We start from the raw sequence: 56,429 nt of genomic DNA, 5'->3' as shown, positions 1-56,429 counted from the left end.
GGGCAATGCAGCCGGGTCATCTGCACCCGTTTTTCAACGGGCATGGTGATCGTTACCGTGATGCTGACACATCTTGACGCCGATGTCTGCAAACGGCTGACTGGCCTGCCCTCCGAGATGGCGGGAGGGTTCAGTTGACCGTAGCGCCACGCATCACGCCACAGCTGACGATACTGATTTAATTGAATAAAACCGTTGGCTAACCCACGCTGATAGCCGCCAAGTGCGGTCACCACCATCATCAACAGCACCATCGCCAACAGCGTTTCCGGCAGGCTAAAACCGTTCTCCCGGCTCAGGGCATTTGGCATAACTCAACCTCCGTCAGCGGGCAAAAGTCGCTCCAGCCGTGGGGTGAAAACCGCACCACGCCCTTTTCAACCCACCCGGATTGCCATAACAAGATGCTGCCGCCGCTGGCTATCAGCAGCACGGAGGCATCGCTAAAGATACGCAAACAGGCGCGCCAGTCATCATTGCCGGCGTGCAGACAGGCCTCGGGGTTATCTATCGACCATGACTGCGCTTTTCCCCACTGCAGAGCGGAGTGCGCCCCGGCGGTTTCCCGGATGGCCCGGGTTTCTTCGGCAGTTTGCGCCAGTAATGCCCGCTGACGCTGATTCAGCCCTTGTAGCAAAGTACTACCGAGTACCAGTAGCAAAAGCACCATCAGCAGTGACGAGAACCCCTGCTGGCGGCTCATAGGTTATATCCCGTCACGCGGTATTCCGCATGGGCGGTCATTCGTGGATCCGCGGTCGAGTGTGCGGCCAGGGTCACGATAAGCTCTGGCGCAAAGCCGGTAATCTCCTGGCGGGTCACCTGAAATTGCGTCACGTTAATTGCCGCGGGATTGGTCATTTTTTCCCAACCGCCGCCAGAACAGCTGGTCACCCCGCGCCGGGTTTCTAACGCGCCGTTGCTCAGGCGAAAGCCCGTGGCATCGGAGGTTGCCTCCGGCGAGATATCCCATACGCCGTTGCTATTGCTGTCCCAGCGGACGATGATGCAGTGGCCGTTGCTGGCGATCAGCAGTGGCTCCCCCACGCACTTCCCACGGCAATACCCTGCCCGTTGCAGATGTTTGGCTACCGTATAAAGGCGCTGCCACAGTTCGTCATCCAGCGACTGCTGCTGCGTCTGGCGCAGTACCTGCCGTTGCAGCGCAGGTAAAAAACGCGAGGCACCGGTCAGTAAAATGGCGCTGATGGCCATGGCGATGAGCGTCTCAGCCAGTGAAAACCCACGGGAGATCACAGGCATGATGATGTCTCCTCATTGCGGCACAAACGAATGCGCCCCCAGTTGGAGACAATAATGTTCCAGCTTCCGCCAGCGCTTTGCAGCCGGATGTGACCAGCCCAGGCGCTATTGCGTAACCCATAAAAGCCAAGGCCCGGCGTGATATGGCTGAGCGATACTTCAGGCCAGCGCGGCAGTAATGTAAACGGGGTGGCTGGTGCGCAATTCGCGGGAGCCTCCAGGGCGCTCAGGCACCAGCCATCGGCGTGCTGGACTACGCTCAGCAGGCGGTTGCGGTTATGCCAGTTGGCATCATCGCGCAGCAGCACCAGGTAATCGCGCACCTGATTAGCCGTTTGCCATAACCGCTGTTGCTGCTGCCAGCTCTGCCAACCGTACAGCGCGCCAGCGCTGAGGATTAACATCAGAGCCAGCGTTATGAGCGTTTCAATGAGGGTATAACCGCGCTGTCTGTTCATAGCGCGAGTATGGAGAAGTTACGATAGCGGAGCGACAGGGAAAAGCGCGATTCGCGTGGCATGCCGAAGCAGGAATCAACATTTGCAACGCGTTGCGCAAAATCTGGAAGGGTTATTCATGGCACAAAAAAACCGGCGCCACTGGCACCGGTTGTTGTTTCTTGTCACGTCGAATTCGGCGTAAATTAAATCGCCACCGGCGCTTTAATTCCCGGATGCGGGTCGTAGCCTTCGATCTCAAAGTCTTCAAAGCGGTAGTCGAAAATCGACGCCGGCTTACGCTTGATAACCAGCTTCGGCAGTGCACGAGGCTCGCGGCTCAGCTGCAGATCCGTCTGCTCGAGGTGGTTGCTGTACAGGTGGGTATCCCCGCCGGTCCAGACAAAATCACCCACTTCCAGATCGCACTGCTGGGCCACCATATGCACCAGCAACGCATAGCTGGCGATGTTAAACGGCAGGCCGAGGAACACATCACATGAACGCTGGTAGAGCTGGCAGGAGAGTTTTCCGTCCGCGACATAGAACTGGAAGAACGCATGACACGGCGCCAACGCCATCTTGTCCAGTTCGCCAACGTTCCAGGCAGAAACGATGATACGACGCGAATCCGGGTCGTTTTTCAGCTGGTCCATCACGGTGCTGATCTGGTCAATATGGCGGCCGTCTGGCGCAGGCCAGGAGCGCCACTGTTTGCCGTAAACCGGCCCCAAATCACCATTTTCATCGGCCCATTCGTCCCAGATGCTGACGTTGTTCTCATGCAGATACGCGACGTTGGTGTCGCCCTGGAGGAACCACAGCAGCTCATGGATGATGGAGCGTAAATGACAGCGTTTGGTCGTCACCAGCGGGAAACCTTCCTGCAGGTTAAAACGCATCTGATGGCCGAAAATAGAGATCGTGCCGGTACCGGTGCGGTCATTTTTTTGCGTGCCTTCTGTAAGCACTTTCTGCATCAAATCAAGATACTGTTTCATGGTTCCTCAAGAAGTTTGTTGCTGCGGACGGCGGCGGTAAGCCCAGATCATCATAATGATGCCCGCAAGCACCATTGGAATGGAAAGAATCTGGCCCATGCTGATGTACTGCACCCACTCACCAGTGAACTGCTGATCCGGCTGACGGAAGAATTCCACGATAATGCGGAACAGGCCGTAGCCAATCAGGAACAGGCCCGAGACCGAGCCGATTGGGCGCGGTTTGCGGATAAACAGGTTCAGGATCAGGAACAGCACAATCCCTTCCAGTGCCAGCTCGTACAGCTGTGAAGCGTGACGCGGCAGCGCGCCATAGGTATCAAACAGCGATTGCCATTCCGGATGTGATGGCAACAGCGCCAGATCTTCCGCCCGTGAGCCAGGGAAAATCATCGTATAGTGGAAGCTCGGGTCAACGCGGCCCCACAGTTCGCCGTTGATAAAGTTGCCCAGTCGTCCGGCGCCAAGGCCAAACGGGATCAGCGGCGCGATAAAATCGGATACCTGGAAGAAGGTGCGTTTGGTGCGTTTGGCAAAAATAATCATCACCAGGATGACGCCAATCAGGCCACCGTGGAACGACATCCCGCCATCCCAGACGCGGAACAGATACAGCGGATCCTGCAGGAAGACCGGCAGGTTATAGAACAGAACGTAACCGATACGACCGCCGAGGAAGACGCCAAGGAATCCGGCATACAGCAGGTTTTCGACTTCGTTTTTGGTCCAGCCGCTGCCCGGACGATTAGCCCGACGGGTGGCCAGCCACATCGCAAAAACAAACCCGACCAGATACATCATGCCGTACCAATGGAGGGCAACCGGCCCAACGGAAAATATTACCGGATCAAACTCCGGAAAATGCAGGTAGCCACTATTCATCTGTCACCATAAAGACTTGTTATTCCGCCGAAAGTGGACAGCGGTCATCATACACGCCCGAGCTATGCGGGTGCTCCAAGGGGGCGAATAATAACATAAGGTTAATTCACTGGCCGTGCCGTTGTTGTAAAAGATATGTATACGGATGCTAACGACCATCGTGCTGCAGACGATTCAATCGGTGAGGTTCTCCCGGGTTGCGGCGTCAATGCCTTACCCGGAAGTAAGGCTACCGGCCGCCGCGGATCAGACCGCCTAAGCCACGGCGCTCCATAAAGGCCGCCACCTGATGACGGACTTCCGTCGTCATCTGCGCTTCAAGACTACGACGCGACAGTTCTTGCGCTTCCTCGAGATCGATTCGGCGCAGCAGATATTTTACCCTTGCCACCGAACGGCCGTTCATCGAGAGATGGCGATAGCCGAGACCAATCAGAATCGTCACGCACATCGGGTCGCCCGCCATTTCACCGCACAACCGCAGGTCGATACCGAAACGTTCGGCATCATGTGCAATCATCGACAGCGCCCGCAGTACCGCAGGATGCAGGCTATCGTACAGACTGGCAACCCGGGTATTGTTGCGATCGACCGCCAGGATGTACTGGGTCAGGTCATTGGTACCGACTGAGATAAAATCGACGCGGCTAGCCAGATGCGGCAGCATAAAGACCATCGACGGGACTTCCAGCATCACCCCAAGACGCGGACGCGGGATGGCATAGCCAATCATCTCTTCCACTTCGCGACTGGCGCGATCGATCAGCCGTCGCGCTTCATCCACCTCATCCAGGCTGGTCACCATCGGCAGCAAAATACTCAGGTTGCCGGTGGCGGCGTTGGCACGCAGCATGGCGCGTACCTGAATGAGAAAAATCTCCGGCTGATCGAGAGTAATGCGGATCCCACGCCAGCCAAGGCACGGGTTCTCTTCGCTGATCGGCATATACGGCAGCTGTTTATCGGCCCCAATATCCAGCGTACGCAGGGTTACCGGTTTTTCATTAAACATCTGCAGCATGCCCTGATACTGGGCAACCTGCTCCTCTTCCGACGGGAAGCCGCTCTGCAACATAAATGGTATTTCGGTGCGATACAAGCCGATACCGTCGATAAAGTTGCCGAGCTTCTCTTCATGCTCGAGGCTCAGGCCAGCATTCAGCATGACCTTGACCTGCTCCCCGCTTTTTAGCTCTGAGATCCGTTCAAGATCGTCTTCCGCCAGGCGGCTGAGTTCGTTCTCTTCACTGACCAGCCGCTGATATTCTTGCAACAGCGCCGGTTCAGGATCGACCAGCAGTTCACCGCGGTAACCATCCACCACCAGCATGCGGCCGTGAAGCAGCGAGGGCTGAATATCGGCGCCCATCACCGTTGGGATCCCTAAGGCACGAACCATGATTGCCGCGTGGGAGTTAGCCGCCCCGTCGCGCACAACAACACCCGCCAGCCGGTCCTGAGGAACCTCTGCCAACGTTGTCGCCGAGAGTTCGTCCGCCACCAGCACGATGCGGGCCGGCCAGGTATTGGGGCCCTGGATGGTGTCATCAAGGTGGAACAGCAGGCGCTGGCCGAGCGTACGCAGGTCGCCAGCACGCTCTTTCAGGTAGCCATCGCTCAGCGCGGCAAACTGCTCGGCGAACTTCTCAATGATCTTTTTCACCGCCCATTCGGCCACCGCGCCCTGATCGACTTCCGCAAAAAGCTCGCGGCGCAGTCGGGCATCAGACAGCAGGTGTGAATAGAGGTCAAAAATTGCCGAGGTCTCTTTTTGCGCCCCGGCGGCATAGCGCTTGCTGTAGCGACGAAATTCGTTAGCCGCTTCTTCCAGCGCGCCGGTCAGACGTTCGCGTTCAGAAGCGGTATCCAGCGTCGAGGCTTCATAGACCTGCTCCATCAACGGCAGGCTAATGTCCATCCAGCCTTCGGCAATCGCGACTCCGGAAGATGCTGGCAGCGCGCGAATACGAGTTTGTCGATACTGACCAAACAACGCCGTCAGCTGTGACTGCGAGAGAATGGCGGCCATCTGCGTTGCCAGCGTGACGAGGAACGACTCTTCGCTTTCGTCAAACTGGCGCAGCTCGCGCTGCTGCACCACCAGTACGCCCAGCAGCTGGCGCCGCTGGATTATCGGCACGCCAAGAAACGCGCGGAAGCGATCCTCTTTAACGGCCGGAATATATTTAAAGCTGGGGTGCTTGTGCGCATCGGCAAGGTTGATAGGCTCGGCCAGGCGGCCAACCAGGCCAACAAGGCCTTCATCAAAGGCGAGCGCAACGGTACGCCCGCGAGGTTTTTTCAGCCCGCGAGTGGCCATAAGGTAGTAGCATCGTCGATCGTTATCGGCCAGGTAGACCGAACAGACTTCTGTTTCCATCGCCTGGCAGATATCTGTGACCAGAATATCCAGCGCCTCGTTTAAACGTGGCGCACTCGCGACTTTCTCGACGATTTCTCGTAACCGAGTGAGCATAATGTGCGTGGCTTAACCTCTTTTACGTCGATAAGCAGGCGCGCTTTGCGGTTTAGGTGCCGTTTCTGCCAGCGACATAGTGACGCTGGCAAACTCTTTCATCACCCGGCGGTACACGTCGCGCTTAAACGACACCACCTGACGAACCGGGTACCAGTAACTTACCCATCGCCAACCATCAAACTCAGGTGTACTACTGGTTTGCATATTGATTTCTGCATCACTGCCTATCAACTGCAGAAGAAACCACTTCTGTTTCTGGCCGATACAAACCGGCTTTGTGTCCCAACGCACCAAACGTTTAGGCAATTTGTAACGCAACCAGTTCCGGGTAGAAGCCAGGATTCGTACATCTTTACGACTTAACCCAACCTCTTCAAACAACTCCCGGTACATCGCCTGCTCGGCTGATTCCCCTGGATTAATGCCCCCTTGCGGGAACTGCCACGAGTGCTGACCATAGCGTCTGGCCCACATGACCTGGCCCTGACGATTACAGATTACAATACCGACATTTGGGCGGTAGCCATCGTCATCAATCACCGGACTACCTCAAAATAATCTTCAATGTGAACGATTGTTTCACACTCGCTGTAAACGGTAAACCACTCTGTTGCCACTGTGCGATCGAATAACATTTGAATAACTCACAGTAATCAGCAGAGTTATAAACAGTGAAAGCGATCGCGGCCCCATTTTATTCACTTTTTCTGTGGATAGAGTTGTGAAGAAGTATGGAATTACCCAGGGAAAACCCGGAGTAGTCTGAACCGCTTACGGATAACATCATTTAATAATGGCATTATATTCATCATGTTAGCACATATATATTTCAATAATTGCAACATAACGTGATGATCATCACACATGCGATCCTGGAACTGATGAAAGATCGAACAATGTCGATTTTATCCACAGATTATGCGAGCCCACTGGGCACATTTTGTCTAAAAATTCGATTTTCGTCGCACGTCAAGGCTGTAAATGGAAACAGTAGTGGGGCTTTTCCCCAGTTATCCCATTTTTCTGTGGATAACATGGTGTAAGATCCTGTTCATTGCCAGTGACCAGTTCTGGAAAACCTGTTTCCATCATTTTCATAGCGACAAAAAAAACAAAAAAAAGCCATATGAATCATCATATTGTCATAGTTACTCAAGAAAAGGTAAACTCTGTCCACAACGCGCTATTTTAGTGTTCATTTTTTAACCAGGAAACGCATCGTATGACCGCCATCGCGCCGTTAACGTCACCACCGCAAACCCGACAGCAACTTCTGGCCCAGGCCCAGCAGCTGGCGGGCTACTCGCTGGGTGAACTGGCGGCACTGGCGGGCATTCCCATCCCACGCGATTTAAAACGCGATAAAGGGTGGATCGGCATTCTGCTGGAGATGTGGCTTGGCGCCAGCGCCGGCAGCAAGCCAGAGCAGGATTTCGCGGCGCTGGGCGTCGAGCTCAAAACCATTCCTGTCGATAGCCAGGGGCGCCCACTGGAAACCACCTTTGTCTGTGTCGCCCCCTTGACCGGTAACAGCGGCGTGACCTGGGAAAGCAGCCACGTGCGTCATAAACTCAAACGGGTTCTGTGGGTGCCGGTGGAGGGCGATCGGGCGATCCCTCTGGCACAGCGCCGCGTCGGCGCACCGCTGCTATGGACTCCGAATGAGGAAGAGGATCGCCAGTTGCGAATGGACTGGGAGGAGCTGATGGATCTGATCGTGCTTGGCCAGGTGGAACGTATCACCGCACGTCACGGCGAGGTGCTGCAGTTACGCCCAAAAGCCGCCAACAGCAAAGCGCTAACCGAAGCGATTGGCGCACAGGGCGAACCCATTCTCACGCTGCCCCGGGGCTTTTATCTGAAGAAGAATTTTACCGCCGCCCTGCTGGCCCGCCATTTTCTTCTACGCCACGATTAAATTTTTGTTCTGCCAGCCGGGTTGCATATAATTACGACTTTCTTTTTTGCTGGACTTTGAACAATGTTATTTGCATGGATAACCGACCCTAACGCCTGGCTGGCGCTCGGTACACTGACGCTGCTGGAAATCGTGCTCGGGATTGATAATATTATTTTCCTCTCTCTGGTTGTCGCCAAACTTCCGACCGCTCAACGTGCTCACGCGCGACGAATCGGCCTGATGGGCGCGATGATAATGCGCCTGGCGCTGCTGGCCTGTATTGCCTGGGTTATTAAGCTCACCAACCCGTTGTTTAGCGTGCTCGGCCATGAAGTTTCGTTTCGCGATTTGATTTTACTGCTTGGCGGCCTGTTCCTTATCTGGAAAGCCAGTAAAGAGATCCATGAGTCGATAGAAGGCGAAGAAGAAGGGCTCAAAACCAACGTCCACTCATTTATGGGGGCGATCGTGCAGATCATGCTGCTGGATATTATTTTCAGCCTCGATTCGGTCATTACCGCCGTGGGTCTGTCGGATCACCTGTTTATCATGATGGCTGCAGTGGTGATTGCCGTCGGCGTCATGATGTTCGCCGCTCGTCCAATCGGCGATTTCGTCGACCGACACCCGTCGGTAAAAATGCTGGCCCTGTCATTTTTGATTCTGGTCGGCTTTACCCTGATGCTGGAAAGCTTCGAGATACATATCCCGAAAGGCTACATCTACTTCGCGATGTTCTTCTCGATTGCCGTCGAAAGTCTTAACCTGCTGCGCAACAAAAAAAATCCGCTGTAACCCACAAAATTACAGCCCAAACCTGGGCTGTAATCTTTTTTAAGACTTAACTGCTTTTTATGTCTCACAAATCAGGCTATTAATACACTGGTGTGAGGTGCGACCATCTAAAGAGGTAATAACGATGAAAAAATGGGCAGTATTGATTTCCGCCGTAGGACTGGCGTTCTCGGTTTCCGGTTGCAGCAGCGATTACGTGATGGCAACGAAAGATGGACGCATGATTCTGACCGATGGCAAGCCGGCCGTCGATGATGACACCGGTCTTATCAGCTACGAAGATCAGCAAGGCAACAAAATGCAGATCAATCGCGATGACGTTTCACAGATTATTAAACGTTAACACGCTTCAGCGGCACGCATTCGTGGCGTCGCTTGTAACATCGCCATATCGTCTTAATAAAGAGTCGGGACGTTCTGATACATCCGTCGCATCAGGCTTGCGGAATCTGAAAGCCCGGCTTTTTTGATTTTTTACTTCCTCTTTTTCTTCCCCTCTGCCATGTTGATACTCCTTTGTCGGGGAACTCCTGACCTTGTTAATAAAAAAGGAAGCCGGCTATGCAGTATCACCGTATCCCACACAGTTCTCTTGAGATTAGTACGCTTGGGCTGGGCACCATGACGTTTGGTGAGCAAAATAGCGAGGCCGACGCGCACGAACAGCTCGACTACGCGGTCAGTCAGGGCATTAACCTGATTGATGTTGCTGAGATGTACCCTGTCCCACCGCGCCCGGAGACCCAGGGTCTGACAGAAACCTACGTCGGCAACTGGCTGGCGAAACGCGGAAATCGCGAAAAGCTCATTCTCGCCTCTAAAGTCAGCGGCCCGGCGCGGAACAGCGACAGCAGCATTCGCCCTAACCATGTGCTCGACCGTAAAAATATCCGCGATGCCTTGCACGACAGTCTGAAACGTCTGCAAACCGACTATCTCGATCTCTATCAGGTTCACTGGCCGCAGCGCCCGACCAACTGTTTCGGCAAACTGGGCTATAGCTGGAGCGACTCTGCGCCGGTGGTGACGCTGCTCGATACCCTCGAAGCACTCACCGAATTCCAGCGGGCCGGTAAAATCCGCTATATCGGCGTCTCCAACGAAACGGCCTTTGGCGTCATGCGCTACCTGCATCTGGCGGACAAACACGACCTGCCGCGCATTGTGACCATTCAGAACCCCTACAGCCTGCTCAACCGTAGCTACGAAGTGGGCCTGGCGGAAGTCAGCCAGTATGAGGGCGTGGAGCTGCTGGCATACTCATGCCTGGGCTTCGGTACGCTGACCGGGAAATACCTGAATGGCGCGAAACCGGCCGGGGCGCGCAATACGCTGTTCAGCCGTTTCACGCGCTACAGCGGTGAGCAGACCCAGAAAGCGGTCGCGGCCTATGTCGATATCGCCAAACGTCATAATCTTGACCCGGCTCAGATGGCGCTGGCGTTCGTACGCCGTCAGCCGTTTGTCGCCAGTACCCTGCTGGGCGCAACCACGATGGATCAGCTTAAGACCAACGTCGAGAGCCTGCATCTTGAGCTGAGCGCTGAGGTATTGGCAGAGATTGAAGCGGTGCATCAGGTGTATACCTACCCAGCACCGTAAGAAGGGAAAGCCCCGGGCTACCGGCTGTAGCCCGGGTAAACACAGGCACTTATTTGCGCCGTCCCCAGATCCACAGCGCGGCGATCGCCAGCGCAAACACCACGCCAAAACCAATCCCGACACCAACCACCGGAATACCGATGCTGACCGCCAGCGAATAGAGCCCCAGCATCAGCAACATCGCCACGTTTTCACCGAGGTTCTGCACCGCAATAGCATTACCTGCGCCAACCGTATGTTTCCCGCGTTCCTGTAGCAGTGCGTTGAGCGGCACGATAAAGAAACCGCCGCAGATACCCAACAGCAGCAGCAGGCCAAACGCCGGCAACAGTGCGTGCTGCACGGCGAAAAAGATCACCGCCACGCCAATCAAAATCCCGGCAGGCATACAGCGAGAGACCGTTTGCAGCGTAACCAACTTCGCCGCCGCCCCGGCCCCCAACACAATCCCTACCGCCACCATCGCATTGAGGTAGGTCGGCATGGCGTAACTGGTGATGCCCAGCGCCGCCGGAACCCACAGCACCAGCAGGAAACGTAAGGTCACGCCAGCCCCCCAGAACAGGCTGGTCCCCATCAGGGAAAACCGCGTTTCGCCATTACGCCACAGCGTGCGGCAGGCGCTGAAGAAGTTGTGGGTCATCGGCGTGAAACGCCATGACTGCCCGGGGCGCGCCGCTGGCAGTTTCGGGATCCACAGGTTGGCGATTACCGCAGCGCCATACACCAGCGCACAGATCGCCAGTGCCGCCAGCACATGCCAGTCGGCAAGGATCCCCCCGGCCATGGACCCCAGCAAAATCGCCGCAATCGTGGATGATTCCATCAGGCCGTTGGCTTTGACCAGCTTATCGCCAGTGGTCAATTCGCCAAGGATGCCGTATTTGGCCGGTGAGTAAGCGGCAGCGCCAATCCCCACCAGGGTATAGCCGATAAACGGGTTGAGACCGAAGCAGATACAGCCAGCACCAATCAACTTCATGCCGTTGGCGAGCATCATCACCCGCCCTTTAGCAAAGCTGTCGGCGAACTGTCCGACAAACGGCGCAAAGAGTATGTAAGCACCTACAAACAACATCTGCATCACCGGCTGGCTCCAGTCCGGATAGAACTGTTGCTTCATCAGCGCCAGGGTGGCGAACAGCAGGGCGTTGTCACCAAAGGCCGAGAAAAACTGGGCGCAGATGACCGCCATCATGCCTTTCGAGTACAGCGAAGTGTTAGTGTGTACTGACTCACTCATGCGAATGTTCCGTCTCTTCAACCATGCCTTTCAGAGTGACAAAGTCCGGCTTACCGCTGCCGAGAACCGGAAGCTGCTTCAGCCAGCGAATGTCGCGCGGTACTGCCAGCTCCGGTACGCCATGTTCGCGGGCGTAGCGCAGCAGTTTTTCACGGTTCAGTTCACCATCGGTGGTAAACAGCACCAGCGCCTCACCTTTGCTGGCATCCTGCTTAATCGCCGTAGCGTGCATCTTGTCCGGAGAGAGCGCCAGCGCCAGCTGCTCGACCATCTCCATCGACACCATCTCACCGGCGATTTTCGCAAAGCGTTTGGCACGCCCCTGAATCCGCACATAGCCTTGCTCATCAAAGGTGACGATATCCCCGGTGTCATACCAGCCGGTTTCCATGTCGCCGTGCTGATTTTCAGCGGCTGGCGCTTCCAGCACGCCTGGCTGCTCAACCCGCAGATAGCCGTTCATAATGTTCGGCCCTTTTAACTGCAGGCGGCCGCCCTCTTCAATGCCCGGCATTGCCAGCAGGCGGGCATCCATCCCCGGCAGAATGCGCCCGACGGTTCCCACCTTCGCGGCCATCGGCACGTTAATTGACACCACCGGCGCACACTCGGTGACGCCGTAGCCTTCGAGGATGCGCAGGCCAAATTTGTCCTGCCACAGCTGCTTAGTACTTTCCTGAAGCTTTTCCGCTCCGGCTACCACGTAGCGTAGACGATAAAAATCATACGGGTTGGCAAAACGCGCGTAGTTCCCGAGGAAGGTTGAGGTGCCGAACAGCACCGTACAGTTGCGATCGTAAACCAGCTCCGGCACCACGCGGTAATGCAGCGGGCTGGGATAGAGGAACACCTCAGCGCCGGTAAACAGTGGGGTCAGCAGGCCAACGGTCAGACCGAAGGAGTGAAACAGCGGCAGCGCCGACATAAAGCGGTCGTTGGCGGTGAAGTCGGCGATGGTTTTTATCTGCTCGACGTTAGCAAGAATGCTCTTGTGGCTGTGCACCACCCCTTTCGGGTGGCCTTCCGAGCCGGAGGTAAAGAGGATTATTGCGGCATCTTCTGGCTGCTGTTTCACCTGCGCCAGCTTTGGCGCCAGCAAATGGCCGAAAATCCACAGTTTATCGCCGGTCGTGACGTCGCCTTTCAGGTCTTCCAGAAAGACCCAGCGTACCTGCGTCAATTGCTCTGGCAGATGCCAGAGTTTGCCTTTATCAAGGAAAGTGCGGGAGGTGAAAATAGTGTTGATCCCGGCGGCGGTAATCGCGCTGCTCAGTCCCTTTACCCCTGCGGTATAGTTCATCATCGCCGGGATACGCCCGCGGGCAATGGCGCCGAAGATCACCGCCGCGCTGATGCCGGCGTTAGGCAACATCAGGCCAATTTTCTCACCCTGAGCGCTGTATTTTTCCAGAATACGCGCCACAAACAGGGTTTTGGTCAGCAGCTTGCGATAGGTATCCGGCGTAAAGTTAATGTCTTCTACGCAGTTTTTACGGGCGCCGAACCGGTCCTGTGCCGCCAGCAACGATTCATACAAGGTTTCCCGTGGGCGAACCGCCATACGCGCTTCCATCATGATCTGATGCAGCATTTCACCGGCGATTTTACGGCGGTCGCGGGCGCGAGGAGCCTGTGGCATCTCAATGCGGGTTGGTGGCAGCAGATGCAGCCGAATCCGTGGAAACAGGCGGCGCTTCACCAGCCCTTTCAGGCGGCTGAACGGGGTCAGCTCTGCGCCTTCGATACGCAGCGGAATAATCGTCGCCTGCGATTTTGCCGCCACGAAAGCTGCGCCGTCATAGATTTTCATCAGTGAACCGCTGACCGAGATACGGCCTTCCGGGAAAATCACCACCGGACGCCCCTGCTCAATCAGGCGCACCAGATGCTTAATTGACATCGGCTTGGTCGGATCCAGCGGGACAAAATCGATGATCGGCTTTAACGCCCGCATAAACCAGCGCTCACTGATAGAGCTGTATACTGCAAAGACCGGTTTGACGGGCAGGAATAAGGCTAACAAGATCCCATCGATAAAAGAGACGTGATTCGGGGTGATCAGGACCTTTTGTTGTTGCAAGGACTGCGTGTCACCGGTCAATCTGACCCGATACAACCCTTTGAACAGCAACCTGAAAAATGCCAACAGCATAACAACTCCATTTGACCGGTGAGTAAGTCAAAGCAGGTTACACGAGAAGAGGCGGGAAATGCAGTGTAGGGCGCGGAATTCAGGATAAAAAAAACCTGCGCATCTGCGCAGGTTGGTGCAAGATAATCAGTACGAAATGCGTACTTAAAAACTCACCTATCAATACCTCTGGGACCCTGATTGTCCTGTTTTTTGCCACTGATGCACCAGCGATAAAACGCAAGGGAATAACGCTAAGTGCAACCAGTTATTGCCATTTTCGGTAACTGTAACAAGGGTGAACGGCGGGCAAAAAAAAACCTGCGCATCTGCGCAGGCTGGTGTAATTAGAGTGGCCAACGTAACGTTGACTCCACCTATCAATACCTCTGGGATAGCCAGAATATCAATGCACTGAATGGATAAACCAGCGAACATTCGCAACAGCTAATCGCAAAGTGTAACCAAAGGTGTGAATCTTCCCTTCCCGGTTTCATTCGCCATCCCCGCGCGCTATCGCTGTGTAACTTTGTCACCGTTAAGGCAAATCTGTATCACATTTGCGTGATACCAAATGCCGCCAGCCTTGAATCTGCCGAGCTTTCCCGTAACATAACCTCTATGTAAACGCTTACCCTATAAAAGGTCAGGTATGGCGACAATAAAGGATGTAGCCCGACTCGCTGGAGTGTCCGTCGCTACCGTATCCCGCGTTATCAATAACTCCCCCAAGGCCAGTGAAACCTCGCGCCAGTCTGTTACCGCGGCGATGGAAACGCTGAATTATCATCCCAATGCCAATGCCCGCGCGCTGGCCCAGCAATCGACAGAAACCGTCGGTCTGGTGGTCGGCGACGTGTCCGACCCCTTTTTCGGCGCGATGGTCAAAGCCGTCGAACAGGTGGCTTACCACACCGGTAATTTTTTGCTGATCGGCAACGGTTACCACAGCGTGAAGAAAGAGCGCCAGGCCATTGAACAGCTCATCCGCCATCGGTGCGCGGCGCTGGTTGTTCACGCCAAAATGATCCCTGATGACGAGCTCGCCGGGTTGATGAAACAGATCCCCGGTATGGTGCTGATCAACCGTATTCTGGCAGGCTTTGAACAGCGTTGCGTCGCGCTGGATGACCGCTACGGTGCCTGGCTGGCGACTCGTCACCTAATCCAACAGGGACACACCCGCATCGGCTATCTGTGCTCCAACCACGCGATTTCCGATGCCGAAGACCGCCTGCAGGGCTATTACGACGCCTTAAAAGAGAGCGGTTTGCCCTGCCACGATCGGCTGGTGACCTTTGCTGAGCCTGATGAGAGCGGGGGTGAACTGGCGATGACGGAACTGCTGGGACGCGGGCGCAATTTTACCGCCGTGGCCTGCTATAACGACTCAATGGCGGCGGGCGCCATGGGCGTGCTTAATGACAATGGCATCGATGTGCCGCGGGAAATTTCACTGATTGGCTTCGATGATGTGCTGATCTCTCGCTATGTTCGCCCACGGCTGACCACCGTGCGTTACCCTATCGTCACCATGGCAACTCAGGCCGCTGAACTGGCGCTGGCGCTGGCTGATCAACGCCCGGCACCGGAAATCACTCATCTGTTCAGCCCGACGCTGGTTCGCCGTCACTCGGTCAGCGCGCCATCGGAAAGCGATAAATCGTAGCGATAGAGGCTCACGGCGGTGGCCGGGTAATCCAGGCCTTCGCCAATATAGTGCCAGCCAAAACGCTCATAAAAATCGCGGCAGCCGGAGTAAAGATAGAGCTGCGGATACCCACGCTGGCGGGCATAGTCGATCACCTGCTGCTGCAGTACCCCGGCGAGCCCCTGGCCTCGCGCATCCTCGGTAACGTACAGCGCCGCCATCCACGGAAACAGATCCTGGCGACTGATTAAATCACAGCGCCACAGCCCCACGGTCCCCAACAACCGCTCACCCTCGACGGCGATAAAGGTGATCGGTAATGCCTCTGGCTCCTGACTGTGCGCAATGATGCTGGCAAAAAAGGGCCGCGGCAGCGTCTCTCCACCGAAGGCCTGCCACAGCCATTCCGTCACCTGCTCCGCGTGCTGCGGTGCGGCATACAGAGGCAAAATAGTCATACCAGCTTTCCCTGAAAAACAGGCACGGATTCAAACAAATAGCCGTCAAAATCCGGCGCGTCTTCATCAGACAGTTCCAGCAGGCTGTTTTTCACGTTTTCGAGATGCTGCCACATTGCCTGCCAGGCCCCCATCACATCGCGCCGACGTAGCGCGGCGAGAATCGTTTGCCGGTCGCCCAACCACTTCAGGCGGTAGGCGCGGCTGGCGATATGCACATTAAACTGCTGCCACAGCGGGCTGCTGTCCATCTGCAGCCAGATCCGCTCCACGGTCGCCAGCAGCATCTGGTTTTGCGTCGCCCCGGCCAGCACCAGGTGGAACAGCCGGGCGTTATCCTGGGCCGTGTCATTGGTCGCAATCGCCCGCTGCTCCTGCTCGATAATACGTTTGAGATTATCGATATCGGCGCGGGTGGCCATTTTGGCGGCGAAGGCGGCGATGTTGCTCTCCAGCAACTGACGCGCCTGGAGAATTTCAAACGGCCCGACGTCGCTGCTTAGCATCTGTTCTTCCTCGCTGTCGTCCTCATGCGGAATACGCATGACATAGACCCCGGAGCCCTGGCGAATATCGACCGTTCCCTGCAGCTCCAGCATCAACAGCGCTTCCCGGACGATAGTCCGGCTGACGCCATAGGTTTCGGCGATATTGCGTTCCGGCGGCAGGCGCGAGCCAACGGGATAGCGCCCCTGCGCAATCTGTGCGCGTAAATCATCACCAATTTCCTGGTAGGGTTTCTTTTCCGGCGGAATGATAGCCTTCTCCACAATATCACCTGTGCGTTGTCTGCGAGGGAATCCATATCGGCGCTATCTTAGCAAAATTTACGCCGGGCTAGCGCCACTCATCGTCGATATCCAGCGTCAGCTCGCGTCTTTCGCCTAGCTGACGGAACCAGCTGGCGGAGGCTTTAGGCCGTCGCGCACGCTGATTTTGCAGATCGATTTCAATCAGCCCGTAGCGATTTTTAAAGGCGTTCATCGGCGACACATTGTCGGTAAAGGCCCACAGCATATAGCCATGGCAGTTAGCTCCCTCTTCCCGCGCGCGCAGCGTTTGCCAGAGATGTTCGCTGATAAAACGGATCCGATAGTCGTCCGCAATGGTGCCTTCGCGATTACGAAACTGCCCTTCATTTTCCACGCCCATACCGCTTTCCGCCACAAACCACGGAATGTTGCGGTAATCGTCTTTGATGCGCATCGCCATATCGAAAATAATACGTGGATAAATTTCCCAGCCGCGGGAGTTGTTCATCCGCCGCCCTGGCAGCTCGAAGGGTTCGTAGTAATAGGCCGGATGAAACGGCGTTTGCGGATGCCAGGCCCGCGACGGCGCCTTTACCCGATGCGGGTAATAGAGGTTAATCCCCAGTTCATCGACGGTGTTATCGCGAATAATCGCCAGCTCGCGATCGTTGTAGTCCCAGCGTACATGGTGCTGTTCGAGCAGCGCGAACAACGCTGGCGGATAGGCGCCATGCACGAGTGGATCCAGGAAGACACGGTTATAGAAGAGATCGTACATCTCGGCGGCATGAAGATCGTGCGGCGCCTGCGAACGTGGGTAGGTCACTTCTGGGTTGAGGATACAGCCCACCGTGCCGCGATAACCCTTCTCGCGGAACAGCGCCACCACCTTCGCCGTCGCCAACACTTTGTGGTGGTTCCACTGCATCCATTTTCCGGTGTTCTGCTCGTAGGGCCAGCGCAGTGCATCGAGGTATACGCGGGTCTGCACCACAATCGGTTCGTTGAAGGTAAACCAGCGCGTCACTTTGTGGTGATAGCGGGCAAACACCTTTTCCGCATAACGCACGAACAGTTCCACCACCTTTTTCGAGCCCCATCCGCCGTAGTGCTCCAGCAGATACCCCGGCAGTTCATAGTGTTCCAGGCAGATCATCGGCTCGATGCCGTTGGCCAGCAGTTCATCAAACAGCTGGTCATAATAGGCGGCGTAGCTTTCATCGACGGTGACGTTTTCATAGTCGGTCAGAAAGCGCGACCAGTTAATTGAGGTCCGATAGTGGGTCAGCCCGGCCAGCTTCATCAGCTGGACATCTTCGCGAAAGCGGTTGATAAAATCGGTCGCCACCGCCGGTCCATAGCCGTTATGCCAGACATGGCGGTCGTTCTTGTACCAGAGATCGGGCCAGGAATCCTGCCCCTCTTTCTTGCCGCTCCAGCCTTCGGTCTGCCAGGCGGAAGCGGCCGCTCCCAGAATAAAATCGTGGGGAATCGCAATCCTTTTTGTGCTCATGACATCCTCATGCGTTGTTGGCGATCTGGGCATTTTCGGCTTCACGCTGGGCAATTTCCGCCCGGCGCGAGGCAATTTTCACAAAGGGCAGATAGATAAGCACCGCGGTGACGATACAGATAAGCTGGGTCACAACGGCCCCCATCGAACCAGCGGTGGAGAGCCAGGCGTTAATCAGTGGCGGCGTGGTCCACGGCACCATCACCACCGCTTTACCGGCAAACCCGGTCACCGTCGCAAAGTACCCGATGCTGCCAGTCACCAGCGGCGTGATGATAAACGGGATGGCGAGGATCGGATTGAGCATAATCGGCATGCCGAAAATAACCGGCTCGTTAATATTGAACAGCCCTGGCCCTATCGACAGCTTGGCGATCTCTTTCATCTCTTTGCGCTTGGTAGCGATCATCACCGCAATCAGCAAACCGATGGTCAGCCCCGACCCGCCGATGCTCATATACACATCCCAGAACGGCATGGTGATGATGTTAGGCACCTCTTTGCCCTGCTCAAAGGCGCTCATGTTGACGGTAATGGCCCCCAGCAGCAGCGGTTCGCGGATCGGTTTAATCATCTGATTACCATGAATGCCGATAACCCAGAACAACTGAGCGACAAACATCAGCAGCAGGATCCCCGGCAGGCTTTGCATCACGCGCTCCAGCGGTTGCTGCACCACCTGGTAGATGGCGTCGTACAGATACATGCCGGTGACCTGATGGAAAATAAAGCCAAAGGTGGCGATCGCCGTGGTGGTAATGATCGCCGGGATCAGCGCCGAAAATGAGGCCGAGACGTTTGGCGGCACGGTATCCGGCATCTTGATCTTCAGCCCCTTGCGCCCCTCCAGCCAGCAGTAAATTTCCACCGACAGAATGGCAATAAACATGCCGAGGAACAGGCTGCGGGTATCGGAGAACTGGCGCATCAGGACATCTTTCACTTCACGCATCTGCCCGTCGACCATCATTTCGACGGTGGTCGGCGTCACGCAAATAAAGCAGATAACCGCCAGCAGGCCGGGAAACAGGCTTTTAATTCCGTTGATGCGCCCCAACTCGATCCCGATCAGGAATACCGCACCGATATTCAGGAAGTTTAGGGTCGCGTAGTTAATCGCCCCGGTAATGGGCTTCAGCGCGGCGAGGAATGACAGCGACTGAAAGCTGGCAAGCCCGTTCTTCGGATCCAGCACCATATTTGAAATCAGCACCGAGAAGGCGCCAACGATGATCACCGGCATCAGGGTAATAAAAGCGGATTTTATCGCCATGATGTAGCGGTAGCTGTTGAATGTCGTGGCGAAACTCCCCAGCGAGTCGATCAGTTTTTCCTGCAATGCCATAAAGGATACCTCTGGTTTAAGGGCTTTTTAGCACACAAGGTGTACTGCTAAACACCTTTTGGCATACCAAAAAATAGTCACTGGTGGTAAAAAGTTCTGTGACTCAACTCTCAACGCGAGATCTGGTATTCCAAATAATTAGAATATTTAATATTGGCATACCGCATTAACGGGTTCACTTTTCGCGGTGTGCAGTTCCTGTAAAAAGCGTGATCGCGATGGTTGTTTGCTCTGTGTTGAGCGCATATCCCCCTGAATGTCTGTGATAAACTGCGGCCTATCACGTGATATCAGGAAACGATCAATGGCAACAATGCTGGATGTCTCAATTCGCGCAGGCGTCTCTAAAGCGACGGTATCCCGCGTGTTGAACGGCACAGGTCAGGTAAAAGAGAGCACCCGCCAACAGGTTTTCAAGGCGATGGAAGAGTTGGGATATCGGCCAAACTTTCTCGCGCGTTCACTGGCGAACCGCACAAGCAACAGCATCGGATTGGTGGTATCCACCTTCGATGGCTTCTACTTTGGTCGCCTGTTGCAGCAGGCCTCACGTCAGACGGAAGCCTGGGGAAAGCAGCTGATCGTCACCGACGGCCACGATGCGCCGGAGCGTGAAGAAGAGGCGGTGCAGATGCTCGCCGACCGCCAGTGCGATGCCATCATTCTCTATACCCGCCACATGAGCGAAAAAAAGATCATGTCGCTGATCGAATCGATTGAAGCACCGCTGGTGGTGATTAACCGTGACGTCAGCCTCGCGCGGGAGCGCTGTGTCTTCTTCGAACAGGAAGATGCGGCGTTTCAGGCGGTGGATTATCTGATTAGCCAGGGCCACCGCGACATCGCCTGTATCACCGTGCCGATGCACACGCCAACCGGCAAGGCCCGTCTGCAGGGCTACCGCAAGGCTCTGAAAAAGAATGGTATTGTGTGGGATCCGGCAAAAGTAAAATACGGTGATTCGACAATGACCCGCGGCTACGAGCTTTGCTGCGAGCTGCTGGCAGAGAAAACCACGTTCAGCGCGCTGTTTTCCTGTAACGATGATATGGCGTTAGGCGCCTCGAAGGCGCTGCACCAGGCAGGGCTGCGGATCCCGCAGGATATTTCGTTGTTCGGTTTTGATGATGCCCCCAGCGCGAAATGGCTGGAGCCGGGTCTGTCGACGGTCTATCTGCCGATCGATAACATGATCACGACCGCAATCGATCAGGCCATTAAGCTCGCCAACGACCAGCCGATCGAAACGATCCCGCCGTTTACCGGCACGCTGGTATTGCGCGACTCGGTATCGACGGGACCTTTTTTTTAGCACTGCTCTAAGACAAGCAGCTCCTGAATGGTCTGGCGACGACGGATCAGCCGTGCCTGGCCGTTGTCGAACAGCACTTCCGGCAGCAGCGGGCGGCTGTTGTAGTTAGAGGACATTGACGCCCCGTACGCGCCGGTATCATGCAGCACCAGATAGTCACCCGGCGCCACATCCGGCAGCAGACGTGTTTCCACTTTGCCCCCTTCCTGCTGGGTAAAGACGTCGCCGGATTCGCACAGCGGCCCGGCCACCACGGTCTCGACCAGCGGTGCAGCGCGCAGGTCCCGGCCATCTGCCGCCAGCGCTGAAATATGGTGATAGCTGCCGTACATCGACGGACGCATCAGGTCGTTAAACCCGGCGTCAATCAGCACAAAGTGGCGGCTGCCCATCTCTTTGACGCTGCGCACCTGGGAGACCAGCACTCCGGATTCCGCCACCAGGAAACGGCCTGGCTCGATTTCGAGCTTCACCGGATGACCCAGATGTTTTGCGATCTGCTCACGCGCGGCGTTCCACAGACCGTAGTAGTGATCGGTATCGATCGTCTCTTCGCCTTCGCGATAAGGAATCGACAGGCCGCCACCGGCGGAGATCGCCTGCAGATCCTGACCAAATTCAATCACCTGGCGCACCATCGCGCCGCACACCTGTTCGAGGTGACCATAATCGACCCCGGACCCAATATGCATGTGGATCCCGACCAGCTGCAGCTTATAGCGGCGGATCACGTCCAGCGCCGCCGGCAGATGGCTGTACCAGATCCCATGTTTGCTGTTTTCGCCACCGGTGTTAGTTTTTTGGCTGTGGCCGTGACCGAAGCCCGGGTTAACCCGCAGCCACACGCGATGTCCCGGCGAGACTTCCCCGAGCTGGCTCAGCATATCGACCGAACCGGCGTTGACCGGGATCTGTAACGCCTTAACGCGTTCCAGCGTCGCGTCGTCGATCAGATCGGCGGTAAAAACGATATCTTCCGGATGCTGCTGCGGATCATACCCTGCCGCCAGCGCGCGCTCGATTTCTCCCAGCGACACCGAATCCACCTTCACTCCCTGTTCGCGCATCAGACGCAGAATATGGATGTTGGAGCAGGCTTTCTGGGCAAAACGCACCACATCGAACTGGCTGAGCTGGGCAATCTGGCGGCGGATAATCTGCGCGTCATAGACCCACACCGGGCAGCCAAATTCGGCAGGCAGGCGGAGCAGATGCTCGGCGGTCAGGTCGGTATCGGTGGCATAAAGCGAGCGTGGCATGGTGAACTCCGGAGTTGTCTGTGCTGTGCGTGTTTTTTTATGATTACGCCATAGGGTGAAGAGAATAAAAAATATCGTTTTATCGTGACTCTATGCAAAAATGATATGGATACCGGACACTTTTTGCGAGTCGCTATGCCAGCCGTCAATTTGCGCCATATTGAAATCTTCCATGCGGTGATGACCACCGGCAACCTGACCGAAGCGGCGCAGCTGCTGCATACTTCCCAGCCGACCGTCAGCCGGGAGCTGGCGCGTTTCGAAAAAGTGATCGGGTTGACGCTGTTTACCCGCACCCGCGGGCGTTTACAGCCGACGATCCAAGGCTTACGGCTGTTCGAAGAGGTGCAGCGCTCGTGGTACGGGCTGGACCGTATCGTCAGCGCGGCGGAAAGCCTGCGCGAGTTCCGCCAGGGGGAGCTGTCGGTGGTCTGTCTGCCGGTGTTTTCCCAGTCGTTTCTGCCGCTGCTGCTGCAGCCGTTTCTGGCACGCTATCCGGAAGTCAGCCTGCAAATCGTCCCCCAGGAGTCACCGCTGCTGGAGGAGTGGCTCTCCGCCCAGCGCCACGACCTTGGCCTGACGGAAACTCTGCACACCCCCGCCGGTACCGAACGCACGCCGCTGCTGACCCTCAACGAAGTCTGCGTGCTGCCGCAGGACCATCCGCTTGCCAGTAAGCCGCTGCTGACGCCGGCGGATTTCCACGGTGAAAATTATATCAGCCTGTCGCGTACCGACAGCTATCGCCAGCTGCTTGACGCCCTGTTTCAGGAGCATCAGATCAAACGCCGGATGGTGGTAGAGACCCACAGCGCGGCCTCCATTTGTGCGATGGTACGGGCAGGCGTCGGCATCTCCGTCGTCAACCCGCTGACCGCCCTCGACTACGCCGAGAGCGGCGTGGTGGTGCGCCGCTTTAGCGTCGATGTTCCGTTTACCGTCAGCCTTATCCGCCCGCTGCACCGCCCCGGTTCGGCGCTGGTCGAGGCGTTTATTCAGCATCTGCAAAGCAGCCTGACGCGCATTCAGGCTCCGCTCGAGGCGGTGCTTAAGAGAGCATGAAATTCACTGCATCGCTGGCGTGAATCGCCGTGGTATCAAACACCGGCAGCGGGCTGAGCGCCGGGGGAACCAGCAGGCCAATCTCGGTGCAGCCAAAGATCACCGCTTCAGCCCCCTGATCCGCCAGCTCCGCGATGATCTGCAGGTAGATATCGCGTGACGCATCGCTAAATGTCCCGAGGCACAGCTCGTCAAAAATGATCTCGTTAATGCGCTGGCGATCGTCAGCGGAGGGAATCAGCGTTTCGATGGCGAACTGCTGTTGCAGGCGGCCGCGATAAAAATCCTGCTCCATGGTATAGCGGGTGCCGAGCAGCGCCACGCGACGTTGCCCCTGGGCGCTAATCGCCCGCCCGGTACCATCGGCAATATGCAGGAACGGTACCTCACAGCGGCTTTCGATAGCCTCCGCCACCTTGTGCATCGTATTGGTACACAGCACGATCCCTTCCGCGCCGGCCTGTTGCAGGCCATACGCGGCCTGCGCCAGGATCTCCCCGGCACGATCCCATTGCCCTGAAGACTGGCAGGCTTCGATTTCATGAAAATCAACGCTATGCAGCAGCAGGCTGGCCGAGTGCAGCCCGCCCAGGCGCGCCTTGATGCCTTCATTAATCAGGCGGTAATAGGGGATGGTGGATTCCCAGCTCATGCCGCCCAACAGGCCTATCGTTTTCATTATTTGCTCCTTAACAGGGTTTGTTCCAGTGAAACAAACTTGTGATCAACTTTCCACTTCTCTTGTCGATCGTTTCTTTTCAAGGCAATCTGATATAAATTAAATGAAACATTGTTTCACTTAACAACAGGACTGCCGGATGTTTATTTTTCACAATGAGACCACCCTTGAAGATCTGGGCAATGGCGTCACCCGTCGTATCCTTGCGCATGACGGTCACATGATGGCCGTCGAGGTGAATTTCGACGTCGGTGCCATCGGGCCGATGCACAACCACCCGCACGAGCAGTTGACCTATGTGCTTTCCGGTGAATTTGAGTTCACCATCGGTGAAGAGAAGCACGTGGTCCGCGCCGGCGATACCCTCTATAAAAAACCGCATATCATGCACGGCTGCATCTGCCTGAAGCCTGGCACGCTGCTGGATACCTTCACCCCGATCCGTGAAGATTTCCTGCAAAACTAGTCTCATCAGGGGGCATTCCTGACATGCCCCCTTTACGTAACGACGCCCTGCTTCTCATCAGTCCAGCCAACCAAAAAAACCCTCTACGAACAAATCATTAGCTCACTATTTATTATCACTCCGTATTGTTCAATTCCCCGTTTTACCCCTTTTCTCCGCCCCGTCCCCTACAGAAATCGTTCATGACCCGCATTTTTTGAAACATCGTTTCGACTTCGATCACATTTCCGTTATGAATCGAATGACTCTGTAATAAATAGCAATAAAATAAAAATAAAACGGCGTTTTATAAAACTAAGACGTCGGGTAGGTAAAAAACGAAACGAACAGGTTCAGCAGGGAAGCTGCGAGCAACCCTCAATAATAAACACAAGGTTAAAAAGGAAGCTAACGCCAGCGAAGACACCAGCACCAGATTCACTTTTGCGCCGAACGTCGGCATGAAAAAAGCCATTACACCGAATCCGTTTTACAAACTCGTAAGCCAGGTAGGTATGTATGAATGAAAACAAGCTACTGGGATTGGCATGGATATCGCCCTATATCATCGGGCTGATACTCTTTACCGCTTTTCCCTTTGTTTCATCTTTCTTCCTCAGTTTCACTGAGTACGATTTGATGAGTCCGCCGGTCTTTAACGGCATTGAAAACTATCGCTACATGTTGACCGAAGATTCGCTCTTCTGGAAATCCATGGGCGTGACCTTTGCTTACGTCTTTTTAACGATCCCGTTAAAACTGGCTTTTGCGTTAGGCATTGCCTTTGTCCTCAACTTTAAACTGCGCGGCATCGGCTTTTTCCGTACCGCTTATTATATCCCTTCGATTCTCGGCAGCTCGGTAGCCATTGCCGTCCTGTGGCGTGCGCTGTTTGCAATCGATGGCCTGCTGAACAGCTTTATCGGCGTGCTGGGCTTTGACCCGGTGAACTGGCTTGGCGAACCGTCTCTGGCGCTGATGTCGGTGACGCTGCTGCGCGTCTGGCAGTTCGGTTCCGCGATGGTTATCTTCCTCGCAGCGCTGCAGAACGTCCCGCAGTCACAGTATGAAGCGGCGATGATCGACGGTGCTTCCAAGTGGCAGATGTTTATGAAAGTGACCGTGCCGCTGATTACGCCGGTTATCTTCTTCAACTTCATCATGCAGACGACTCAGGCATTCCAGGAGTTTACCGGACCGTACGTTATTACCGGCGGCGGCCCAACCTACTCCACCTATCTGTTCTCGCTCTACATCTACGATACGGCCTTTAAGTACTTTGATATGGGCTATGGTGCCGCGCTCGCGTGGGTGCTGTTCCTCGTCGTAGCGGTCTTTGCCGCCATCGCGTTCAAGTCATCGAAATACTGGGTGTTCTACTCCGCCGATAAGGGAGGCAAAAATGGCTGATATCCAACAAATGACCCCGGCGATGGAAATTGCGGAACGTGAAGTAGCCCGTACCCTGCGTCGCGAAAAGATCAGCCGGATGATCCGCTACGTTATCCTGCTGTTCGTTGGCCTGCTGATGCTCTATCCGCTGGTGTGGATGTTCTCGGCGTCGTTCAAACCGAACCATGAGATTTTCACCACCCTGAGCCTGTGGCCGGCTCACGCCACCTGGGATGGCTTTATTAACGGCTGGAAAACCGGCACCGAGTACAACTTCGGTCACTACATGCTGAACACCTTCAAGTATGTGATCCCGAAAGTACTGCTGACCATTATCTCCTCCACCATCGTGGCGTACGGCTTTGCCCGCTTCGAGATCCCGTGGAAGAAATTCTGGTTCGCCACCCTGATCACCACCATGCTGCTGCCAAGCACCGTCCTGCTGATCCCGCAGTACCTGATGTTCCGTGAAATGGGCATGCTGAACAGCTATCTGCCGCTGTATCTGCCGCTGGCATTCGCGACCCAAGGGTTCTTCGTCTTCATGCTGATTCAGTTCCTGCGCGGTGTACCGCGTGATATGGAAGAAGCGGCGCAGATTGACGGCTGTAACTCTATCCAGGTGCTGTGGTATGTGGTGGTACCGATTCTGAAACCGGCGATCATCTCCGTGGCGCTGTTCCAGTTCATGTGGTCAATGAACGACTTTATCGGCCCACTGATCTACGTCTACAGCGTTGATAAATACCCTATCGCGCTGGCACTGAAAATGTCCATCGACGTCACGGAAGGCGCTCCGTGGAACGAAATTCTGGCAATGGCGAGTATCTCCATTCTGCCGTCCATCATTGTGTTCTTCCTGGCACAACGCTACTTCGTACAGGGCGTTACCAGCAGCGGAATTAAAGGTTAAGAGGGAAATATCATGGCTGAAGTTATTTTCAAAAAACTGGAAAAAGTTTACTCCAACGGCTTCAAAGCGGTACATGCTATCGACCTGAAAATTGCGGATGGCGAATTTATGGTTATCGTCGGACCATCCGGCTGTGCCAAATCCACCACTCTGCGCATGCTGGCAGGACTGGAAACCATCAGCGGTGGTGAAGTCCGTATCGGTGAGAAAATCGTCAACAACCTCGCGCCAAAATCGCGCGGTATCGCGATGGTGTTCCAGAACTATGCTCTCTACCCGCACATGACCGTGCGTGAGAACCTGGCCTTTGGCCTCAAGCTCAGCAAACTGCCGAAAGAACAGATTGAAAGCCAGGTTAATGAAGCGGCCAAAATTCTGGAGCTGGAAGAGCTGCTTGATCGTCTACCGCGCCAGCTTTCCGGCGGCCAGGCACAGCGTGTCGCGGTCGGTCGCGCCATCGTCAAAAAGCCGGACGTGTTCCTGTTCGATGAACCACTGTCTAACCTCGATGCGAAGCTGCGTGCCTCGATGCGTATCCGTATTTCCGACCTGCACAAGCAGCTGAAGAAATCCGGTAAGCCGGCCACCACCGTCTACGTCACCCACGACCAGACCGAAGCGATGACCATGGGTGACCGTATCTGCGTGATGAAGCTAGGTCATATCATGCAGGTCGATACGCCGGACAACCTGTACCACAAACCGAAAAATATGTTCGTGGCCGGCTTTATCGGCGCGCCAGAGATGAACATCCGCCAGAGCAAACTGGTGGATCGCGCCGGTCGTCTGCATCTGACCATTGGTGATGAACTGCTGCCGTTAAGCGCGGCGCTGCAGGAGAAAGCCAGCGGCCACACCAATCAGTCGCTGTTCTACGGCGTACGCCCGGAGTTCGTCTCCATTTCCGATGAACCTTTTGCCGAAGGCGGTTGCTCCGGCGAAATGGTCCGCGTCGAGAATATGGGGCACGAGTTCTTCGTCTATCTGAAAGTCGCCGACTATGAACTGACCGCCCGCGTTCCTTCCGATGAAGCGAAACCGATGATTGAAAAAGGGCTTCACCGTAAGGTTTGGTTCAAATTCGATATGAACAAGTGCCATCTCTTTGATGCCACCACAGAACAGAATATCTCTCTGTAACTACTGGAGTATTAAAATGAAAAAAGTGCTTTTAAGCGCCGCAATCTCCGCAACTCTGGGTCTTACCGCGTTACCGTCGATGGCAAAAGATGTTGATTTACGTATGTCCTGGTGGGGCGGCAACGGCCGTCACCAGGTCACTCTGAAGGCGCTGGAAGAGTTTCATAAACAAAATCCGGACATTAACGTTAAAGCCGAATACACCGGTTGGGATGGCCATCTTTCGCGCCTGACCACCCAGATAGCCGGGGGTACCGAGCCGGATGTGATGCAGACCAACTGGAACTGGCTGCCTATCTTCTCGAAAAACGGTGACGGCTTCTACGATCTGAACAAGATGAAGGATGTGATCGACCTGAGCCAGTTCGATCCGAAAGAGCTGCAATCCACCACCGTAGACGGCAAGCTGAACGGGATCCCTATCTCCGTCACCGCTCGCGTGTTCTACTTCAACGATGAAACCTGGAAGAAAGCCGGCGTCGAATACCCAAAAACCTGGGACGATCTGATGGCGGCAGGGAAAACCTTTGAGAGCAAGCTGGGTAAACAGTATTACCCGGTCGTGCTGGAACACCAGGATACGCTGGCCCTGCTGAATTCCTACATGATTCAGAAGTATAACCAGCCCGCTATCGATGAAAAAACGAAGAAGTTCTCCTATAGCAAAGCGCAGTGGGTGGAATTCTTCCAGATGTACAAAAAGCTGGTCGACAGCCACGTGATGCCGGACACCAAGTACTATGCCTCTTTCGGTAAGAGCAATATGTACGAAATGAAGCCGTGGATTCAGGGTGAATGGGCGGGAACCTATATGTGGAACTCCACCATCAACAAATACTCCGATAACCTGAAACCACCAGCGAAACTGGATCTGGGCGCCTACCCGATGCTGCCGGGCGCCACCGATGCCGGTCTGTTCTTTAAACCGGCACAGATGCTGTCGATCGGTAAATCGACGAAAAACCCGGAAGCGGCAGCAAAAGTGATTAACTTCCTGCTGAACAGCAAAGAAGGGGTCGATACCCTCGGCCTGGAGCGCGGCGTGCCGCTGAGCAAAGTGGCGGTGCAATACCTGACCGAAGACGGCACGATCAAGGCCGATGACCCGGCGGTTGCCGGTCTGAAGCTGGCGCAATCGCTGCCAACCAAGCTGCCGGTCTCGCCATACTTCGATGACCCGCAGATCGTCGCGCAGTTTGGTACTTCGCTGCAGTACATCGACTACGGCAAAAAAACCGTCGAAGAGACGGCGGAAGACTTCCAGCGTCAGTCTGACCGTATTCTGCGCCGCGCAATGCGTTAATCAGATATCACTGTCCCTACCCCGCCGCGCCAGCTGCGGGGTATTTTTTTATCAGGAGTGAGTCATGAAAGGCAAAATCATCCCGCTGAATTTTCGCACCACGGAAGACAGCGAAACCGGTCATCGGGTGATCCGGATGACGCCCCCGCACGTCATCTGCCACCGCAACTACTTCTATCAAAAATGCTTCACCCGCGACGGCGGTAAACTGCTGTTTGGTGGCGGATTCGAAGGCCACTGGAACTACTATTTGTTAGATATCGCCGCGCAGCAGGCGATACAGCTGACCGACGGTCCCGGCGACAATACCTTTGGCGGCTTCTTATCCGAGGACGACCGCTCGCTGTGGTATGTCAAAAATAACCATCAGCTGCGCCGGGTGGATCTGGCCTCGCTGGAAGAACAGGTTGTCTACGAAGTGGATGATCAGTGGGTCGCGTACGGCACCTGGGTGGCGAACAGCGATGGCAGCAAACTGGTGGGGATTGAAATCAAAAAAAGCGACTGGCAGCCGCTGACCGACTGGGGAAAATTCCGCGCATTTTACTTTACTGAACCCGAGTGTCGGCTGATCAACATCGATCTGCATAGCGGCGAACAGCGCGTGGTACTGCAGGAAAAACGCTGGCTGGGCCATCCGATCTACCGCCCGTTTGATGACCACACGGTTGCTTTCTGCCATGAAGGACCGCGCGATGCAATCGATGCCAGAATGTGGCTTATCGACGCCGATGGCCGCAATGTGCGTAAAGTACGCCAGCACCAGCCCGGCGAAAGCTTCACCCATGAATTCTGGGTTCCCGACGGCTCGGCGCTGTACTACGTTGCCCACCAGGAGAACGATCCGCACCGCTATCTCTGGCGCGCCGACCCGGCAACTCTGGAGAACCACCAGTTGATGACAATACCGCCCTGCTCTCACCTGATGAGCAACCATGATGGTTCGCTGGTAGTCGGCGACGGTTCGCCTCATCATACCGGCGATATTCAGCTTAACGATCCCTACATCTGGCTGTTCGATCTGCGTTCTGGCGAGCAGAAAGCAATTTGTCGCCATGACTCCACCTGGACGGTGATTAACGGCGAACGTCAGGTCAGCCACCCTCACCCTTCGTTTTCACCGGATAACCGCTGGGTGCTGTTTACCTCTGACAAAGAAGGTATGCCGGCACTGTATCTGGCCGAAGTCTGAACGTAGTGACGCCCCGTCCGGCATCACGGACGGGGCTTATCCAGAATCTGGCGGATTACTCTAGCTGCCAGGCGCCGGCTTCCGAGAGCAGCGCGCTGCCGTTGCAGGCGAATAATGACAACGCCCGGCGCTGAGCCTCTGGATAAATACGGCTGCTCAGGCAGGCCTCACCTTCATTGATAAACACTTCCACCGAAGAACGATCGAAAAACAGGCGTAGCGTGAGCGGCGACGTCAAGGAGATCGCTGCGCTGCGAACGCCGCACAGCCCATGCTGCGGATAGTGGCGTTCCACGACCAACCGCTGCATCTGCGCATCAACGTAAATGCGCAGGCCGTCACCATAGCTCAGCCCGTACTGTTCCGCGGTGCTGCCCGCGCAATCCCAGTGCAGAATCACCTCCATCGCCTCAGCGTTTTCCACCATCAGCGACTGCTGGTTGTTCAGGGTGCTCACCGGCCAGGGGAACCAGGCGCCACGCAAGCACTCTACCTCTTGCGCCGGACGCATCAGCAGACGATTGTCCGCCCCCAGCGTCAGCTCCCGCGGCAGCGAGAGCATGCCCGCCCAGCCATCCTCCTGCTCCGGCAGCGGCGACTCCCACATATCCAGCCAGCCGATGATGAGGCGGCGGCCGTCTGGCGTCAGGAAACTTTGCGGTGCATAAAAATCATGGCCGAGATCCAGCTCAACAAATTCCCCGTCGCGAACAAACGGCTGGCCGGGCTGCCACTCGCCGGTGAGGTAGCCGCTCTGAAACAGATTCCGGTTGTGATAGCCGTGAGCCGCCATGCCTTGAGGTGAGAACATCAGCACCCGCTTATTGCCAAGGGTAAAGAAGTCGGGGCACTCCCACATATACCCCATCCCGGCTTCGGCTTCATCCAGGATCCCTTCATCGTGCCACTGGCGCAGATCGGTCGAGCGGTACAGCCGCACCTGTCCGGTATCGCCGACGCGAGCGCCGACCACCATGTACCAGTGCTCCCCTTCACGCCACACCTTCGGATCGCGAAAATGATGCAGCCCCGGCGGCGTATCCAGCACCGTCCCCTGGCGGTCGAAGTGCACGCCATCGCGGCTGGTGGCCAGGCACTGCACCTGATACAGATCGTCTTCGTTACCGACCTCACCGTTGAATTTATGCCCGGTATAAATCAGCGCCAGCGTATCGCCGTCCACCACGGCGGAACCGGAGAAGCAGCCATCTTTGTCCTCCGGCCCTTCCGGCGCCAGCGCCACCGGCAGATGCTCCCAGTGGACCAAATCCTTGCTACGGGCATGACCCCAGTGCATCGGTCCCCACTGGGTGGAGTACGGATGATGCTGATAAAAAGCGTGATACCAGCCGTCAAACCAGACCAGGCCATTCGGGTCATTGATCCAGCCCGCCCGGGCGGCGAGGTGATAGCGCGGATACCAGCGCGGATTCAACGCTTCGCTTTTGTGCTGCAGTTCCTGTTCGGCGTTAGCAATGGTGTAAGTCATATTCTTCACTCTTTTCATTCAGATAGCGGAGGGTTGCGACATCAGCGGATCCGAGGATGACCGGCTGGAGCGCAACAAGAAGATGGAGATAAAGGTGGTGCAGAACACCAGCAGGCCCATGATCAGATAGGACCGGGCGAAGCCATAAATTTCGTAGCTGTAGCCCGCCAGCGGCGACAGTACCGTGGCAATCACCGAGCTGGTGCAGGCGAAGCCGACCAGGTACAGCGTCGAAGAGAGACGTTTATCGAAGTTGATGCTGTTGTATTTAAAAATCGCCACCAGCAGCACCGGCAGCTCCACCGCGTGCAGCAGTTTGGTGATGGAAATCAGCAGCGGCCCTTCCACCAGGCCAGAAGCGACCATGCGCAGCGCCATGACCATCCCGGCGAAAATCAGCCCGTTTTTCGCCCCGATGCGGTTAACCAGCCACGGCGCACAGAACATGCCGGCGGCTTCAAGGAACACCTGGAACGAATTGAGGTAGCCGTACATCGCGTTCCCTTCCTGCAAGGTCGCGAACTGCGAGGAGAAATAGACCGGGAATTGCTGGTCGTAAACGCCGTAAATACAGGTGCCGACGACGAAAAAGACCAGCGCCCAAAAGCGCGGCAGCGTCAGCAACCGCAGCGCATCTTCCAGCGTCACTTTGCCGCCCGCGATCGCTTCCTGCATAGCCTGCGGTGCGGACGAGACCCGCAGCCGCGCCAGCAGAATAAAGAACACCAGACCGGAGCAACTGGCGACCGCAAAGTTGAGTTTCGGGTTGATGTTAAACAGCAGGCCGGCAAAAAAGGTCGCCACCGCCCAGCCCAGCGATCCCCACATCCGCGCCCGGCCAAACTCAAACTGGCTCTGGCGCGCCACGCGCTCGGTGTAGGATTCGAGCACACCAATACCGCCGTTAAAGGTTAAGCCGATATAGATCCCGCCGAAGATGCTGCCGAGCAGCACGTTAATTTTCAGCAGATAGCCAAACAGTAAATAGGCCGGTCCCGAGAGGATCAGCAGCACGGTGAGATACCAGAGCAGGTTTTTACGCAGCCCGAGCTTGTCCTGAATAAAACCGTAACAGACCTGTGCAAACAGGGCCGACACCGACAAAACGGCATAGATAATCCCGGTATCGCCCGCCTTCAGCCCCACCTCCTGGTGCAGCCAGATAGAAAGCAAAGAGCCGGAGGAAGACCAGGTCACAAAAAAGAAAAACAGTAAGGCACTGAGTAACGGATAGCTGTGAGAGTGATGTGCTTTCATCATGGCATGCTCGTGTTGGGGTGACGAACGCAATGGTAACGTTAACAAAAAACATAAATCATGGCGTTTTGCTGCGATACATGATGTTAATCACAAAAGTTAACGTTAACATAATGGAGATGAGATCGCGATCAAAGATTCGTCACCCCAGCATCCGCATCGCGTGCGATAGAATATCGCATGATCCTTTTACATCAGTGAGTTAGTTGTATAGCCTGTTGCAGGGCAGCAACGGTGGAGTATGAAAGATGGCATCCTTGAAAGATGTGGCAAAACTGGCAAACGTATCGCTGATGACCGTTTCGCGGGCGCTGAATAACCCGGAACGTCTCAAGCCCGAGACCCTGGCCCGCGTGCAGTCCGCCATCGAGCAGACCAACTACGTCCCTGACCTTTCCGCCAAGAAAATCCGCGGCGCCCACGCCACGCCAAATACTATTGGCGTACTGGCGCTGGATACCGTCACCACCCCGTTTTCGGTCGATATCACGCTGTCTATCGAAGAGACCGCCCGGGCGCACGGCTGGAACAGCTTCGTGGTGAATATGTTCTCCGACGACAGCCCGGACACCATCGTCGACCTGCTGCTCTCCCACCGCCCTGACGGTATCATCTACACCACTATGGGGCTGCGCCAGGTGCCGGTGCCGGCCAAACTGCTGACGCTGCCCTGCGTACTCGCCAACTGCGAAAGCCTCAACGATCCGGTCGCCAGCTATATACCGGATGATGAGCAGGGTCAGTATACCGCGGTGCAGGCGCTGCTGGCCGCCGGCTACCGCAACCCGCTGTGCCTGCATCTTCCGCAAAATCATCTGGCGACCGTGCGCCGCCGCCGGGGGCTGGAGCGCGCCTGCCGGGAGGCCGGTATCGCCCCGGAAACGCTCACGCATCACTATATGGCCCTGGGCGATCGCCATTATCATGATATTCCTGCGATGGTACTGGCCGGTATTCGCGAGGGGAAAGCGCAGTTCGACGCGGTGATCTGCGGTAACGACCGAATCGCCTTTATGGTCTATCAAACATTGCTGGGCTTGGGGTTGCGGATCCCGCAGGACGTGGCGGTGGTGGGTTATGACAATATGGTGGGGATTGGCGATCTGTTTTTACCGCCGCTGTCGACGGTGCAGCTTCCACATTATGATATCGGGCGCCTGAGCGCCCTGCATATTATTAACGGGGACAGCCATCGGGAGACGGTACGCGTCGCCAGCCCGTGGCTACCCCGCTCATCACTATAATTAAATCCCGATATCGCGCAGCTTTTCGCCCGCCATCAGCTTACGTTCGATATGCTCGAGGGTGACGTTTTTGGTTTCCGGAATCAGCCAGAAAGTCACGCCGATAAACGCGACGTTCAGAACGGTGTACAGCCAGAAGGTGCCGGCGGCGCCAATCGAATCAAGCAGCGTCAGGAACGTCGCGCCGATAATCATGTTCGACACCCAGTTCGTGGTAGTGGAACAGGTGATCCCGAAGTCGCGGCATTTCAGTGGCTGAATTTCGGAGCACAGGATCCACACCACCGGGGCGGCGCTCATCGCATAGCCGGCAATACACATCATCGTCATACCGACCGACAGCCAGGAAAGGCCGCTGGAGGCGGTGCCATTATCAAACTGCATCAGGCAGTAGCCTAACACCAGGGTTCCCAGTGCCATTACGCTAAAGCCGATTTTCAGCGCCGGTTTACGCCCGGCCTTATCGACGGTAAAGACGGCGATAAAGGTGGCGAACATAAAGGTCAGGCCAACCACCAGGGTGGCAACCATCTGCTGTTCGGTGGTGGTAAAACCGGCCATCTTAAAAATACGTGGCGCGTAGTACATGATGATATTCATACCGGTAAATTGCTGCATCGCCTGCAACAACATGCCGAGGAACACCGCACGACGGACGTTACGGTTGATTTTAAACAGCGCCCAGCCGCCCTGCTTCAGCTTCAGGCTTTCGCGGATTTCATTGAGCTCGTCGCGGGCTTTTTCTGAGGTATCACGCAGCATACGCAGGACCTCTTCCGCTTCGACATGGCGCCCTTTTTCCGCCAACCAGCGTGGGCTGTTCGGCAGGAAAATCACCAGAATAATCAGCAGCACGGCCGGCAGAGCCAGCACGCCCAGCATCGCCCGCCAGTTACCGCTATAGCTGAAGGCGGTATCGGACAGGAAGGCCATCACGATACCCAGCGTGACCATCAGCTGATACATGCTGATCATCTTGCCGCGCACGTTTTCACTCGCCATTTCAGAAAGATACAGCGGTGCGGTATAGGAGGCGATCCCGACGGCAACGCCCAGCACGATCCTCGCTGCCAGCAGCATTTCCACGCTGGTCGCAAACGCCGAACCGAGGGAACCGGCAACAAACAGGACCGCCCCGACCATCAGGCTGTATTTGCGCCCAAGGCGAAACGAGAGCCAGCCGTTAAACAACGCACCAATCGCCGCCCCCAGCATCATGCTGCTCACCACCCACTCCTGAAGCCGGCTGGATAAGACAAAATGGTCGGTAATGAAGGGCAACGCCCCGGCAATGACCCCAATATCAAGGCCAAAAAGCAATCCTGCCACCGCGGCGGCAATCGAAACGAACTGATTCATGCGTCGGGTATCGCGCTGATTACGCGGTATTACCGTCACGCCATCACTGATTGAAGTCATTTTTTCCTGCCTGAGCAAAGTAAGACGTGCACTGAAAGTACGTGATTGACGCGATAATGTGTCAGGGAGGACAGGTCAAAGATATGGACTAATTGGCTGGCAAAGTCTGTTTTGTGATGGACATTCAACTTTCAATACAACAATGAATAATATCCGACCAACGATAAAGCCGCTTAAATAAAGGGACTCATGAAATTCATAACAAATTAATATGGATTATTCCTGCTTTAGAGTATGGACAATTATTATTACGATATAAAAAAACCTGCCGCAGCAGGTTTTTTTATCGGACGCTAAGAGGCAATCAATTAGCGCGCCAGCCAGCCGCCATCAACCGCAACGGTATAGCCGTTGATGTAATCCGATGCGCCGGATGCCAGGAACACCACCGGACCCATCAGGTCAGACGGCAGACCCCAACGACCCGCCGGGATACGGTCAAGGATCTCGGTGCTACGCTGTTCGTCAGCGCGCAGCTGCTGGGTATTGTTGGTGGCCATATAGCCCGGCGCGATGGCGTTCACGTTGATGCCGTGCTTCGCCCACTCGTTCGCCAGCAGACGGGTCACGCCCATCACGGCGCTTTTCGATGCGGTGTAAGACGGAACGCGGATACCGCCCTGGAAGGAGAGCATCGAGGCGATGTTAATGATCTTGCCGCCGTTGCCCTGGGCGATAAAGTGCTTCGCCGCCGCCTGAGACATAAAGAACACGCTCTTAATGTTCAGGTTCATGACGTCATCCCAGTTCTTCTCGCTGAACTCAATGGCATCTTCACGACGAATCAGACCGGCGTTGTTCACCAGAATGTCGATATGACCGAATTCGGCAACCGCACGTTCCAGCAGCTGCGGGATACCATCAATCTGGCGCAGATCGGCCGTCAGGCTCAGGAAACGACGACCCAGCGCGGTGACGCGCTCGATGGTTTCCGTCGGTTCAACAATGTTGATGCCTACAATATCGCAGCCCGCTTCCGCCAGACCTACCACCATACCCTGGCCCAGTCCGGTGTCGCAGCCCGTTACTACTGCCACTTTACCCTGTAGAGAGAATGCATCGAGAATCATAATTTATTCCTTAATCTTTCAGAGCCCGTACAACACAGGCAAGGTTCTATTCGTTGTCCGGCCCGCAACCCGCACGGCTCCTGACGCCTGGGGAAACGCCCGGAGCGTTATCCGTAATAGAAAAATAAAACACAGTTTTGCTTTGCTATTACGGCCATCTTACCCCTTGGGAAAATTGTTTTCAATTTTTATTAAAACGATGTTTCATATTTTCGCAATGTAATTATCAAAAATGCAAAACGGATCACGGAGCGTGTGCCTGACTACGAGGAAAAACCATTAAAAAAACATTAAAATACAGTCAATTAAACAATCTTCAAAAAAAGACAAAACAAGGCAATAAGTGAGTATGAAATCAAAGTTAGCCGTCGTCGCACGGCCAGAGGCGGGAAAAAACTGCGATCCAGTGCAAGATTTTATGGTGATTTGCGTTCGCCATCACAAATAATGAAACAATGTTTTGATAAATTAACACCTATCTTTTAAATCAACTTCACCTGGCGACGCGCGCCCCTTCGCGGCTGGCGATACTGCAGGAAAGAAAAGGAGTACATCATGGCTAAAGGCATGCGGGTAAAATTAAACTACGAAGTCAGTCACGATCCGGATACCGGCGCGGAAATTACCCGCCTAACCCCACCGGAAGTAACCTGTCATCGTAACTATTTCTATCAGAAGTGTTTTTTCAATGATGGCAGCCATCTGCTGTTTGCCGGCGAGTTCGACGGTCACTGGAACTACTATCTGTTAGATATCGCGAAAGCCGAAGCCATCCAGTTGACTGAAGGGGCTGGCGACAACACCTTCGGCGGTTTCCTTTCCCCGGATGACGCTTCACTGTATTACGTGAAGAACGACCGCACGCTGCTAGAAGTGAACCTCACCACCCTTAAGGAGCGCGAAGTGTATCGCGTCTCCGACGAGTGGGTCGGCTACGGTACCTGGGTTGCCAACAGCGACTGCACCAAACTGGTCGGCATTGAGATTGCTAAAAGCGACTGGACGCCGCTCAACGACTGGCAGATTTTCCATGATTTCTTCCATAAAGGTCCACACTGCCGCCTGCTGCGCGTCGATTTAAAAACCGGGGCCAGCAGCGTGATTCATGAAGAGAAGAACTGGCTGGGCCACCCGATCTATCGCCCATTCGACGACAACACCGTCGCTTTCTGCCACGAAGGCCCACACGATCTGGTGGATGCGCGCATGTGGATGGTCAATGAAGACGGCAGTCATGTTCGCAAAGTCAAAGAGCATGCGGAAGGCGAGAGCTGCACCCATGAGTTCTGGGTGCCGAACGGTTCAGCGCTGGTGTACGTCTCTTATCTGAAAGGTCAGCAGGGACGTACCATTTACAGCTTCAACCCGGATACCGGCGTCAACACCGCGTTGATGCAGATGCCGGCCTGTTCCCATCTGATGAGCAATTTTGACGGCACGTTGCTGGTTGGCGACGGCTCCGGTACGCCGGTAGATGTGAAAGATACCAGCGGCTACACCATCGATAACGATCCGTATCTGTATGTTTTCGATGTCGCGAAGCAGGCTTACTATCGCGTCGCGCGTCACGATACCTCCTGGGCGACGGTGGCGAACAGCCGTCAGGTTACCCACCCGCACCCGTCGTTCACGCCGGACGACAGTGCCATTCTGTACAGCTCTGATAAAGACGGTAAGCCGGCGCTTTACATTGCCAAATTGCCTGAAAACCCAGAGATGTTAAAAGCATAACGTAGACTTTTTGATTGAGTGTTTCTGTAACTGGCCTTGCCCTCCCCCGCGGAGGGCTTTTTTTTGGCTGGTGATTCAGGGGAATGGGATGGGGAGATGAATTAAACTGGGTGGCATGTTTGCTCATCTAAATAAATATTCCCCCCGCTTTTACGCTTCGCCAAAAACAGAAAACCCCGGCCAACTACGCCAGGGTCATCATCAAAATCGGCTTTCTTAGAAGGTGTAAGCTACACCCACACGGAAACGCGTCTGGCGATCGCTACGGTCATTCACCCCAACGTTACCTAACTCACCATACGGCGCCCAGTTTTTATCCAGCTTATACGCCACTTTCAGGTTGTATTCCTGCGAGTACGGTTTGTTGTCGTTACGATTCACACCTTCAGAACTACGCGCATACACATAGTTCAGCTCAGCACGCCAGTCGCCAAGGACATAACCAGCCCACGCATCGCCACGGTTCACTTTGTCATCTTCTTTACCCGCGCTGGCCGGATAACGGGTGTAGTCATAACGGTAACGGGCGGCTACATAGAAGCCATTATCGAAGCTGTACTGCACGCGCAGGTTTGGTTTGTAGATTGAGCGGCTATCGTTACTCTCGATATTAAACCCAGGCGTGACTGAGAAATTCTTATTGGCCTTCCACTGCCAGCTAATAGTCTCCTCGTGACCATTACCAACGAAATCTGAATACGGCTGGTCGGTATTATCGCCACCTGATTTCCACTTCGCCTCGACGGAGAAGCCGAAGCCATTAGCAAAACGATGTGAGACCGCAACACGGTCGGCGTTAGTTTTATCGGTTTTACCACCATCAATAAATTCATGACGCAGATCGACGGTTACAGCAGATGCAGAGAAAGTTGCAGCACAGAGCGCAGCCAGAGCCAGAGTTCTTGCAAACATGGGGTACCCCTCAAAATTAAAATTATGTTTCTATTTTATGAAACTGGATTTTATTTTTTATATACTCATGTTTTAGTGATCGAGATCGTAATTATTTGTTTCAAAAAACATGGCACAAGAAGACGTGACAAAGCTCACCAAAAAACGCTCCGGCGGGACGTTTTCGCGGTGGTATTTTGCGAAAAACAGGAATAAAAAAAGCCTCCGACCGGAGGCTTGATAAATATTCGTTAAAGAAAGAACTTATTCGCGTTCCACCGCCAGCGCCACGCCCTGACCGCCGCCAATACACAGCGTTGCCAGCCCTTTACGGGCATCGCGCTTAATCATCTCGTGTACCAGTGACACCAAAATACGACAGCCAGAAGCGCCAATCGGATGGCCCAGCGCAATCGCGCCGCCGTTGACATTGACCCGACGCTCATCCCACTCCAGCACCCTTCCCACCGAAATCGCCTGCGCCGCAAAGGCTTCGTTCGCTTCGATAAGATCAACCTCATCCAGGCGCCATCCGGCTCTTTCCAGACAACGACGCGTCGCATGCACCGGTGCAATACCCATCAGCGCCGGATCGACCCCGACGCTGGCAAATGCACGGATCCGCGCGAGGATCGGCAGACCAAGCTCATGCGCTTTGGTTTCGCTCATCATCATCACCGCCGCCGCGCCATCATTGATGCTCGATGCGTTCCCGGCGGTCACCGATCCCAGACGATCGAAGGTCGGTTGCAGGCTCGCCAGTGCCTCTGCGCTGGTATCCACCCGCGGCTGCTCGTCGGTATCGACCATTCGCGGGGCACCATTCAACTCGGTGCTCACCGGCACGATCTCATCGCGAAAACGCCCGGAATCAATCGCCCGCCGGGCTTTATGCTGTGAACTCAGCGCCCAGGCATCCTGAAGCTCACGGCTGATGCCATACTCCCGCGCCAGATTTTCCGCGGTCACACCCATATGGTAATCGTTGAAGGCGTCCCACAGGCCATCGTGCACCAGGCTGTCAATAAGCTGGCTGTTCCCCAGTTGCGCACCGGTACGGCTGTCGGTGAGGACATGCGGCGCACGGCTCATATTTTCCTGGCCACCGGCAATCACCACATCGGCTTCGCCGCACTGGATCGCCTGGGTCGCCAGATGCAGCGCCTTCAGCCCGGAGCCACAGACATCGTTAATCGTGATGGCGGAAACGGTATTCGGCAGCCCGCCACGAATAGCCGACTGCCGCGCCGGATTTTGTCCGGTGCCAGCCGTTAATACCTGCCCGAGGATCACCTCATCCACACTGTGGGGGTCGATACCGGCCCGCTCCACCAGCGCCTTCACTACCAGACTTCCCAGTTCCACCGCCGAATGTCGCGCTAAGGTCCCCTGAAAACAACCGATTGGGGTCCGCAACGCACCGACGATCACGACATCTTTCATCCTCTACCTCTGGCCTGCCTCTGCGCAAAGAAACAGCAACATAGTAGAGAATTGTTATCAAAAAATTTCGCAATTGTTTAAAAAAAGTGAGGTGAATCACAAAGAATTGCGACTGCCTCAGTGCTCCTGGTGCTGTAAATGCTGACGCAACCAACTCCCGGCTTTTCCCGGTGGCGCCCGCTTATTCCATAACAAATCCACGGAGATAGCCCGTGGCCAACCGGGAATGTTCAGTGCAACCAGGCCACCTGAACCGGCAAACTCCTCCACCAGCGCGCAGGGTAAAATGCACCATCCCAGCCCCTGCACCGTCATACTGAGCAGCAATAAATAGTTAGGGGCGGACCACACCTGCCCCTTTGCCGGTTCCGCCGGGTTGCCAAGGAAAGTACTGAGACGGAGCTCGCGCCAGCTATGCAGCTCATCCCAGATCACCCGCTCCTGCAGGGCCAGCGGATGCGTCGGCGCGACGTAGATAGCCATCGCGGTTTGCAACGGCAGGCGGGTACTGCCGATCTCTGTCGGATAGCGCTCTCTGGCCTCGATTAACCCGACCTGCGCACGCTCCTTTTGCAGCAGGTCAATGACGTCCTCATCTTCGCCAATCAGGCACTCAAACTCGGTATGGGGAAAACGCCGGTCGAACTGCTGCAACAGGTCTTCCAGCACGTCCGGATGGAGGGTGTCAGAAAGCACGAAGGTGAGGCGCGCCTCGGTCTCATCCGAGAGCGAAATAGCCAGCTCATCCAGGCGTTCGCTGGCCGCCAGAATCGCTTTGACGTAGCTCAGTACCTGCTCCCCCTGCGGGGTAAGCGTGGGCTGCCGGGTGGAACGGTCAAACAGTTCCACTCCGAGGTCAGTTTCAAGATTGGCAATCGCGGTGCTGATGGTGGACTGGCTTTTCCGCAAGCGGCGGGCGGCGGCAGAAAACGAACCGCAGGCGACCGCTTCCACAAAGGCGATCAGAGCTTCAGGTGAATAGCGCATGAACTATCTACTTTATCGATGGAACCTATCTTTTGTTTATCACAATTATCCATAAAATGCGGCATAAATTCTGACAACAGATTTCCCATCCCTGAATAGGTCGATCGGAATAATGGTTTTATCGGAGGCCATACACCATGCAACAGAATACGTTACAACGTAAAACGCTGACAGAACGCGTTATCCATGCGGTCAGCTTTGAAGGACTCGCCACGCTGATCCTCGCCCCAACCGCCGCCTGGTTGATGCAGCGCTCGGTCGTCGAGATGGGTGGGCTGAGCATCCTGCTCGCCACCCTGGCGATGGTATGGAACCTGATTTATAACGCCGTTTTCGATCGCCTGTGGCCGGTTTCCCGGGTGATACGCACCCTGAAAGTGCGCGCCCTGCATGCGATCGGCTTTGAGAGCGGCTTCATTATTATCGGGGTCACCGCCGTGGCATGGGTCCTCGGCGTCTCGTTGATCCAGGCATTTATGCTGGAAATCGGCTTTATGTTGTTCTTCCTGCCCTACACCATGCTGTTTAACTGGCTGTGGGATACCTTGCGCGAGCGGGTACTGAAATATCGTCAGCAGCGAATGCTGGCACGCAGTTAATCAATGCGCGACGCCGGGAGGCCAACCGGCGATCGCCGCGCTTATTTGTCATCCTAAACTATCGCCACAGCTCATCCATTGTTGTGGTAAATTACACTCCTTTTTTTTGGTTTTACGGTTGATAAATTCACACGATGTCTAAAATTTGGTCAAAAGAAGAAACTCTTTGGAGTTTTGCCTTATATGGCACTGCCGTAGGCGCTGGTACCCTGTTTTTGCCGATCCAGCTAGGATCCGCGGGCGCCATTGTCCTGTTCATTACTGCCCTCGTCGCCTGGCCGTTAACCTACTGGCCGCATAAAGCCCTGAGTCAGTTCATCCTCTCCGCGAAAGCCGCCCCCGGCCTCGGGATCACCGGTGCGGTCAATCACTACTACGGCAAGAAAGTAGGGAACCTGATCACCGCGCTCTATTTTCTCGCCTTCTTTGTCGTGGTGTTGATTTACGCGGTCGCCATCACCAACTCCCTGGCGGAGCAGCTGAGCCGGCATATGCCGATTACGCCAGGCGTTCGCGCGCTGCTGAGCCTCGGCGTGGTGATGGTGCTGAATCTGATCTTTTTGATGGGTCGCCACATCACGATTAAAGTGATGGGCTTTCTGGTGTTCCCACTGATTGCCTGCTTTCTGTTCCTGTCTGTCTATCTTATCCGCGACTGGCAGCCAGAGCATCTCACCAGCCAGATGCAGCTGACCTCGCACACGTTCCACCAGATCTGGATCTCGATTCCCGTGATGGTTTTCGCTTTTAGCCATACGCCTATCATTTCGACTTTTGCTATCGATCAGCAGGAGAAATACGGCGAGCAGGCCATGGGTAAATGCAAAAAAATCATGAAGGTGGCCTACACGATCATCTGCGCCAGCGTGCTGTTTTTTGTCTTTAGCTGCCTGCTGGCGATCCCGGCCTCCTATATTGAGAATGCGCGAAATGAAGGGGTAACGATCCTCTCCGCCCTCTCGATGATGCCGGGTTCTCCGGCGTGGCTGGCGGTGACCGGAATTGTGGTCGCCGTGGTCGCCATGTCCAAATCGTTCCTTGGCACCTACTTCGGGGTGATTGAAGGCGCCAGCGAAATCGTCAAAACCACGCTGGGTCAGGTGGGCGTTCGGAAAAGCCGCGCTTTTAACCGTGCGATCTCGATTCTGCTGGTCTCAGCGCTGACCTTCGTGGTCTGCTTTATCAACCCGAATGCCATCTCGATGATCTACGCCATCAGCGGACCGCTGATCGCCATGATTCTGTTCATCATGCCAACGCTGTCGACCTACATTATTCCGACCCTGAAGCCATACCGCTCCGTGGGTAACTTCATCACTCTGGTGGTCGGACTGATGTGCGTTTCCGTGATGTTCTTCAGCTAAACTCCCCTCTGCGGCGGCGGTTCTTACCGCCACCGCACGTTCTGCCAACATTCCTGTCGCAACAAGTTTCCCCCCTGACTTACACTTAGAGTCCACCCCAGTAGGCGTACATTGTTGTAGCCAGTTTGGACACGGACAGCGCTTCAATCCCGGAGCGTACACGCAGTACGTGAGGATTTGGTGCACTGCCCTGGGCCAAAATGGTAAATAAAATAGTCTACTGGGATAGACGCTTAGGCTTTGCTCATCATCGGGGAATATCCATGTCCAGCGTAAAACAATCCGGAAGCGGCACATTAGGTCATCGTCAGGTTTATCGCCTGGGGTATGGCGCCATGCAACTGGCCGGCCCTGGCGTCTTCGGCCCACCGGCTGACCCGGATGGCGCCATCCGGGTTCTGCAGGCGGCGGTGGAAGCCGGGGTCAACCATATTGATACCTCTGATTTTTACGGCCCGCACATCACCAACCAGCTGATTCGACAAGCCCTGCACCCTTACACCGACGATCTCTGCATCGTGACCAAAGTCAGCGCCCGCCGTGATGAACAAGGAAACTGGCTCCCGGCAACATCGCCGGAAGAACTCACGCAAGCGGTGGAAGATAACCTGCGTAACCTGGGCCTCGAGGTACTGGAGGTCGTGAATTTGCGCAGCATGCTCAGCGCCCACGGGCCGGTCGAAGGGTCGCTCGAAGGGCCGCTGACCACCCTGCTCGAGCTTAAAGAACGCGGACTTATCCGCCACATTGGCCTCAGCAACGTTACCGCACAGCAGGTGGCCGACGCGCAAAAGCTGACGCCCATCGTCTGCGTGCAGAACCAGTACAACGTCGCCAACCGCGGCGATGATGCGCTGATCGACCTGCTTGCCGCACAGAATATTGCCTATGTCCCGTTCTTCCCGCTGGGCGGATTTAGCCCGCTGCAGGCGCAGGAACTGAACGATGTTGCCGCCGCACTGGAGGCAACACCGATGCAGGTGGCCCTTGCCTGGCTGCTGCAACGCTCGGCTAATATTCTGCTGATCCCGGGCACCTCTTCGCTCCAGCATTTGCAGGAAAACCTCGCCGCAGGCGCTCTGACTCTTCCGCCAGAGGCCATCGCAACGTTAAATAAATTGCAGGCCTGACGGTCACGGGCATCCGCTGCGGAGGCTTTTCGCACCGGCACGGACAGGGCGTCATTCGCCCTGCCATTATTTGCCTGGAATAAGCCCAACAGTGCTGGCACTATATATACCCGTTATTCTTCAGGTTACATGTACGTTGGCTTTTCTCGCGCCCCCCTGTCACTTACTTCAGTAAGCTCCCGGGGATTCCCTGCGTCGCCGCCCTCCTGTAACTCGAATTATTTAGGGTATAGAATAAGTAGGTAGTTGTTTACACCACTCAGTAACCAATAACCTCATACACAGCAGTGAATTACACTTTTTTTGACGAGTCTCCTTAATGGGGACTTCTGTCGTTTTTGCCTTCCAGACTTTTTTGAACTCTTGATTACAGGAAAAACAATATCTGATTCGACGTTTATACAAATCAATCCAGCTACAAAGATAGCTAATAACATCAAATGCTCAGAAAAACATCTGGTTAATACAATCAGAATGTTGGCATTGCTATACAAAAAATTAACTACACACAATAAAAATCAACAAGGAATCTAGATGACTGAGGGAACAATAAAAACCAGCAGGTATGAGATCATTGCTATTTTCAGGGAAGAACTCAGAAAACAGTCTGAGATAGAAATCTTCCTCAATAACAAAAGCATCATGACCCAACTCACACGGGTTGATTTTGCCGAGTTCCATATCGTCACGCATAGCAAGATCCCTCCAGGGAATAGATATAGATTCATTCTGCATAGTGATTCAGGCAAGATTGAATTCAACTCGACGTTGCTGGAAAATTATGACGGCGAGCACCAACAGGGTAATAAATTCTCATTTACCCTGCCTGACTGTCTGCAGGTGATTCAACGCCGACGCGACCCGCGCTTTCGCCTGCATCACCACTATGATTTCTTTTGTCGTGGCCGACATAAAAATGGTGAGAACTATACTTTCGAAATTAAAGACATCTCGGATGGCGGCTGCGCGTTGATGGCGAAAAACCCTAACTTAAAGTTTCTCGGCCATCATTCGGTGTTGAAAAATTCAATTCTGTCATTAGCTGAATACGGCGAAATCACTATCGATTTAGTCATCAAGAATGTCATTGAGGTCACCCTCGACGATGGCAGCGTAGACCAGGAGACCTACCATCAGGTGTCCTGTCAGTTTAAATTCCGCCATCAAGATGACAGAACCAGAATAGAGAAAATGCTGCTGGATTTGATTCTGGAAGCCAAACGTAAAAAGAGAGTCTGATCTTTTGGACAGGATATCGCTGTACACTGATGACAATTTCATTGGTCAATCGATACATCGCTATATGGTTGATAACAATAAAAATATCTCAATCTTTCGTTATCAGGATATTGCGCAAAAGGCAGGGATGCCTTTCGCCGGCATCGTCATCGTTAATGTCATCCATCAGGACATATCGGCTGCCGAAACAATGTCGCGACTCAATACGCTACGCGGGTATCTCCTGAACTGCACCCGGCTGATTTTGATGGTAAAAAGTGACATTGCCAGCCTGTGCCTGGAGCTGATAGATATAGGTAACGTATTGATACTCACAGAAAAATCATCGTTGAATGACTTTTGTCTTGCCACCAGCACGCCGCTCAACGGACGCCATGCTCCGGCGCAGAAGAAACTCTCCGCCAGAGAGTTACAGGTTCTTGAGCTGACGATGGCCTGCCATAACAACAAACGAATCGCCACCCTGCTGAACATCGACCATAAAACGGTACACAGCCATAAAATGCATATCATGAAAAAGCTGGGTATGGATAATTCCCGGATGATGAACCAGAAAATAGTCAACCTGCATCAATGCTAAAAACGGGTATATCCCATCTTCAGCATAAAAACAATCGGAGACCAATCAAAACCAAACAATTAATTGGGAAGTTACATTTAATAATTATTCCCAACTACAACAAGGTCACTTATAATCATGACACCCTGCAACAACAATGTGTAATTTCCCGGCGCGAAAAAATGAAAGCCAACCTATTTTCAGATAACAAATTGTCCCGTAGTGATATCGCAGTACGTTATGTCTTTCAAAAAATGTTCTCGCCACAAGATACATTGGTTGCTGTGGAGTGCTTAAGCCGTTTCGATACCATGCCGGTGGCCCCGGAGTATTTCTTTCGCCACGCTAATACCGCGCTGCGTGAAAGTATTTTCATGGAGCAATTAGCATTAATTGAAAAGCACCAAGCGTGGTTTATCGACAATGGCATTTCGGCGACAATCAATGTCGACGACCACATTCTCAGCATGCTCCATCATCCAAAAATCGAAGACTATATTAAACGCCTGGGCTGTGTTCACTTTGAGGTGACTGAAAACGCCAATAGTTTGCTTAACGATGCACTTGCTAACTGGCAAACAACCCCTACTTCGACCTTATGGCTCGATGACTTTGGCTCTGGTTATGCGGGCATTAATGCTATTCGTGGATATCATTTTGATTATGTCAAAATTGATAAAGACTTCTTCTGGCATTTAATGAAAAAAGAGTCCGGCCGTCCTTTAATGGATGCTCTGGTAACCTTCCTTTCGCGCAATAACCACAACGTCATTATTGAAGGGGTGGAAAGCGAAGCGCATAAAAAATGGCTTCAGGGGATGGAGTGGTTTGCTGTTCAGGGCCATTACTGGAAAGAAGTCAGTATTGAACAACTGGTTCAGGAAAACATTACCCAGTAAAAATACCGGAACCACCCGGTATTTTTATTGACGAAAAGCGCACACCTTCAGTTATATACTAATTCCCAGGTGGCCCAGCTGGTTATCGGGCCGCTGGTGGCCTGCAGCGGTGTCGGCGACACGTAGCCAATATAGTAAGTAAATACCCCACCATTAACCGATTTCTCTACCATCGACACCCGGTTTTGCTGCGGATCGGCGGGTACAATTTTATTGCTCTTATCGAGGGTATTATTGTCATTGGTCGATAGTGCCAGATAGATATTTCGCGCCCCGTCCGGCAGCATATTAGCCAGATAGCCAGCGTTTTCGTTGGCCGCCGCCGTCAGCATAAATCCATCAACCCAACGCACATTCACCGAGCGGATCTCATGGCTATCCGCCGTGCCGCCATCGTGACGTAGTTGACAGTTCGACAGCTCAAGAGTGAAAGACTGCGGTTTCATCAATGCTCCGGCGCCACGCGCGTGGACTTCAGCCAGGCTCACCGGCGCCAGCCAGACGTTGCCGCTGCCGGCATTATGGCCGCCGTTAAGCGCCACGCTGCAGGAAATATCCGTCACCCGCCCGGCAAAGTCGACTCGTCCGTTATCGTATTCCGGCATAAACCCGTAGACCGACGAAGTGACAATCATGCTGCCTGCCACCGCCAGCCTCAGGCATTGTTTGCTGCGGGTAACCCATCCATAATCCTTCATCCCGGTCTCCCGAATTAATCGTATGTCAGGTTAAAGATCATATGCGACTCCACCTCGCCGGTACTGGTAGTCGGCAGATACTGGTAAAAGCGCGCATGATAAGCTTGCGTAAAGTAACGCGTCTCCTGATTACGTAGAGCGCCGATGCTGTACTTTTTGTTAAACTCCAGCGGCACGCCCTCCCGCAGCACCTGAATACCGACCCCTTTCGCTGCTGAGCTACCGCTTTTTTCGTTGAGCAATGCCCCTTGCTTGAGGGTGGTGCTGGTCGCCAGCGTGCCGGAGAACGAGGTCTGAATATTGGCGAATCCCGCATCGCTTAATCCGCCACTGCACTGCAGTTCAATATTAAAATCACGACCGCCAGCGGTGGTGCCAACCCCCTTCAGATCGCTGCGTTTAATGCTGCCCACCTCAACGTTCATATTCTTACCGCCCACCACCGTACAGGAAGGGGAGACGATGGTGATCGCATTGGCGCTCAGGTAGGTTTCCAGGATCGGGTTATTGCCTCTTTCCCAGTCATAAGAGGTATATTTTCCTGCCGCCAACGTCCCGCTACCGGTGACCGCCGCTGTCTTGATCAGTTCGAGGGTGAAACGCGAACCTTCCAGCGTATAGTTAGTCCCCCGCCCACCGTTGGAGGTGTAGCTTCCGGGGTAAACAATATTCACCGTCGAGCCGCCACGGCTAAAGCGCATCCCGATACCCGGCACGTTGGTAGAGTAAACCTTGTTGCCCAGGTCATGCACGCCAGCGGCCACAATGTCGGCCTTAAAGGTATTGTTATTGGTGCAGTAGTAGCTAACGCCATTGCCGCCCGGCATGGTCCAGTCCTGTTTGACGATAACCGCACCGACCGGCAGGTCTGGCGACACCACCACGCGTCCCAGAGTCATATCAAACTGCACCGTGCCGGCCGAACGGCGCGAACAGTCCGCCCACACCGTTGATGTACCGAGGGCAAGCAAGCCAGCCGCCATGATCAGTCGTTTACTCAGCGACATACCGTTTCCTTTGTTTTTGCCTGACCCAGATCCACCGAACATTGTCCGTCGCTCCACTTCACCGTGACGCGCTTAACGCTGGCATCATTGATAAACATCATGCTGCCCTGACCTACCACACCAATATCCTTTCCTGACGGGTCAAGAATGGTGGCGGCAAACGGCAGCGGTTGATGATTCGCCTGTCGTGCCAGAAGCGTGATGCTGTTCTGCACCGATGTCGCGAACGATACCTTCACTACGCTGCCTTCCCACGGAACAACCTGTGCCACGGTACGAGCAAATGCGATATCTTCCTGACTGCCTTTCGGGTCGATCTCTACCGCGTTAATCCGGTACGGGCGCAGATACGGCAAAATGGCGTAGCCATTGCTGTCAACGCGGGTGCCCGGCGACCCCGGCAGCATCGCGCCAGCGGCATCTTTGGCTTCAATCAGCGCCATGGTGCTACCGCTTTCCGGCGAGAACACCACGCCATGGCGATGGGCAATCAATGTCCCGCTGGCCCCGAGTCCGCTCTGGCGGTAGCCCTCGCCCTGGCTGTAGCTGCCGTTGAGGGTGGTCCATGGCGTGCGGTAGCTGCCGTTCAGGGCCACATCATGCTGCCCTCCGGTAGCCGTGGTGGTTGAGATGCCGTAGTTAAGATTATTTTCGCGATCCAGCGCGCCATTAATGCCAATCTGCGAGCTGCCAAAGCGCGAGTTGTTGAACGAAGTATTCGAGGTCAGGTTGGCGGTACGGTTCTCGCCAAACCATAACGGGTAGCTGAAGTTCAGCGAGACGCGATCGTCACGACGATGCCCACTGTTATCCGGCGTGTAGACGCGCTGCGCCCCCACGGACCACGAAAGACGCCCGTACGTGTTGTTGTAGTTGAGCTGATACTGCTTCTCGGTTCCCGAACGGTTCCAGTAATCAGAGACGCTACCGCTGAGATAAAAACCGCCCCAGCCGTCCGGCAGGTTCTGGTTAACCGTAAAGGTCATGCCGTTTTTCTGCCGCCACAGGGTGTAGTTACGGTTACGGTTCTTTTCTTGATCGATGGTGTACAGCGCGTCGTTGAGGTTGTAATAGCCTTTAGTCGAGTAGCGATAGGCCGCCAGAACGATACTGGTCTGGGTCTCGGTAAACATCCGGTTAAAGGTGGCCCGATAGCTCTGCCCCTTCTCATCCAGGGTGTCGCTTTTCAAGCGCGACTGGGTGACATCCAGCGACAGCGCACCGATACCGGTATTCATCCCGGCCCCCAGCAGAAACGCCTGATAGTCATCAAAACCGGTCACGCCGGTATAGCCGGTAAACAGGTTGCTCAGACCACGCTGCCAGGTGGCCTGATAGAGCATCGGTTTATTCCGCAATGAATTATCATCGACCTTACCGGCTGACAACGCATAGCGGGTCATGCCCGGTCGCAGCAGCTGCGCGACCGAAGCGTAAGGGACGCTGAAGACCTGCACCGACCCATCGGCCTCTTTGACCGTGACGTCAAGATCGCTGCCGTAGCCGGAAGGATAAACATCCTGCAACGTAAACGGCCCCGGCGGCACCGAGGTCTGATAAATAATGTTGTTGCCCTGGCGCACGGTTACCAGCGCGTTGCTTTGCGCCACGCCGCGGATTTCCGGGGCGTAGGAGCGCATGCCATCCGGGAACATATTGTCATCGGTCGCCAGGTTGACCCCACGCAGGCCAATGGTGTCGAAGAATTCACCGTTAGTGAAAATCTGCCCGCCGCTGACGATCGAATTAATCTGCGGGATCGGCCGCTGGAGGTAGGTCTGGTTGCTGTTCCAGTGGGCCTTCCCCTGCTGCTGTTGCCAGTTGAGGTTGCCGATATGCTTGAACAGCCAGCCGTCCCAGGACAGACCGGCATTGATACCAAGATAGGCGCTGCTGTTATCCGAACCGTTGGCCGCCGAAGTATGGCTGGTCCAGGTATTCGCCATCCAGCCGAGATTCAGCGCGGCAATACCCTTATCCCAGAACTCCGGACTGACAAAGTTTTTCAGACGCTGATCCTGAAAGATCTGCGGGACGGTAATCTCCAGTCGCAGGGCCGACTGGATCAGATTGTCTTTGACGGAAGCGTCGTCATACCACGCCTGCAGACGGCCACAAAAGCCTGCCTGCTTGCTCAGCTGCGGGTTGAGTTTTTCTGCCGAAATGCCGTAACGCTCGAGCATCTCGCGGGTGTAGCAGATCCCGAGGTTGCCCGCTTTGTCACGGGTGACGTTGAGCTCATAGCGCCCCTTCCACTCGTTATTGGTGTAAACGTCGAGCGAATAGGTCCCCTCCGTAATGGCACTGGCGGAGAAGCGGGACAAATCGACCTTTTCCCGGCTGCCAACGATAAAACCATCATTAAACTGGTATACCGTTCCCGGGTTTTCCTGTCCGCTGGAAAATGGCGGGAAGCAGAACAGCGCCATCGCGATCGCCGTGCTTAATCTTCCCGGGCAGATAGACCTCTGCGTCATGATCGAATCCCTTATTTAACCGCGACTTTCACCGCCACATCTGCGCCATAGTCATTGATATTGTTGAGCGTCAGGGTCTCGCCACGGTTCACGGCGCCAGAGAGCGCTACGGTCTGGCTTGACTGCGGCGCCAGCATCACCGTTTTGCTGTTCAGGGCTTTGCCGCCCTCGCGGGAAATACGGCTGATGGTGAGATAAAACGGCGTCGGGTTGTTAACTGCCAGGCTGCTGCCATTCGCGGTCAGCGTCAGCTGCTCTGGCGCGGCGTCGCGGTTGCCCAGTCCGACAGGACGATAGATAAATTTGAAGCGCGAACGGATCGCCAGCTGGAGGATGTTGTCGCCTTCATTTTTCTGGTTGGCAACCACCGGCGGAATCTCGAGCAGATTCAGCCACCACAGCGTCTCTTTATTCTGTGCCAGCCCGGCAGCGCTCCCCAGCTTAATGCGTAAGGTCTGGCCGCTTTTCGCGTCAACGCGTGAAATCGGCGGGGTAATAATAAATGGAGTGGTAATGGTATCCGGCGTGGCGTCGGCATTACCATTATCCAGCCAGGCTTGTGCCAGGGCCGGACGGTCGGCGGTATTAGAAAGCTGAACCGTTATTTCTTTTTCATTTCCTGGATAAATAAAGCGGGTGCCATTGACGATAATATTGTTGGCATGAGCCGCAATACTAAAAATGAAACAGAAAAAAAGGACAATATGCTTCATGCTGACCTCAGAAGAAAAAAATAAGCGGCAGCAATCGCCGCTTTATTATTGTTTTAAACCGCCGGAGCAACCGACGGTTTTATTTTCTGGCGAGAATTACTGGTAAGTAATTTCGTAGGTCGCGTAGCTGTTAACGACACCAGTAGTCACGGTATCCGGGGTATTGGTTGCGTAACCCACGAAGTAAGTGAAGCGCGCGCCGTCCTGAACTGCGGATTCATCAGCGGTGGCTTTCGGCTGAGTCGCGTCACCCGGGATGATTTTATTAGTCAGGGTGCTGCTGTCATCGGTGGACAGAACCAGCTGAATGTTTTTCGCGCCTGCTGCTTCGGTGTTCGCCAGGTAGCCGACTTGTTTGCCTGCCGCGCCAGCCAGCAGGTTACCGCCGGTCCAGTTCACGCCCAGTTTGCTGACTTCATCCAGCTTGTCGTTGCTCGCGGACTGGCAGTTGCTGACGTCGATGGTGAAAGATTTTGGTTTCAGGTAGGTATCCGCAGCGGCCGCTTTAACTTCAGTCAGCGTTACCGGAGACAGGTAAACGTTAGCATCGCTGCCCTGGCCGTTAACAGAAACGGTGCAGGATACATCGGTCACTTTACCGAAGAAATTAACCTGGCCACCACCAACATTGGTATCAGCCGCATTTGCCGCAGTCATACCAAAAAATGCAGTCGCCATTGCTGCAGAGAGAAGAACCTTTTTCATTGCCATTTCCTTGTCAGAGTGAGTTTTATATCAATAAAACCAGCAGTAAATCTGCACAAAAGTCAGAAGCGTTATGCGATGCTCACTTGTGCAACTGTGAATAGAAACTTCGACTGACCGGAAGCCGCAATATTTAAGGCGTCAGGACACGAACGCAATTGATGGCGTTCGGTAATGCTATCGGCGTCAAAGAATGCTATTTATCGGCAACAAATATACATTTGCTTATAACTTGTTACATCCCACAAGCGATAAGTTTTGGCTATTGATAAAACCATAACAATAGTCAAAAACAAACAACAAGTTATTTACATTGAAAAGGAAAAGGCGCAATAGATATATATCGAGGAGGGCATATCATGACAAACAATGCTATTTCCTGGCTATCGCGAATATTCTTAATAATAAACGCAGGGGTCACCAGTAGCGTCAAATACCCCCTGCGCGATGTGCCTACAGCAGCAGTTGAAAGTGCTGACGCAGTGCCTGCTTGCCTTTCGGGGCGATCGTCACCTGGCGAAATCCTGGGGTGACCACAAACCAGCCGTTGAGCTGACCATGGCGCAATAACGCCGCTCCCACGGCGCCTCCGGGGTGAAAACGCCGCTCGCTCCAGTCCAGACAGGCGCAGCATACCCTGCGCCTCCCGGCCGGCAAGATCACCCCTAAACGAGCAAACTGCGCTTCTCCGGTTGCCGTCAGCGCCTCGCCATCCGGCGTGATCCACGCTTCGCGCAATAAGAAATCATAGAGCCCGACCGCCACTTCACCCGCCAGATGATCGTAGCAGGTTCGCGCCGTACGCAAATTTACCGGGGTGCGGGTGGTGAGCGGCGTCGCGTGTTTGCCAGCCATGACCATCATGTTTTCCAGCAGTCCGGCCACATCGGCACTCGCCAGCCGGTAATAGCGGTGACGCCCCTGCGCCAGGCACACCAGCAGCTGGCTGGTGACCAGCCGGTTAAGGTGGGCGCTGGCCGTTGAGGCAGAAACCTCAGCAACCGTCGACAGCTCCGTGGCGGTCCACGCCCGACCATCCATTAAGGCGCAGAGCATTTTCATGCGCGAGGCGTCGGCCATGGCGGCAGCCAGCGCCGTGATGGCCTCCGCCAGTGACTCATCATCAGCAATAGTGTTGGCCGGTTTTAACATAGAGCCTCATCAGGTGATGGCCCAGGCACGCGTCACGTCCTGCGCCAGTGTAAAGTTATCGGTCACCAGAATCAGGCGATTAGCATGATCGCTGTACTGGGTCAGGATATTGATTCCCTGCTCAGCCAGCGCCTGCGCTATCGCCCCCAGCTCACCGGGTTGTTCCTGTTTTAGCCTGCGGATAAGCGGCCGGCAAACGCCCGCGACCGGGATCCCCGCCTGCTCCAGCACCGCTCTGGCCCGTTCGCCCTCAACCACCAGAAAATGGGCATGGCATTGATTGCCGCAGGTGAACACGCCGCCCCCTTCCAGCCCCCCAGCGTTTGTCCGAGCTTCGCCAGCTGGCCAGGCATATTGGGCAGGATCACATGAACATCATACATCACCGCGCTCCTCCCGGTTGGCCGAGCCGTAGGCGCGGATAACCTGCGCAATTCGAATCTGCCAGGCGGCGAAGATTTCTGCCTTGCCCTCCTGCTGGGCCGCCTGGTGGCAAAGATTCTGTTTCCAGGCCAGCACCGCCTGTTCATCACGCCACCAGGAGAGGGAGAGAATTTTCCCCTCCGTCGTCAGGCTTTGAAAACGTTCGATGCTGATAAAGCCATCAATCGTGCTAAGCAACGGTTTCAGCTCCGCTGCCAGGGTCAGGTAACGCGCCTGTTTTGCCGGGGTGACATCGGCTTCAAAGAGTACCGCGATCATTGTGTCGTCCTTCTACTGTCAGTGATGACGCCACTGTAATGCTCCCGCTCACCCAATGCTTCGCCGACCAGCGAAGTATCGCCTGCCCTCTTTTAACCCGCCAGGAAGACGCGAGTTCGCCGTATTTTTCAAAAAATAATGGTATCAGCAATACTTTTTTTTAATTCACCGGGTTCACAAGCTGGTAACTAACCCATTGTTTTTGATGGATACAAGATCCAAATCGTCACCTTACCGTCATCCAGATGGTACAAAAGTGTGATCTAAATCGCACTTTTTGCAACGCCTGTTATAGTTAGCAGGCTTATTATAAACCCATCGAAAGCACAACGCTTTCCACCTAAAAAGTTAAAAGGATACACACCATGAAAAACGTAAAATTACTTGCCGCTGCCGGTATGCTCTCCCTGGTTTCTTTTGCTAGCTTTGCTCAGCACCCGGTCAGCGTCACTGCAGATACCCTGGACAGTGCAGAAGCAAAAATTGCCACTATCGCTAAAGATCAAGGCGCGTCTTACCACATTACCGAAGCCTATACCGGTAATCAGGTTCATATGACCGCCGAACTGTCTAAATAAGAGAATGGTTGCAGAGGGAGCTGCCAGACTGGCCGCCGAAAGGCGGCCCGTTTGGTTCCCACCACACAAGCACCATGCAGCAATGTCGGGCCCCTTTATGGGGCTTTTTTTGTGAGTGCGCGCTGGATAGTCAGCACGCTCGCCAGCACCACGACCAATCCCAGCAGCGCCAGTCCCTCAATTTTCTGTCCGAGAAAAACCCAGCCTAATAATACAGCCGTCACCGGGCTCAGCAGACTTAATGCCGATACCGCGACCGAAGGCAGACGGCTAATCCCCCGAAACCATAACCCGTAAGCCAGCATTGCTCCAGCTACGCACAACCACAGATAGCCGGCGGCCTGGGTCATTGTCACCTGCTGCAACGGCGGATCCACCCACCACGCCACCGGAGCCAGCACCACGCCGCCAATCAGTAGTTGCCAACCCGTTAATGCCACCACCGGCAGCGATATCGCCCAACGACGCGACAGCCAGGTACCCAGCGCCATACTCACCGCCCCGGCGAATGCCGCAAGGATCCCCAGCGGATCCAGGACAACGTCCGGCGACAGCAGCAACAACGCCATGCCGATAATGCCACTGAACGCCGAGACCACCGCCAGCCACGGCGAACGCTGTCGGTCAACACACCAGGCCAGCAGCATCACCAGCAGCGGCTGTATGGCGCCAATCACCGCGGCCAGCCCGCCGGGCAGACGGTAGGCGGCAATAAACAGCAGCGCCTGAAATGCGCCAATATTGAGGATCCCGGTGACGATCAGCTTCCACCACTCCCCACGTCGTGGAAAACGCCGACACCAGATGAGCAGCGCTACGCCAGCTGGCAGCACCCGCAGCAGTGCCGCGATAAAGGGGCGGTCCGGCGGCAAAAACTGCGAGGTCACAATATAGGTTGTTCCCCAGATAGCCGGAGCCAGGGCGGTC

At 54.9% G+C, this 56,429-nt stretch carries 53 protein-coding genes and 3 pseudogenes (2 of these 56 cut by a window edge); 23 read left to right on the top strand and 33 right to left on the bottom strand.

Going from position 1 to position 56,429, the window contains the following annotated elements:
- The 8 genes from ACMYSP_RS17200 to rppH all read right to left on the bottom strand — a co-directional run.
- On the bottom strand, positions 1 to 311 hold the 5' portion of the coding sequence (locus ACMYSP_RS17200) for a prepilin-type N-terminal cleavage/methylation domain-containing protein (protein ID WP_434583255.1). It extends 13 nt beyond the left edge of the window; only the first 311 of its 324 coding nucleotides appear in the window; it begins with the start codon at positions 309 to 311; its stop codon lies beyond the left edge, outside the window.
- Positions 296 to 703, bottom strand: coding sequence for a DUF2509 family protein (locus tag ACMYSP_RS17195; RefSeq protein WP_434583254.1), 408 nt, complete (start codon positions 701 to 703; stop codon positions 296 to 298). Before ACMYSP_RS17195 ends, ACMYSP_RS17200 begins: the two co-directional genes overlap by 16 nt.
- On the bottom strand, positions 700 to 1,263 hold the full coding sequence (locus ACMYSP_RS17190) for a prepilin peptidase-dependent protein (RefSeq protein ID WP_434583253.1): 564 nt from the start codon (positions 1,261 to 1,263) through the stop codon (positions 700 to 702). The genes ACMYSP_RS17195 and ACMYSP_RS17190 overlap by 4 nt, the downstream gene beginning before the upstream one ends.
- Complete coding sequence (locus ACMYSP_RS17185) at positions 1,254 to 1,721, bottom strand: prepilin peptidase-dependent protein (protein WP_434583252.1); 468 nt, start codon at positions 1,719 to 1,721, stop codon at positions 1,254 to 1,256. Before ACMYSP_RS17185 ends, ACMYSP_RS17190 begins: the two co-directional genes overlap by 10 nt.
- A gap of 185 nt (positions 1,722 to 1,906) precedes the next feature.
- Positions 1,907 to 2,701, bottom strand: coding sequence for a thymidylate synthase (thyA, locus tag ACMYSP_RS17180; protein WP_434583251.1), 795 nt, complete (start codon positions 2,699 to 2,701; stop codon positions 1,907 to 1,909).
- A gap of 6 nt (positions 2,702 to 2,707) precedes the next feature.
- Positions 2,708 to 3,583, bottom strand: a complete 876-nt coding sequence (gene lgt, locus ACMYSP_RS17175) for a prolipoprotein diacylglyceryl transferase (protein WP_434583250.1) — start codon at positions 3,581 to 3,583, stop codon at positions 2,708 to 2,710.
- A gap of 229 nt (positions 3,584 to 3,812) precedes the next feature.
- Positions 3,813 to 6,059 carry a phosphoenolpyruvate--protein phosphotransferase gene (gene ptsP / locus ACMYSP_RS17170; protein ID WP_434583249.1) on the bottom strand — a complete coding sequence of 749 codons (2,247 nt, stop codon included), beginning with the start codon at positions 6,057 to 6,059 and terminating at the stop codon, positions 3,813 to 3,815.
- Between the two features lie 12 nt (positions 6,060 to 6,071).
- Positions 6,072 to 6,602: an RNA pyrophosphohydrolase gene (gene rppH, locus ACMYSP_RS17165; RefSeq protein WP_123756667.1), complete on the bottom strand. Its 531-nt coding sequence runs from the start codon at positions 6,600 to 6,602 to the stop codon at positions 6,072 to 6,074.
- Between the two features lie 453 nt (positions 6,603 to 7,055).
- On the opposite strand from rppH, the pseudogene ACMYSP_RS17160 reads away from it, so the two are divergent.
- The 5 genes and pseudogenes from ACMYSP_RS17160 to ACMYSP_RS17140 all read left to right on the top strand — a co-directional run.
- Positions 7,056 to 7,196: pseudogene (locus tag ACMYSP_RS17160) on the top strand (hypothetical protein); the annotation flags it as partial.
- Between the two features lie 88 nt (positions 7,197 to 7,284).
- Positions 7,285 to 7,980, top strand: coding sequence for a DNA mismatch repair endonuclease MutH (gene mutH / locus ACMYSP_RS17155; RefSeq protein ID WP_434583248.1), 696 nt, complete (start codon positions 7,285 to 7,287; stop codon positions 7,978 to 7,980).
- A 63-nt stretch (positions 7,981 to 8,043) separates the two neighbouring features.
- Positions 8,044 to 8,757 carry a TerC family protein gene (locus tag ACMYSP_RS17150; protein WP_434583247.1) on the top strand — a complete coding sequence of 238 codons (714 nt, stop codon included), beginning with the start codon at positions 8,044 to 8,046 and terminating at the stop codon, positions 8,755 to 8,757.
- 124 nt (positions 8,758 to 8,881) lie between these two features.
- Positions 8,882 to 9,100 carry a YgdI/YgdR family lipoprotein gene (locus ACMYSP_RS17145; RefSeq protein ID WP_004867116.1) on the top strand — a complete coding sequence of 73 codons (219 nt, stop codon included), beginning with the start codon at positions 8,882 to 8,884 and terminating at the stop codon, positions 9,098 to 9,100.
- A gap of 218 nt (positions 9,101 to 9,318) precedes the next feature.
- A complete protein-coding gene (locus tag ACMYSP_RS17140; RefSeq protein WP_434583246.1) occupies positions 9,319 to 10,359 on the top strand; it encodes an NADP(H)-dependent aldo-keto reductase in 1,041 nt (346 codons plus the stop codon).
- 49 nt (positions 10,360 to 10,408) lie between these two features.
- On the opposite strand, the gene lplT is transcribed toward ACMYSP_RS17140, so the two are convergent.
- Positions 10,409 to 11,602: a lysophospholipid transporter LplT gene (gene lplT, locus ACMYSP_RS17135; protein WP_434583244.1), complete on the bottom strand. Its 1,194-nt coding sequence runs from the start codon at positions 11,600 to 11,602 to the stop codon at positions 10,409 to 10,411.
- Positions 11,595 to 13,754, bottom strand: coding sequence for a bifunctional acyl-ACP--phospholipid O-acyltransferase/long-chain-fatty-acid--ACP ligase (gene aas, locus ACMYSP_RS17130; protein ID WP_434583243.1), 2,160 nt, complete (start codon positions 13,752 to 13,754; stop codon positions 11,595 to 11,597). Before aas ends, lplT begins: the two co-directional genes overlap by 8 nt.
- 631 nt (positions 13,755 to 14,385) lie before the next feature.
- On the opposite strand from aas, the gene galR reads away from it, so the two are divergent.
- A complete protein-coding gene (gene galR / locus ACMYSP_RS17125) occupies positions 14,386 to 15,402 on the top strand; it encodes an HTH-type transcriptional regulator GalR (RefSeq protein ID WP_174509725.1) in 1,017 nt (338 codons plus the stop codon).
- Here the strand turns inward: galR and ACMYSP_RS17120 are convergent.
- The 4 genes from ACMYSP_RS17120 to ACMYSP_RS17105 all read right to left on the bottom strand — a co-directional run bounded on the left by ACMYSP_RS17120 (position 15,363) and on the right by ACMYSP_RS17105 (position 19,452).
- A complete protein-coding gene (locus ACMYSP_RS17120; RefSeq protein WP_434583241.1) occupies positions 15,363 to 15,842 on the bottom strand; it encodes a GNAT family N-acetyltransferase in 480 nt (159 codons plus the stop codon). The two genes, galR and ACMYSP_RS17120, sit on opposite strands and share 40 nt — an antisense overlap.
- Positions 15,839 to 16,612, bottom strand: coding sequence for a GntR family transcriptional regulator (locus ACMYSP_RS17115; RefSeq protein WP_434583240.1), 774 nt, complete (start codon positions 16,610 to 16,612; stop codon positions 15,839 to 15,841). Before ACMYSP_RS17115 ends, ACMYSP_RS17120 begins: the two co-directional genes overlap by 4 nt.
- A gap of 67 nt (positions 16,613 to 16,679) precedes the next feature.
- On the bottom strand, positions 16,680 to 18,107 hold the full coding sequence (locus ACMYSP_RS17110) for a glycoside hydrolase family 1 protein (RefSeq protein ID WP_434583238.1): 1,428 nt from the start codon (positions 18,105 to 18,107) through the stop codon (positions 16,680 to 16,682).
- A 7-nt stretch (positions 18,108 to 18,114) separates the two neighbouring features.
- Positions 18,115 to 19,452 (bottom strand): PTS sugar transporter subunit IIC, encoded by a 1,338-nt coding sequence (locus tag ACMYSP_RS17105; RefSeq protein ID WP_434583237.1) that lies wholly within the window; start codon positions 19,450 to 19,452, stop codon positions 18,115 to 18,117.
- A gap of 313 nt (positions 19,453 to 19,765) precedes the next feature.
- On the opposite strand from ACMYSP_RS17105, the gene ACMYSP_RS17100 reads away from it, so the two are divergent.
- Entirely contained in the window at positions 19,766 to 20,764 is a 999-nt protein-coding gene (locus ACMYSP_RS17100) for a LacI family DNA-binding transcriptional regulator (RefSeq protein ID WP_434587147.1), read from the top strand.
- Here ACMYSP_RS17100 and lysA read toward each other — a convergent pair.
- The gene (gene lysA, locus ACMYSP_RS17095; protein ID WP_434583236.1) at positions 20,761 to 22,023 is read right to left on the bottom strand and encodes a diaminopimelate decarboxylase; all 1,263 of its coding nucleotides are present in this window, start codon (positions 22,021 to 22,023) and stop codon (positions 20,761 to 20,763) included. The genes ACMYSP_RS17100 and lysA overlap by 4 nt on opposite strands.
- Positions 22,024 to 22,158: 135 nt before the next feature.
- Between lysA and ACMYSP_RS17090 the strand changes: the two genes are divergently transcribed.
- Positions 22,159 to 23,085 carry a LysR family transcriptional regulator gene (locus ACMYSP_RS17090; RefSeq protein WP_434583235.1) on the top strand — a complete coding sequence of 309 codons (927 nt, stop codon included), beginning with the start codon at positions 22,159 to 22,161 and terminating at the stop codon, positions 23,083 to 23,085.
- On the opposite strand, the gene ACMYSP_RS17085 is transcribed toward ACMYSP_RS17090, so the two are convergent.
- A complete protein-coding gene (locus ACMYSP_RS17085) occupies positions 23,072 to 23,764 on the bottom strand; it encodes an aspartate/glutamate racemase (protein ID WP_434583234.1) in 693 nt (230 codons plus the stop codon). The genes ACMYSP_RS17090 and ACMYSP_RS17085 overlap by 14 nt on opposite strands.
- Before the next feature lie 139 nt (positions 23,765 to 23,903).
- Between ACMYSP_RS17085 and ACMYSP_RS17080 the strand changes: the two genes are divergently transcribed.
- The 6 genes from ACMYSP_RS17080 (at position 23,904) to ACMYSP_RS17055 (ending at position 30,149) form a co-directional block, all read left to right on the top strand.
- Positions 23,904 to 24,230 (top strand): cupin domain-containing protein, encoded by a 327-nt coding sequence (locus ACMYSP_RS17080; protein ID WP_434583233.1) that lies wholly within the window; start codon positions 23,904 to 23,906, stop codon positions 24,228 to 24,230.
- 498 nt (positions 24,231 to 24,728) lie between these two features.
- Positions 24,729 to 25,619, top strand: coding sequence for a carbohydrate ABC transporter permease (locus ACMYSP_RS17075; RefSeq protein WP_434583232.1), 891 nt, complete (start codon positions 24,729 to 24,731; stop codon positions 25,617 to 25,619).
- On the top strand, positions 25,612 to 26,514 hold the full coding sequence (locus ACMYSP_RS17070) for a carbohydrate ABC transporter permease (RefSeq protein ID WP_123756648.1): 903 nt from the start codon (positions 25,612 to 25,614) through the stop codon (positions 26,512 to 26,514). Before ACMYSP_RS17075 ends, ACMYSP_RS17070 begins: the two co-directional genes overlap by 8 nt.
- Positions 26,515 to 26,526: 12 nt before the next feature.
- Positions 26,527 to 27,654 (top strand): ABC transporter ATP-binding protein, encoded by a 1,128-nt coding sequence (locus ACMYSP_RS17065; protein ID WP_434583231.1) that lies wholly within the window; start codon positions 26,527 to 26,529, stop codon positions 27,652 to 27,654.
- 16 nt (positions 27,655 to 27,670) lie between these two features.
- On the top strand, positions 27,671 to 28,957 hold the full coding sequence (locus tag ACMYSP_RS17060) for an ABC transporter substrate-binding protein (RefSeq protein WP_434583230.1): 1,287 nt from the start codon (positions 27,671 to 27,673) through the stop codon (positions 28,955 to 28,957).
- Between the two features lie 64 nt (positions 28,958 to 29,021).
- Positions 29,022 to 30,149, top strand: a complete 1,128-nt coding sequence (locus tag ACMYSP_RS17055) for an oligogalacturonate lyase family protein (protein WP_434583229.1) — start codon at positions 29,022 to 29,024, stop codon at positions 30,147 to 30,149.
- 55 nt (positions 30,150 to 30,204) lie between these two features.
- Here ACMYSP_RS17055 and ACMYSP_RS17050 read toward each other — a convergent pair whose 3' ends face one another.
- The 3 genes and pseudogenes from ACMYSP_RS17050 to ACMYSP_RS17040 all read right to left on the bottom strand — a co-directional run.
- Positions 30,205 to 31,638, bottom strand: coding sequence for a glycoside hydrolase family 32 protein (locus ACMYSP_RS17050; protein WP_434583228.1), 1,434 nt, complete (start codon positions 31,636 to 31,638; stop codon positions 30,205 to 30,207).
- Between the two features lie 18 nt (positions 31,639 to 31,656).
- Complete coding sequence (locus ACMYSP_RS17045) at positions 31,657 to 32,898, bottom strand: MFS transporter (protein ID WP_434583227.1); 1,242 nt, start codon at positions 32,896 to 32,898, stop codon at positions 31,657 to 31,659.
- A 58-nt stretch (positions 32,899 to 32,956) separates the two neighbouring features.
- Positions 32,957 to 33,034 (bottom strand): annotated as a pseudogene (locus tag ACMYSP_RS17040) (hypothetical protein); the annotation flags it as partial.
- A 109-nt stretch (positions 33,035 to 33,143) separates the two neighbouring features.
- Between ACMYSP_RS17040 and ACMYSP_RS17035 the strand changes: the two are divergent.
- Complete coding sequence (locus ACMYSP_RS17035) at positions 33,144 to 34,139, top strand: LacI family DNA-binding transcriptional regulator (protein ID WP_434583226.1); 996 nt, start codon at positions 33,144 to 33,146, stop codon at positions 34,137 to 34,139.
- Here ACMYSP_RS17035 and araE read toward each other — a convergent pair whose 3' ends face one another.
- The gene (gene araE / locus ACMYSP_RS17030) at positions 34,140 to 35,558 is read right to left on the bottom strand and encodes an arabinose-proton symporter AraE (RefSeq protein WP_434583225.1); all 1,419 of its coding nucleotides are present in this window, start codon (positions 35,556 to 35,558) and stop codon (positions 34,140 to 34,142) included.
- A gap of 308 nt (positions 35,559 to 35,866) precedes the next feature.
- Positions 35,867 to 36,628: a 2-dehydro-3-deoxy-D-gluconate 5-dehydrogenase KduD gene (gene kduD, locus ACMYSP_RS17025; RefSeq protein WP_434583224.1), complete on the bottom strand. Its 762-nt coding sequence runs from the start codon at positions 36,626 to 36,628 to the stop codon at positions 35,867 to 35,869.
- 555 nt (positions 36,629 to 37,183) lie between these two features.
- Between kduD and ACMYSP_RS17020 the strand changes: the two genes are divergently transcribed.
- Positions 37,184 to 38,359 carry an oligogalacturonate lyase family protein gene (locus tag ACMYSP_RS17020; protein ID WP_434583223.1) on the top strand — a complete coding sequence of 392 codons (1,176 nt, stop codon included), beginning with the start codon at positions 37,184 to 37,186 and terminating at the stop codon, positions 38,357 to 38,359.
- A 216-nt stretch (positions 38,360 to 38,575) separates the two neighbouring features.
- Here the strand turns inward: ACMYSP_RS17020 and ACMYSP_RS17015 are convergent, their stop codons facing one another.
- From ACMYSP_RS17015 to ACMYSP_RS17005, 3 genes are all read right to left on the bottom strand, one after another.
- On the bottom strand, positions 38,576 to 39,271 hold the full coding sequence (locus tag ACMYSP_RS17015) for an oligogalacturonate-specific porin KdgM family protein (protein ID WP_434583222.1): 696 nt from the start codon (positions 39,269 to 39,271) through the stop codon (positions 38,576 to 38,578).
- Between the two features lie 243 nt (positions 39,272 to 39,514).
- Positions 39,515 to 40,693, bottom strand: a complete 1,179-nt coding sequence (locus ACMYSP_RS17010) for an acetyl-CoA C-acetyltransferase (protein WP_434583221.1) — start codon at positions 40,691 to 40,693, stop codon at positions 39,515 to 39,517.
- A 117-nt stretch (positions 40,694 to 40,810) separates the two neighbouring features.
- Complete coding sequence (locus ACMYSP_RS17005) at positions 40,811 to 41,680, bottom strand: LysR family transcriptional regulator (protein ID WP_434583220.1); 870 nt, start codon at positions 41,678 to 41,680, stop codon at positions 40,811 to 40,813.
- A 137-nt stretch (positions 41,681 to 41,817) separates the two neighbouring features.
- Between ACMYSP_RS17005 and ACMYSP_RS17000 the strand changes: the two genes are divergently transcribed.
- The 6 genes from ACMYSP_RS17000 to mrkJ all read left to right on the top strand — a co-directional run bounded on the left by ACMYSP_RS17000 (position 41,818) and on the right by mrkJ (position 47,470).
- A complete protein-coding gene (locus ACMYSP_RS17000) occupies positions 41,818 to 42,279 on the top strand; it encodes a multidrug/biocide efflux PACE transporter (protein ID WP_434583219.1) in 462 nt (153 codons plus the stop codon).
- A gap of 134 nt (positions 42,280 to 42,413) precedes the next feature.
- Entirely contained in the window at positions 42,414 to 43,643 is a 1,230-nt protein-coding gene (locus ACMYSP_RS16995) for an amino acid permease (RefSeq protein ID WP_434583218.1), read from the top strand.
- 263 nt (positions 43,644 to 43,906) lie between these two features.
- Positions 43,907 to 44,773, top strand: a complete 867-nt coding sequence (locus tag ACMYSP_RS16990) for an aldo/keto reductase family oxidoreductase (protein ID WP_434583217.1) — start codon at positions 43,907 to 43,909, stop codon at positions 44,771 to 44,773.
- A gap of 534 nt (positions 44,774 to 45,307) precedes the next feature.
- Entirely contained in the window at positions 45,308 to 46,012 is a 705-nt protein-coding gene (locus ACMYSP_RS16985; RefSeq protein WP_434583216.1) for a flagellar brake protein, read from the top strand.
- Positions 46,013 to 46,016: 4 nt separating this feature from the next.
- Complete coding sequence (locus ACMYSP_RS16980; RefSeq protein WP_434583214.1) at positions 46,017 to 46,592, top strand: LuxR C-terminal-related transcriptional regulator; 576 nt, start codon at positions 46,017 to 46,019, stop codon at positions 46,590 to 46,592.
- 161 nt (positions 46,593 to 46,753) lie between these two features.
- Positions 46,754 to 47,470, top strand: a complete 717-nt coding sequence (gene mrkJ / locus ACMYSP_RS16975) for a cyclic-di-GMP phosphodiesterase MrkJ (protein WP_434583213.1) — start codon at positions 46,754 to 46,756, stop codon at positions 47,468 to 47,470.
- 47 nt (positions 47,471 to 47,517) lie between these two features.
- Here mrkJ and ACMYSP_RS16970 read toward each other — a convergent pair whose 3' ends face one another.
- The 8 genes and pseudogenes from ACMYSP_RS16970 to ACMYSP_RS16935 form a co-directional block, all read right to left on the bottom strand.
- Positions 47,518 to 48,105 carry a fimbrial protein gene (locus tag ACMYSP_RS16970; RefSeq protein ID WP_434587145.1) on the bottom strand — a complete coding sequence of 196 codons (588 nt, stop codon included), beginning with the start codon at positions 48,103 to 48,105 and terminating at the stop codon, positions 47,518 to 47,520.
- Positions 48,106 to 48,182: 77 nt separating this feature from the next.
- On the bottom strand, positions 48,183 to 49,175 hold the full coding sequence (locus ACMYSP_RS16965; protein ID WP_434583212.1) for a fimbrial protein: 993 nt from the start codon (positions 49,173 to 49,175) through the stop codon (positions 48,183 to 48,185).
- The gene (locus tag ACMYSP_RS16960) at positions 49,166 to 51,652 is read right to left on the bottom strand and encodes a fimbria/pilus outer membrane usher protein (protein ID WP_434583211.1); all 2,487 of its coding nucleotides are present in this window, start codon (positions 51,650 to 51,652) and stop codon (positions 49,166 to 49,168) included. The genes ACMYSP_RS16965 and ACMYSP_RS16960 overlap by 10 nt, the downstream gene beginning before the upstream one ends.
- A gap of 11 nt (positions 51,653 to 51,663) precedes the next feature.
- Positions 51,664 to 52,365: a fimbrial biogenesis chaperone gene (locus ACMYSP_RS16955; RefSeq protein ID WP_434583210.1), complete on the bottom strand. Its 702-nt coding sequence runs from the start codon at positions 52,363 to 52,365 to the stop codon at positions 51,664 to 51,666.
- Positions 52,366 to 52,461: 96 nt separating this feature from the next.
- Positions 52,462 to 53,070, bottom strand: a complete 609-nt coding sequence (locus ACMYSP_RS16950) for a fimbrial protein (protein ID WP_434583208.1) — start codon at positions 53,068 to 53,070, stop codon at positions 52,462 to 52,464.
- A 453-nt stretch (positions 53,071 to 53,523) separates the two neighbouring features.
- Positions 53,524 to 54,222: an ArsR/SmtB family transcription factor gene (locus ACMYSP_RS16945; protein ID WP_434583207.1), complete on the bottom strand. Its 699-nt coding sequence runs from the start codon at positions 54,220 to 54,222 to the stop codon at positions 53,524 to 53,526.
- A gap of 9 nt (positions 54,223 to 54,231) precedes the next feature.
- Positions 54,232 to 54,605 (bottom strand): annotated as a pseudogene (locus ACMYSP_RS16940) (amino acid-binding protein).
- The gene (locus tag ACMYSP_RS16935) at positions 54,598 to 54,924 is read right to left on the bottom strand and encodes an antibiotic biosynthesis monooxygenase family protein (RefSeq protein WP_434583205.1); all 327 of its coding nucleotides are present in this window, start codon (positions 54,922 to 54,924) and stop codon (positions 54,598 to 54,600) included. Before ACMYSP_RS16935 ends, ACMYSP_RS16940 begins: the two are co-directional and overlap by 8 nt.
- Positions 54,925 to 55,289: 365 nt before the next feature.
- Here ACMYSP_RS16935 and ACMYSP_RS16930 point away from each other — a divergent pair, with 365 nt between their 5' ends.
- Positions 55,290 to 55,502: a YdgH/BhsA/McbA-like domain containing protein gene (locus ACMYSP_RS16930; protein WP_015585822.1), complete on the top strand. Its 213-nt coding sequence runs from the start codon at positions 55,290 to 55,292 to the stop codon at positions 55,500 to 55,502.
- 95 nt (positions 55,503 to 55,597) lie between these two features.
- Here ACMYSP_RS16930 and ACMYSP_RS16925 read toward each other — a convergent pair whose 3' ends face one another.
- Positions 55,598 to 56,429, bottom strand: the 3' portion of a protein-coding gene (locus tag ACMYSP_RS16925) for an EamA family transporter (RefSeq protein ID WP_434583204.1). It continues 41 nt past the right edge of the window; the window shows 832 of its 873 coding nt (coding positions 42-873); its start codon lies off the right edge, out of view — the gene reads right to left on this strand; it ends in the stop codon at positions 55,598 to 55,600.

The organism is Klebsiella sp. R390, assembly GCF_051131745.1.
GTDB lineage: Bacteria > Pseudomonadota > Gammaproteobacteria > Enterobacterales > Enterobacteriaceae > Klebsiella.
This window is presented reverse-complemented; position numbering and strand designations above follow the sequence as displayed.

Excerpts from the sequence above, each read along its gene's own strand:
- ACMYSP_RS17145 (WP_004867116.1), top strand. The coding sequence starts at position 8,882 with ATGAAAAAATGGGCAGTATTGATTTCCGCCGTAGGACTGGCGTTCTCG.
- ACMYSP_RS17060 (WP_434583230.1), top strand. The coding sequence starts at position 27,671 with ATGAAAAAAGTGCTTTTAAGCGCCGCAATCTCCGCAACTCTGGGTCTT.
- mutH (WP_434583248.1), top strand. The coding sequence starts at position 7,285 with ATGACCGCCATCGCGCCGTTAACGTCACCACCGCAAACCCGACAGCAA.
- ACMYSP_RS16965 (WP_434583212.1), bottom strand. The coding sequence starts at position 49,175 with ATGTCGCTGAGTAAACGACTGATCATGGCGGCTGGCTTGCTTGCCCTC.
- ACMYSP_RS17080 (WP_434583233.1), top strand. The coding sequence starts at position 23,904 with ATGTTTATTTTTCACAATGAGACCACCCTTGAAGATCTGGGCAATGGC.
- ACMYSP_RS16955 (WP_434583210.1), bottom strand. The coding sequence starts at position 52,365 with ATGAAGCATATTGTCCTTTTTTTCTGTTTCATTTTTAGTATTGCGGCT.
- ACMYSP_RS17090 (WP_434583235.1), top strand. The coding sequence starts at position 22,159 with ATGCCAGCCGTCAATTTGCGCCATATTGAAATCTTCCATGCGGTGATG.
- ACMYSP_RS17105 (WP_434583237.1), bottom strand. The coding sequence starts at position 19,452 with ATGGCATTGCAGGAAAAACTGATCGACTCGCTGGGGAGTTTCGCCACG.
- ACMYSP_RS17085 (WP_434583234.1), bottom strand. The coding sequence starts at position 23,764 with ATGAAAACGATAGGCCTGTTGGGCGGCATGAGCTGGGAATCCACCATC.
- ACMYSP_RS17035 (WP_434583226.1), top strand. The coding sequence starts at position 33,144 with ATGGCATCCTTGAAAGATGTGGCAAAACTGGCAAACGTATCGCTGATG.
- galR (WP_174509725.1), top strand. The coding sequence starts at position 14,386 with ATGGCGACAATAAAGGATGTAGCCCGACTCGCTGGAGTGTCCGTCGCT.
- ACMYSP_RS17065 (WP_434583231.1), top strand. The coding sequence starts at position 26,527 with ATGGCTGAAGTTATTTTCAAAAAACTGGAAAAAGTTTACTCCAACGGC.
- ACMYSP_RS17120 (WP_434583241.1), bottom strand. The coding sequence starts at position 15,842 with ATGACTATTTTGCCTCTGTATGCCGCACCGCAGCACGCGGAGCAGGTG.
- ACMYSP_RS16945 (WP_434583207.1), bottom strand. The coding sequence starts at position 54,222 with ATGTTAAAACCGGCCAACACTATTGCTGATGATGAGTCACTGGCGGAG.
- ACMYSP_RS17000 (WP_434583219.1), top strand. The coding sequence starts at position 41,818 with ATGCAACAGAATACGTTACAACGTAAAACGCTGACAGAACGCGTTATC.
- mrkJ (WP_434583213.1), top strand. The coding sequence starts at position 46,754 with ATGAAAGCCAACCTATTTTCAGATAACAAATTGTCCCGTAGTGATATC.
- ACMYSP_RS17185 (WP_434583252.1), bottom strand. The coding sequence starts at position 1,721 with ATGAACAGACAGCGCGGTTATACCCTCATTGAAACGCTCATAACGCTG.
- ACMYSP_RS17070 (WP_123756648.1), top strand. The coding sequence starts at position 25,612 with ATGGCTGATATCCAACAAATGACCCCGGCGATGGAAATTGCGGAACGT.
- ACMYSP_RS16950 (WP_434583208.1), bottom strand. The coding sequence starts at position 53,070 with ATGAAAAAGGTTCTTCTCTCTGCAGCAATGGCGACTGCATTTTTTGGT.
- ACMYSP_RS17150 (WP_434583247.1), top strand. The coding sequence starts at position 8,044 with ATGTTATTTGCATGGATAACCGACCCTAACGCCTGGCTGGCGCTCGGT.
- ACMYSP_RS17050 (WP_434583228.1), bottom strand. The coding sequence starts at position 31,638 with ATGACTTACACCATTGCTAACGCCGAACAGGAACTGCAGCACAAAAGC.
- lplT (WP_434583244.1), bottom strand. The coding sequence starts at position 11,602 with ATGAGTGAGTCAGTACACACTAACACTTCGCTGTACTCGAAAGGCATG.
- ACMYSP_RS16995 (WP_434583218.1), top strand. The coding sequence starts at position 42,414 with ATGTCTAAAATTTGGTCAAAAGAAGAAACTCTTTGGAGTTTTGCCTTA.
- ACMYSP_RS16990 (WP_434583217.1), top strand. The coding sequence starts at position 43,907 with ATGTCCAGCGTAAAACAATCCGGAAGCGGCACATTAGGTCATCGTCAG.
- ACMYSP_RS17010 (WP_434583221.1), bottom strand. The coding sequence starts at position 40,693 with ATGAAAGATGTCGTGATCGTCGGTGCGTTGCGGACCCCAATCGGTTGT.
- ACMYSP_RS17195 (WP_434583254.1), bottom strand. The coding sequence starts at position 703 with ATGAGCCGCCAGCAGGGGTTCTCGTCACTGCTGATGGTGCTTTTGCTA.
- lysA (WP_434583236.1), bottom strand. The coding sequence starts at position 22,023 with ATGCCACGCTCGCTTTATGCCACCGATACCGACCTGACCGCCGAGCAT.
- kduD (WP_434583224.1), bottom strand. The coding sequence starts at position 36,628 with ATGATTCTCGATGCATTCTCTCTACAGGGTAAAGTGGCAGTAGTAACG.
- ACMYSP_RS17055 (WP_434583229.1), top strand. The coding sequence starts at position 29,022 with ATGAAAGGCAAAATCATCCCGCTGAATTTTCGCACCACGGAAGACAGC.
- ACMYSP_RS17045 (WP_434583227.1), bottom strand. The coding sequence starts at position 32,898 with ATGATGAAAGCACATCACTCTCACAGCTATCCGTTACTCAGTGCCTTA.
- ACMYSP_RS17190 (WP_434583253.1), bottom strand. The coding sequence starts at position 1,263 with ATGCCTGTGATCTCCCGTGGGTTTTCACTGGCTGAGACGCTCATCGCC.
- araE (WP_434583225.1), bottom strand. The coding sequence starts at position 35,558 with ATGACTTCAATCAGTGATGGCGTGACGGTAATACCGCGTAATCAGCGC.
- ACMYSP_RS17075 (WP_434583232.1), top strand. The coding sequence starts at position 24,729 with ATGAATGAAAACAAGCTACTGGGATTGGCATGGATATCGCCCTATATC.
- ACMYSP_RS17015 (WP_434583222.1), bottom strand. The coding sequence starts at position 39,271 with ATGTTTGCAAGAACTCTGGCTCTGGCTGCGCTCTGTGCTGCAACTTTC.
- ACMYSP_RS17005 (WP_434583220.1), bottom strand. The coding sequence starts at position 41,680 with ATGCGCTATTCACCTGAAGCTCTGATCGCCTTTGTGGAAGCGGTCGCC.
- ACMYSP_RS17110 (WP_434583238.1), bottom strand. The coding sequence starts at position 18,107 with ATGAGCACAAAAAGGATTGCGATTCCCCACGATTTTATTCTGGGAGCG.
- thyA (WP_434583251.1), bottom strand. The coding sequence starts at position 2,701 with ATGAAACAGTATCTTGATTTGATGCAGAAAGTGCTTACAGAAGGCACG.
- ACMYSP_RS16960 (WP_434583211.1), bottom strand. The coding sequence starts at position 51,652 with ATGACGCAGAGGTCTATCTGCCCGGGAAGATTAAGCACGGCGATCGCG.
- ACMYSP_RS16985 (WP_434583216.1), top strand. The coding sequence starts at position 45,308 with ATGACTGAGGGAACAATAAAAACCAGCAGGTATGAGATCATTGCTATT.
- lgt (WP_434583250.1), bottom strand. The coding sequence starts at position 3,583 with ATGAATAGTGGCTACCTGCATTTTCCGGAGTTTGATCCGGTAATATTT.
- ACMYSP_RS16935 (WP_434583205.1), bottom strand. The coding sequence starts at position 54,924 with ATGATCGCGGTACTCTTTGAAGCCGATGTCACCCCGGCAAAACAGGCG.
- ACMYSP_RS16930 (WP_015585822.1), top strand. The coding sequence starts at position 55,290 with ATGAAAAACGTAAAATTACTTGCCGCTGCCGGTATGCTCTCCCTGGTT.
- aas (WP_434583243.1), bottom strand. The coding sequence starts at position 13,754 with ATGCTGTTGGCATTTTTCAGGTTGCTGTTCAAAGGGTTGTATCGGGTC.
- ACMYSP_RS17100 (WP_434587147.1), top strand. The coding sequence starts at position 19,766 with ATGCTGGATGTCTCAATTCGCGCAGGCGTCTCTAAAGCGACGGTATCC.
- ptsP (WP_434583249.1), bottom strand. The coding sequence starts at position 6,059 with ATGCTCACTCGGTTACGAGAAATCGTCGAGAAAGTCGCGAGTGCGCCA.
- ACMYSP_RS17140 (WP_434583246.1), top strand. The coding sequence starts at position 9,319 with ATGCAGTATCACCGTATCCCACACAGTTCTCTTGAGATTAGTACGCTT.
- ACMYSP_RS17020 (WP_434583223.1), top strand. The coding sequence starts at position 37,184 with ATGGCTAAAGGCATGCGGGTAAAATTAAACTACGAAGTCAGTCACGAT.
- ACMYSP_RS16970 (WP_434587145.1), bottom strand. The coding sequence starts at position 48,105 with ATGATTGTCACTTCGTCGGTCTACGGGTTTATGCCGGAATACGATAAC.